This window comes from Zobellella aerophila, assembly GCF_039539325.1.
Taxonomy (GTDB): domain Bacteria; phylum Pseudomonadota; class Gammaproteobacteria; order Enterobacterales; family Aeromonadaceae; genus Oceanimonas; species Oceanimonas aerophila.
Window position 1 is genome coordinate 1,523,685 of record NZ_BAABCX010000001.1, and the last position, 57,671, is coordinate 1,581,355.

At 48.2% G+C, this 57,671-nt stretch carries 46 protein-coding genes and 4 pseudogenes (2 of these 50 cut by a window edge); 6 read left to right on the forward strand and 44 right to left on the reverse strand.

What is annotated here, in order from left to right; translation table 11 throughout:
• Positions 1-124, reverse strand: a pseudogene (locus ABD806_RS07090) (IS3 family transposase) (it extends 887 nt beyond the left edge of the window).
• A 290-nt stretch (positions 125-414) separates the two neighbouring features.
• On the opposite strand from ABD806_RS07090, the gene ABD806_RS07095 reads away from it, so the two are divergent.
• Positions 415-2,427, forward strand: a complete 2,013-nt coding sequence (locus tag ABD806_RS07095; RefSeq protein WP_344956205.1) for a polysaccharide biosynthesis protein — start codon at positions 415-417, stop codon at positions 2,425-2,427.
• 93 nt (positions 2,428-2,520) lie between these two features.
• On the opposite strand, the gene ABD806_RS07100 is transcribed toward ABD806_RS07095, so the two are convergent.
• The 17 genes from ABD806_RS07100 to ABD806_RS07180 all read right to left on the reverse strand — a co-directional run bounded on the left by ABD806_RS07100 (position 2,521) and on the right by ABD806_RS07180 (position 24,790).
• Positions 2,521-3,699: a DegT/DnrJ/EryC1/StrS family aminotransferase gene (locus tag ABD806_RS07100; RefSeq protein WP_344956207.1), complete on the reverse strand. Its 1,179-nt coding sequence runs from the start codon at positions 3,697-3,699 to the stop codon at positions 2,521-2,523.
• A gap of 29 nt (positions 3,700-3,728) precedes the next feature.
• Positions 3,729-4,742: a GNAT family N-acetyltransferase gene (locus tag ABD806_RS07105; protein ID WP_344956209.1), complete on the reverse strand. Its 1,014-nt coding sequence runs from the start codon at positions 4,740-4,742 to the stop codon at positions 3,729-3,731.
• Between the two features lie 41 nt (positions 4,743-4,783).
• Positions 4,784-5,470 carry a sugar transferase gene (locus ABD806_RS07110; RefSeq protein ID WP_344956211.1) on the reverse strand — a complete coding sequence of 229 codons (687 nt, stop codon included), beginning with the start codon at positions 5,468-5,470 and terminating at the stop codon, positions 4,784-4,786.
• A 36-nt stretch (positions 5,471-5,506) separates the two neighbouring features.
• The gene (locus ABD806_RS07115; RefSeq protein WP_344956213.1) at positions 5,507-6,256 is read right to left on the reverse strand and encodes a hypothetical protein; all 750 of its coding nucleotides are present in this window, start codon (positions 6,254-6,256) and stop codon (positions 5,507-5,509) included.
• 737 nt (positions 6,257-6,993) lie between these two features.
• The gene (locus ABD806_RS07120) at positions 6,994-7,695 is read right to left on the reverse strand and encodes a phosphatase PAP2 family protein (protein WP_344956215.1); all 702 of its coding nucleotides are present in this window, start codon (positions 7,693-7,695) and stop codon (positions 6,994-6,996) included.
• 191 nt (positions 7,696-7,886) lie between these two features.
• The gene (locus ABD806_RS07125) at positions 7,887-9,023 is read right to left on the reverse strand and encodes a glycosyltransferase family 4 protein (protein ID WP_344956217.1); all 1,137 of its coding nucleotides are present in this window, start codon (positions 9,021-9,023) and stop codon (positions 7,887-7,889) included.
• Entirely contained in the window at positions 9,013-10,380 is a 1,368-nt protein-coding gene (locus tag ABD806_RS07130; RefSeq protein WP_344956219.1) for a phosphohexomutase domain-containing protein, read from the reverse strand. The genes ABD806_RS07125 and ABD806_RS07130 overlap by 11 nt, the downstream gene beginning before the upstream one ends.
• Before the next feature lie 2 nt (positions 10,381-10,382).
• Positions 10,383-11,789 (reverse strand): mannose-1-phosphate guanylyltransferase/mannose-6-phosphate isomerase, encoded by a 1,407-nt coding sequence (locus tag ABD806_RS07135; RefSeq protein ID WP_344956221.1) that lies wholly within the window; start codon positions 11,787-11,789, stop codon positions 10,383-10,385.
• Between the two features lie 222 nt (positions 11,790-12,011).
• On the reverse strand, positions 12,012-13,367 hold the full coding sequence (locus ABD806_RS07140) for a phenylacetate--CoA ligase family protein (protein ID WP_344956223.1): 1,356 nt from the start codon (positions 13,365-13,367) through the stop codon (positions 12,012-12,014).
• Positions 13,368-13,496: 129 nt separating this feature from the next.
• Positions 13,497-14,375 (reverse strand): glycosyltransferase family 2 protein, encoded by an 879-nt coding sequence (locus tag ABD806_RS07145; RefSeq protein WP_344956225.1) that lies wholly within the window; start codon positions 14,373-14,375, stop codon positions 13,497-13,499.
• On the reverse strand, positions 14,360-15,478 hold the full coding sequence (locus ABD806_RS07150; protein WP_344956227.1) for an EpsG family protein: 1,119 nt from the start codon (positions 15,476-15,478) through the stop codon (positions 14,360-14,362). Before ABD806_RS07150 ends, ABD806_RS07145 begins: the two co-directional genes overlap by 16 nt.
• A 211-nt stretch (positions 15,479-15,689) precedes the next feature.
• The gene (locus ABD806_RS07155) at positions 15,690-16,820 is read right to left on the reverse strand and encodes a glycosyltransferase family 4 protein (protein ID WP_344956229.1); all 1,131 of its coding nucleotides are present in this window, start codon (positions 16,818-16,820) and stop codon (positions 15,690-15,692) included.
• Between the two features lie 256 nt (positions 16,821-17,076).
• Positions 17,077-18,615: a lipopolysaccharide biosynthesis protein gene (locus tag ABD806_RS07160; protein WP_344956231.1), complete on the reverse strand. Its 1,539-nt coding sequence runs from the start codon at positions 18,613-18,615 to the stop codon at positions 17,077-17,079.
• A 435-nt stretch (positions 18,616-19,050) separates the two neighbouring features.
• Positions 19,051-20,148 (reverse strand): NAD-dependent epimerase/dehydratase family protein, encoded by a 1,098-nt coding sequence (locus ABD806_RS07165; RefSeq protein WP_344956233.1) that lies wholly within the window; start codon positions 20,146-20,148, stop codon positions 19,051-19,053.
• A 208-nt stretch (positions 20,149-20,356) separates the two neighbouring features.
• Positions 20,357-21,637 carry a Vi polysaccharide biosynthesis UDP-N-acetylglucosamine C-6 dehydrogenase TviB gene (gene tviB / locus ABD806_RS07170; protein WP_344956235.1) on the reverse strand — a complete coding sequence of 427 codons (1,281 nt, stop codon included), beginning with the start codon at positions 21,635-21,637 and terminating at the stop codon, positions 20,357-20,359.
• Between the two features lie 406 nt (positions 21,638-22,043).
• Complete coding sequence (locus ABD806_RS07175) at positions 22,044-24,248, reverse strand: GumC family protein (RefSeq protein ID WP_344956238.1); 2,205 nt, start codon at positions 24,246-24,248, stop codon at positions 22,044-22,046.
• Positions 24,248-24,790, reverse strand: a complete 543-nt coding sequence (locus ABD806_RS07180) for a polysaccharide biosynthesis/export family protein (protein WP_344956240.1) — start codon at positions 24,788-24,790, stop codon at positions 24,248-24,250. The genes ABD806_RS07175 and ABD806_RS07180 overlap by 1 nt, the downstream gene beginning before the upstream one ends.
• Before the next feature lie 455 nt (positions 24,791-25,245).
• Between ABD806_RS07180 and ABD806_RS07185 the strand changes: the two genes are divergently transcribed.
• The gene (locus ABD806_RS07185; RefSeq protein WP_344956242.1) at positions 25,246-25,794 is read left to right on the forward strand and encodes a hypothetical protein; all 549 of its coding nucleotides are present in this window, start codon (positions 25,246-25,248) and stop codon (positions 25,792-25,794) included.
• Between the two features lie 153 nt (positions 25,795-25,947).
• On the opposite strand, the gene galE is transcribed toward ABD806_RS07185, so the two are convergent.
• The 26 genes and pseudogenes from galE to ABD806_RS07315 all read right to left on the reverse strand — a co-directional run bounded on the left by galE (position 25,948) and on the right by ABD806_RS07315 (position 52,855).
• Positions 25,948-26,961: a UDP-glucose 4-epimerase GalE gene (gene galE / locus ABD806_RS07190; RefSeq protein WP_344956244.1), complete on the reverse strand. Its 1,014-nt coding sequence runs from the start codon at positions 26,959-26,961 to the stop codon at positions 25,948-25,950.
• A gap of 63 nt (positions 26,962-27,024) precedes the next feature.
• Positions 27,025-28,818, reverse strand: a complete 1,794-nt coding sequence (locus ABD806_RS07195) for a PglL family O-oligosaccharyltransferase (protein WP_344956246.1) — start codon at positions 28,816-28,818, stop codon at positions 27,025-27,027.
• Positions 28,819-28,885: 67 nt separating this feature from the next.
• Positions 28,886-30,295 carry an MBL fold metallo-hydrolase gene (locus ABD806_RS07200; protein WP_344956248.1) on the reverse strand — a complete coding sequence of 470 codons (1,410 nt, stop codon included), beginning with the start codon at positions 30,293-30,295 and terminating at the stop codon, positions 28,886-28,888.
• A 124-nt stretch (positions 30,296-30,419) separates the two neighbouring features.
• Positions 30,420-31,691 (reverse strand): exopolysaccharide biosynthesis polyprenyl glycosylphosphotransferase, encoded by a 1,272-nt coding sequence (locus ABD806_RS07205; RefSeq protein WP_344956251.1) that lies wholly within the window; start codon positions 31,689-31,691, stop codon positions 30,420-30,422.
• A gap of 91 nt (positions 31,692-31,782) precedes the next feature.
• Positions 31,783-32,751, reverse strand: a complete 969-nt coding sequence (locus ABD806_RS07210; RefSeq protein WP_344956253.1) for an NAD-dependent epimerase — start codon at positions 32,749-32,751, stop codon at positions 31,783-31,785.
• 284 nt (positions 32,752-33,035) lie between these two features.
• Positions 33,036-34,208: a hypothetical protein gene (locus ABD806_RS07215; RefSeq protein WP_344956256.1), complete on the reverse strand. Its 1,173-nt coding sequence runs from the start codon at positions 34,206-34,208 to the stop codon at positions 33,036-33,038.
• Positions 34,192-35,232 carry a glycosyltransferase family 4 protein gene (locus ABD806_RS07220; RefSeq protein WP_344956258.1) on the reverse strand — a complete coding sequence of 347 codons (1,041 nt, stop codon included), beginning with the start codon at positions 35,230-35,232 and terminating at the stop codon, positions 34,192-34,194. Before ABD806_RS07220 ends, ABD806_RS07215 begins: the two co-directional genes overlap by 17 nt.
• Positions 35,207-36,223: an ATP-grasp domain-containing protein gene (locus ABD806_RS07225; protein WP_344956260.1), complete on the reverse strand. Its 1,017-nt coding sequence runs from the start codon at positions 36,221-36,223 to the stop codon at positions 35,207-35,209. Before ABD806_RS07225 ends, ABD806_RS07220 begins: the two co-directional genes overlap by 26 nt.
• Positions 36,192-37,421, reverse strand: a complete 1,230-nt coding sequence (locus tag ABD806_RS07230; RefSeq protein ID WP_344956263.1) for a lipopolysaccharide biosynthesis protein — start codon at positions 37,419-37,421, stop codon at positions 36,192-36,194. The genes ABD806_RS07225 and ABD806_RS07230 overlap by 32 nt, the downstream gene beginning before the upstream one ends.
• On the reverse strand, positions 37,399-38,169 hold the full coding sequence (locus ABD806_RS07235; protein ID WP_344956265.1) for a glycosyltransferase family protein: 771 nt from the start codon (positions 38,167-38,169) through the stop codon (positions 37,399-37,401). Before ABD806_RS07235 ends, ABD806_RS07230 begins: the two co-directional genes overlap by 23 nt.
• Position 38,170: 1 nt before the next feature.
• Positions 38,171-39,250: a glycosyltransferase family 4 protein gene (locus ABD806_RS07240; RefSeq protein ID WP_344956267.1), complete on the reverse strand. Its 1,080-nt coding sequence runs from the start codon at positions 39,248-39,250 to the stop codon at positions 38,171-38,173.
• Positions 39,247-40,152, reverse strand: coding sequence for a glycosyltransferase family 2 protein (locus ABD806_RS07245; protein ID WP_344956270.1), 906 nt, complete (start codon positions 40,150-40,152; stop codon positions 39,247-39,249). Before ABD806_RS07245 ends, ABD806_RS07240 begins: the two co-directional genes overlap by 4 nt.
• Positions 40,149-40,706, reverse strand: a pseudogene (gene rfbC, locus ABD806_RS07250) (dTDP-4-dehydrorhamnose 3,5-epimerase). The gene ABD806_RS07245 and the pseudogene rfbC overlap by 4 nt, the downstream one beginning before the upstream one ends.
• A gap of 27 nt (positions 40,707-40,733) precedes the next feature.
• The gene (gene rfbA, locus ABD806_RS07255; RefSeq protein WP_344956272.1) at positions 40,734-41,612 is read right to left on the reverse strand and encodes a glucose-1-phosphate thymidylyltransferase RfbA; all 879 of its coding nucleotides are present in this window, start codon (positions 41,610-41,612) and stop codon (positions 40,734-40,736) included.
• A gap of 141 nt (positions 41,613-41,753) precedes the next feature.
• A pseudogene (locus ABD806_RS07260) lies at positions 41,754-42,136 on the reverse strand (transposase); the annotation flags it as partial.
• A pseudogene (gene rfbD, locus ABD806_RS07265) lies at positions 42,084-42,699 on the reverse strand (dTDP-4-dehydrorhamnose reductase); the annotation flags it as partial. The pseudogenes rfbD and ABD806_RS07260, both read right to left, overlap by 53 nt.
• Positions 42,700-42,773: 74 nt before the next feature.
• Entirely contained in the window at positions 42,774-43,889 is a 1,116-nt protein-coding gene (locus tag ABD806_RS07270) for a dTDP-glucose 4,6-dehydratase (protein WP_344956274.1), read from the reverse strand.
• The gene (locus ABD806_RS07275) at positions 43,889-45,223 is read right to left on the reverse strand and encodes a UDP-glucose dehydrogenase family protein (RefSeq protein ID WP_344956276.1); all 1,335 of its coding nucleotides are present in this window, start codon (positions 45,221-45,223) and stop codon (positions 43,889-43,891) included. The genes ABD806_RS07270 and ABD806_RS07275 overlap by 1 nt, the downstream gene beginning before the upstream one ends.
• An 89-nt stretch (positions 45,224-45,312) precedes the next feature.
• The gene (gene galU / locus ABD806_RS07280; RefSeq protein WP_344956278.1) at positions 45,313-46,236 is read right to left on the reverse strand and encodes a UTP--glucose-1-phosphate uridylyltransferase GalU; all 924 of its coding nucleotides are present in this window, start codon (positions 46,234-46,236) and stop codon (positions 45,313-45,315) included.
• A 210-nt stretch (positions 46,237-46,446) separates the two neighbouring features.
• Positions 46,447-46,617, reverse strand: coding sequence for a hypothetical protein (locus tag ABD806_RS07285; protein WP_344956280.1), 171 nt, complete (start codon positions 46,615-46,617; stop codon positions 46,447-46,449).
• Complete coding sequence (locus tag ABD806_RS07290) at positions 46,581-46,796, reverse strand: hypothetical protein (RefSeq protein ID WP_344956282.1); 216 nt, start codon at positions 46,794-46,796, stop codon at positions 46,581-46,583. The genes ABD806_RS07285 and ABD806_RS07290 overlap by 37 nt, the downstream gene beginning before the upstream one ends.
• 641 nt (positions 46,797-47,437) lie before the next feature.
• Positions 47,438-48,079 carry a hypothetical protein gene (locus ABD806_RS07295; protein WP_344956284.1) on the reverse strand — a complete coding sequence of 214 codons (642 nt, stop codon included), beginning with the start codon at positions 48,077-48,079 and terminating at the stop codon, positions 47,438-47,440.
• On the reverse strand, positions 48,076-48,822 hold the full coding sequence (locus ABD806_RS07300) for a tyrosine-protein phosphatase (protein ID WP_344956286.1): 747 nt from the start codon (positions 48,820-48,822) through the stop codon (positions 48,076-48,078). Before ABD806_RS07300 ends, ABD806_RS07295 begins: the two co-directional genes overlap by 4 nt.
• A 3-nt stretch (positions 48,823-48,825) precedes the next feature.
• Positions 48,826-51,030, reverse strand: a complete 2,205-nt coding sequence (locus ABD806_RS07305; RefSeq protein ID WP_344956288.1) for a GumC family protein — start codon at positions 51,028-51,030, stop codon at positions 48,826-48,828.
• Between the two features lie 8 nt (positions 51,031-51,038).
• Positions 51,039-51,521, reverse strand: a complete 483-nt coding sequence (locus tag ABD806_RS07310) for a polysaccharide biosynthesis/export family protein (RefSeq protein ID WP_344956290.1) — start codon at positions 51,519-51,521, stop codon at positions 51,039-51,041.
• A gap of 140 nt (positions 51,522-51,661) precedes the next feature.
• Positions 51,662-52,855: an outer membrane beta-barrel protein gene (locus tag ABD806_RS07315; RefSeq protein ID WP_344956292.1), complete on the reverse strand. Its 1,194-nt coding sequence runs from the start codon at positions 52,853-52,855 to the stop codon at positions 51,662-51,664.
• Between the two features lie 944 nt (positions 52,856-53,799).
• On the opposite strand from ABD806_RS07315, the gene ABD806_RS07320 reads away from it, so the two are divergent.
• From ABD806_RS07320 to ABD806_RS07335, 4 genes are all read left to right on the forward strand, one after another.
• Positions 53,800-54,381: a hypothetical protein gene (locus tag ABD806_RS07320; RefSeq protein ID WP_344956294.1), complete on the forward strand. Its 582-nt coding sequence runs from the start codon at positions 53,800-53,802 to the stop codon at positions 54,379-54,381.
• A 169-nt stretch (positions 54,382-54,550) separates the two neighbouring features.
• On the forward strand, positions 54,551-55,891 hold the full coding sequence (locus ABD806_RS07325) for an O-antigen ligase family protein (RefSeq protein ID WP_344956296.1): 1,341 nt from the start codon (positions 54,551-54,553) through the stop codon (positions 55,889-55,891).
• 223 nt (positions 55,892-56,114) lie between these two features.
• Entirely contained in the window at positions 56,115-57,140 is a 1,026-nt protein-coding gene (locus tag ABD806_RS07330) for a DUF2817 domain-containing protein (RefSeq protein ID WP_344956298.1), read from the forward strand.
• A gap of 75 nt (positions 57,141-57,215) precedes the next feature.
• A protein-coding gene (locus tag ABD806_RS07335) for an alpha/beta fold hydrolase (protein ID WP_344956300.1) crosses the window boundary here: on the forward strand, positions 57,216-57,671 show its 5' portion. It continues 318 nt past the right edge of the window; the window shows 456 of its 774 coding nt (coding positions 1-456); it begins with the start codon at positions 57,216-57,218; its stop codon lies beyond the right edge, outside the window.

Genomic DNA, 57,671 nt, shown 5'->3' on the forward strand with positions numbered 1-57,671 from the left:
GTCTCAGGGTGGTTTCACCGATATCCAACGGACTGGCCTCGGCGATGGAGTTCCCCTGGTCAAGTACCAGGCTGGCGGCGTCCACTTTGAATTCGGACGAGAAGGAACGACGTTTTTTGGTCATGGGACACCTCTTGTTTCGGTGGTGACTGTACCACCTTAAGTGGTGTCCGGGGTCATTAGAGCACTGCAGGGTAACCAGTGAGCGGGAGTTGGCTCACAACTCTAACTCCAGAATCTTGACAAATTTTCCCTAGATTCAAGCAAAACTAAAGGATGCAAACTAACATTAATAAGTCGATAAAACAGGAGCAAAAATGATACAGCAGCCGCCTTGACGCAAGCGAGGATACAGGGAATGGAGGATGCCAACCCCTTACCTCGACCAAAACACATGGGAAGTGGACATTTACAATGGATAAAGCAATTCGTTGGCTGTTTCGGCAACCGCGAAAAATTAAGCGGTTAATTATTTTACTATTGGATATAGTATTTATAACATTGGCTTTCTGGTCCTCTTTTATAGTCAGGCTGGAGAATTTAGAGCAGGTTAATTCACCTAACCATTGGTGGGTACTGATGATCATGGTACCCGTATCTCTGTTATTTTTTATTCGCCTTGGACTATATAGGGCGGTGCTGCGTTACCTCGGATATCATGCCATCCTCATCATGTTATTCGGCATTACACTGTCGGCTGCGGTGATGGTGATTGCCAGTTATTACTTTGACGCTTTTTTGCCCCGCTCTGTCCCTGTTATTTATTCTGCATTTGCTTTTATTCTGTGCGGAGGAGTTCGTACCTCGGCTCATGCACTCTATAACAAAAGTACAGCGGCACTAAAAACGCCGGTGATCATTTATGGCGCCGGTGCCGCAGGGCGCCAGCTACATACCGCATTACAGCTGGGTAACGAATACCGTACAGTGGCATTCATTGATGACAATAGCGCATTACATCGTAGCTTACTGCATGGAGTTACCGTATACCCTCCCTCAAAAATACCTTGGCTTGCCGAATACTTTGGCGTACAGAAGTTGCTACTGGCACTGCCCGGCATATCCCGCCAACGCCGGCGAGAAATCGTCGCGGGATTAGAAAACTTACCATTAGAAATCCTTTCTATTCCTGCTATCGCCGACATTGTAAGCGGTAAGGCCAGGGTTAATGACTTGCGAGAACTCAGCATAGAGGAGTTGTTAGGCCGCGACCCAGTTGCCCCTTTCCCCGAGCTTATTGCCGCAAACATCCGTGACAAAGTCGTCATGGTCACCGGTGCCGGAGGGTCCATAGGTTCAGAGTTGTGCCGGCAGATAGTACAACAACATCCCAAAATTCTGGTGCTGTTCGAGATGTCGGAATATGCCCTCTATATGGTAGAGCAAGAGCTTTCCGCGATATGTCAACGATCAGGGTTGACAGTCAGGGTAATTCCGTTACTTGGCACGGTACAGCGTCAAAGTCGGTTGGAAACAGCCATGCGCACTTTTAGCGTGAAGACGGTATATCATGCCGCAGCCTTTAAACATGTCCCCATGGTGGAATACAACGTAGTAGAGGGAGTACGCAATAATGTATTCGGTACCTGGCGGGCAGCCGAGGCAGCCATCAATTGTAAGGTGGAAACATTTGTACTTATCTCCTCCGATAAGGCAGTTCGTCCTACCAATGTTATGGGCACCAGTAAAAGGCTGGCTGAACTGGTATTACAAGGCCTTGCCTTACGTCAGGATGGCCCCCGCTTCTGTATCGTACGCTTTGGTAATGTGCTCGGGTCATCAGGATCTGTAGTGCCACTTTTTAAAAAGCAGATTCGTTTTGGCGGCCCCATCACTCTTACTCATGAAAAAATCACCCGTTACTTTATGACAATTCCCGAGGCTGCTCAGCTGGTAATCCAGGCTGGTAGTATGGGAAAGGGTGGAGAAGTATTTGTGCTGGATATGGGAAAGCCGGTGCGCATCATAGATTTAGCTCATAAAATGCTTTATTTGATGGGCTATAAAGTAAAGGACAAACACAACCCTGGTGGCGATATAGAAATAAAGATTACCGGACTGCGTCCTGGTGAGAAGTTATATGAAGAACTATTGGTTGGGGGAGAGAATCAGCCAACTCAGCATCCGCGTATCCGAACCTCAAATGAAGCGCATTTATCATGGGATGAAGTAGCTGAACTTTTGACTGAGTTACACACCGCCTGTGAGCTGTATGACATGGTACGTATTCGCGAGCTACTACTTAACGCACCAACAGCATTTAGCCCTAAGGATGATATCTGTGATCTGATATGGGTGGAGAGCAATAAAGGCACAGATATATTCAAAAGAGACGATTGCAACAAAAAAGTTAATGATTCAGAACCAGATAATAAAAACTTTGATATGGAATACGACAATGATAAAACTGTAACGACTCAACAGTAACAATGAAAAATCATACTTTGATACCCACAAGAGTAACATTATAACTGCTAGCTCACAATAACCCTCGGTAAAAATATGTTATTATTTTATTTATTATAATTTTTGTGCCATCCTCAACACTTTTTCTAAAACGGTGCAAGTTTTATTTATTTCCCCGACTGTAAGAGTAGGGTGAACTAAAAACATAAGGCTTGTCTCCCCTAATAATTTAGCATTTGGCAAACGACGGGCTGGCCTCCAAGGAGTATTATCAAACGCTTTTTCCAGATAAACCTCCGAGCAGCTCCCTTGATAGCAAGGCACACCTCGAGCCATTACTTCATCGATAATGCGTTCCCTGCTCCAGCCCGGTGCTAAGTGGCTGGGGTTTACGAAAAGATAATGTTTGTACTCAGCTGGTTCAATATAATCGGGAACCTTTACTACCTCTACTATAGGATAACGGCGGGCTACCGCATCGATACGTGCGGCATTAGCTTGCCTAGCGATTGTCCACCCTTTCATACGTTTAAGTTGAACACGACCAATCGCCGCTTGTATTTCCATCATTCGCCAGTTGCTGCCAAAGCTCTCATGCAGCCAGCGAAAGCCAGAATGATGCTCATATTCGCAGGCAGCTTCATAGCTTTTACCATGATCTTTATAGCTCCACATTTTCGACCACAGCTCTCGGCTATTAGTCGTGACCATACCACCTTCACCGCCGGTGGTCATAATTTTATCTTGGCAGAAAGACCAGGCACCAATATGACCGATACTACCTACTGAGCGCCCCTTATATTTGGCACCATGGGCCTGAGCACAATCTTCTATTACATAAAGTTGATGCTTTTCTGACAAAGCCATAATATCATCCATTTCTGCCGGCATACCCGCCAAGTGCACAACAATCACAGCTTTGGTATTAGGGGTGAGTACAGCCTCAATATATTCTGCGGTAATATTCTGAGTATTGATATCCACATCGGAGAATACCGGATTAGCCCCAGCTGTAACGACCGAGGATGCCGAGGCCAAGAAAGTGCGCGGGGTAACGATGACATCATCGCCAGAACCTACTCCTAGGGCTTTTAACGCAACATCTAGAGCCAAAGAGCCATTAGCCAAAGCCACAGCATAATCGGTTCCCACCCATGAAGAGAATTCCTTTTCAAAACTTCGACACTCTTGGCCAGTCCAGTAATTCACTCTATTAGACATCAAAACCCGGCTTACTATATCGGCTTCTTCTTCGGTGAAGCTAGGCCATGGAGAAAAAGGAGTATTTAACATATCACACCATCTTTACAAAAAATTAAAGATTATGGTTTTATTCTATACTTAGGGAAAAATGAGTCATCACCTGTAGCATGAGAAGAAAGCTCTCTATATGAAGATTCATCCAAGATTAATTTAATTGTCCTAAACTCTTCAACGTGTTTTGAAAACCCCAATTTAAAATTAAAAAGAGAGCCACTCCTACCACCTACCCCCCCACCAAGACAAAAGTATTTACAGCCTAATTCCATGGCGTCTCTTCTTACTTTATCAAACATCATCTTAGTTGGTGACAAGTGGTAAAACCCTGGCTTAGTTCCTCCCAGGTGATATTGGACTATTTCTTTAAAAAAAACGAAAAAGCCACTACATATAACTTCACCATTGTATACGCATGAATATAACCTCGCTTTAAAATCAGTTGATTCAATTAATTTTAAATAGTAATCTCTGGAGAAAAAATAAAAATCAGAAGCATTTAATTTATTCATCGTCGAGTAATAATTATCTATAAACTCATCTAAGTTTGAACTGTCATCATCATAATGACATACAACACCAATTTTATTAAGCTTATTAATATCTCGTCTATGGTTACCTCTATAAAAACGCCACTGCTCATCCTCGGATAAATAAAGATCTATGAAAACCACCTCACCTGAAAAATCGGAGTGATTTTTAATATAGCCATTAAAATACAATGGGTGACATCTAGAAAAGAGGCTTACATAGCCATTATCAACTAAGAAACTTACAAAGCAGGACCAGAGTTCATTAAAATACGTCTCATCCACATCACCATAGAGCAATGGCCCAGGATAGCCATAAACAGATGTTAAGTCTTTTTTTACCTCACCCTCAATAGAACGCTCCAACAGAGGAAAAATCAAACCTCGACCATTTATATTCACATCAAACAATATTGGAGACCCCTCCCCATTAAAAAAAGAAACATTATGATAATCCCACGTATGATAAAAATCACACCGTTCACATTTTGACAAGGCCTGAACCCAATCTGACTTTTTTATGAACACACTCACATTATGCATAGTCATTTGTTTAGCCGCCTGATATACAATAAAAACATATTAAACAATCAACTACTCTTATTACCTTGATCACCTTTATCACATTCATCACTGTTATTACCTGTAAAAAAACCTGACGTCACATATCCTTCAGTAGAAATCCCATCACGCAATATAACTTTTTTTACAGTCAAAAACAGTATTTTAACATCAAGAAAAAAGGACTGGTTATCCACATACCAAACATCCAATTTAAACTTATCATCCCAACAAATAGAATTTCGGCCATTTACCTGAGCCCAACCGGTAATTCCTGGTCTTATTTCATGCCGACGGAACTGGTTGGAATTATATAAAGGTAGATACTCCATTAACAGCGGCCGAGGTCCCACCAGGCTCATATCACCTTTTAGTACGTTCCACAATTCGGGTAACTCATCCAGACTAGTAGAACGTAATAAAGCACCAAGCGGAGTCATACGCTCTTTATCATTTTCAAGTAAATTAACATCATCCCCTATTGCTTCACGCATAGTTCGGAATTTAATTATTTCAAAAGGCTTACCATTTTTTCCCGGTCGTGTCTGCCGGAACAACACCGGATAACCCAAGTTCTTTCTAATTTCCAAGGCAACAATAACAAAAACTGGTGAAAGTATAATCAAAGCCAAAATTGAAACAATAACATCAAACACCCGCTTGCTAATTGAACTAGCCCAATTTATTCGGTTAGCATTAAAGGTAAATACATTCATTACATTTAATCCTAATGTTATTCTTCTGTAGCATTATTAGCGATCGACGTAATTTTTTTGCTTAGTGCACATAACACGTTCAACTGATTTTACTTTCGACTCATGTAGAGTAATTGAAAACGATTTAAACTCACCAACCATATACATCAATACAGCATAGATAAATATTACAATGCCAAGCATTTCGAGAAATTCTTCACATGTATAAAAAAATGAATAAATAAGGTTTCCCTTACCATGCAACTCAACATATCGACCAGCAAGCATTTCAAATCCTATAGCACCAGAAACAAACACCACGCCTGAAAAAACAAATAAAACCATGGTACTCCTGGGAAGTCTCATTAAAAAATTAAAATAAAACACTAAGAACACCATCAAAGCCATACCATATGGAACAACCCACGAAAAATAAAAAAAACCAGACATATTAAACGAATATCTAATCATATGAGAAAACCTTTCATGTATTGAAAGCATTTCATCGGCTGATAAGAATAAAAACACAACAGCCAACCCTAACCAATAAAAATAAGGTGAACAATTATTTTTATGAGCCATTGCAATAACAAATAGCAAAAAACCAGAGAAAAAAAGGGCAATTGAAGAGTAAATGGCTGGTATATTCCTCTCTCTATCAAAGTCGAAAAACCTCACTAAGTCATAAATATGTTCACTGTGAACATAAAGCGAAGATATAACCCCTACTACATTTAAGAGCAGCAGCACCAAAATAAGGCACAACAAGCTAATTAAAATCCCTTTTGGGTATATATAAATATTCATCCTTCCTCCTCAGAGCTTTATGATTTAAAAATCATAAAGCTCGACCTACCTAATGAAGTAATCTTTAATGCCACATCCCAAAAACACCCAAGTAACCATTCATAAAAGTCTGCGTTACTAAGGCTTGGCAGGCACAGTTGATAGCTAGGTTCTTAAGCATTAAAGTGCTCGAAAATATCGTGTAACCATTTTCCCTTACTCTATTTACTCTGCTGAGATGGTTGCACTTTTCGTCGTAGGTACTGACAAGCCCAGTCCGGATGATGCTCACTTTCCTTCACCGCTCGCTGGCTGACTGCCGTCATCACTGGATAAAACCAGACATCCGCGTTTTTCGCGGCTTTAAACAGCAGAACTATCTGCCAGCGACTCTGACAAAGCAGCATAAATTGGCAGCTGTTAGCTTGCCGGTTCAGGATGGCTTAATTTAGAAATTACCGCAGTCGGTGTTTTAGATGGATAATAGTCATCGGCTTCGTTGTGTTATTTCACTTTATTTGGCGACTGACATCAGATCACAACTGAAACAACGATGTTAAATATTTGTTTAATAATCAATTCAACTCCATTACTACAAAATAAACACCATAAAAATGGTTCCTTCCACACCTAAAGACTCACCACAAAGTCTTATGCATCCCTGGCATACCAAATCATTTGAACATGAAAGAAGTCAATTTAGTCAACTGCTGCATGTACGACGTACCTAAGAGTTGAATTAGACTTTATTAAAAGGCCTAATAAATCTGAAAAGCTAAAACAACCCCCTTTATAAAAGCTCTGCTATTGTCAAACATGTCAGCGATTTGATAGGTTACTATAAAAAATAACGGATAAAACACCTCTGGTTTTGCAGTAGAATAATGCAGCACTGACTGAGAGAGCTTGGTAACGAAATAATTTGAATGGCATAACAAAGCAACAACCATACCGATCAACGCGCCTCCGATTATATCAGTGGGATAATGAAGGCCCAAATATATCCGTGGCAACCCTATAAATAGGGTTGTGTATAAAATCGAAAAGATACCAACTTTTCTTGATATATAAAACATACCTACTGACAAAGCATAAAATAAAACGGCATGATCACTTGGAAATGAAGACCACCCATCAAATTCCACTAACTTCATGCTATAAGGCAGTATAAAGTCCAAATTACTCTCGTGTAATGGCCTAAGCCTAAAGGGCAGTAAAAACGCTAAAGATCTTGCTAATATCATTGCAACGAAGCAGCTAAACAATGTGGAGACCAAATGAATTCGAACGAGTGATTGAGGCTTATCAACTCTAAACCACCCCCACCAAAAAAGAGCAAGCAAAACCCCACCTTTTATTAAATTATTTCCAGAGATAAACTTCACCGAAGAATCAAAGAACAATGACAACTGAGAGAACTGATTGAGAAAATAAATGATTTCCATATCAAAAACATTCATACTCTATACCTTTTCCAGTTCAACTTAAGGTCGAAGTTTATAGCATGCGTCATAGCTGCGCTAGATAAAAACTATAATTTATAACAAGATGGCACGATGGTGTTTCGTAGTTAACTTTAGATATCAGCATCAAGGCATTCATGTTTATCATGCATGTGTTTCTCATCATAACTCATCAAATATTCGGTCAGTTACTCATCTATTTCCATGGCCGAGAGCATAATATTATTAACCATATGCACATTATATTTTTCTTCGGCCATTTCCCGGGAGCGCTGGCCCATTTTACCAATCAGCTCTGGTTTGATAATGAATTGCTCCATAGCCGTGATTAACTCAGTCACCCCCTTAACCGGCACCAAAAAACCATTGTCACCTTCTATCACAGTTTCGCGACAGCCGGGCGCATCCGTAGTGATCACAGGCCTTCCCATGGCCATGGCCTCCAGCACGGTACGAGGCGTGCCTTCCCGATAAGAAGGCAACACATACACGCTACAACCCGCAATGGCCGGACGTACGTCACTCAGCTTACCCAAATACACTACTGTGCCCTGTTTAATCCAGGCATTCAGTTCCTGCTGAGATATGGCATCAGGATTATCGTCTATCCAGCCTACTAGCTGAAATTGCACCTGTGGGAAACGCTGCTTAACGCTGGCGGCGGCGAGAGCATATTCACGCACCCCCTTATCTCCCAGCAGACGAGCAATAAGCAAAAAGCACGGTGCATCCGGTAGTGGCGTCTGCTGATATTCCACCGTATCCACCCCGGATCCGTTCACAATACAAGACGGCACAGTCGCCGGCAGGATACCTTGTTGGCGAAAAAGCCCTTCATCATCCGGATTTTGAAAAAAGGCCTTGTCCACCCACCCCAAGGCACAGCGATACAACATCTGAACAAGAGCTTTAAGCAAGCCGCGCCGACCACTACAATTTTCACCGGTAAAGGCGTAACCCAGTCCGGTAACCAGGACAAAGCAACGCGGCACCCGCGCCAGCCTGGCCGCCAGCGAGCCATATATAACGGGCTTAACGGTATAGCCCAGCACGTAAGAGGGCTTTATCTTCCTCATCAGTCGGTAAAGCTCACATATGGTGCCCAAATCCACCACCGGATTTACCCCGGTGCGCTGCAAGCCAATGCTATGCACTGTTACATTTTTGGCGGTGAGCGCATGGTAAATAGCGTTGGTTTCGGCCAAATCCGGCACCGCCACATGCACATCCAACCCCTTGGCCAGCAGGACATCTATCAAAGGGCCACGGAATTTGATTAAGGAATCAGGGTAGCTCGCAATAAGGAGGAAAATGTCAACTTTCATCTATTATCCTTAACAACTCATCCGTTTTATCTTTCATCAAAGCAGCATTACCTTTTGACTCAACATTTAATCGGATAAGCGGCTCGGTGTTGGACAGCCTCAAGTTAAAGCGCCATTCACCCATATCAACAGATATGCCATCAACCTCTTCAAAATTCTGACAATGATTAGCATAGATTTTCCTAACCGCGCCTATCACTTTTTCAGGATTATGGAGCTCCCTGTTAATTTCACCAGAAGAGGGATATAAAGATACACGCTCATTAACAAGCGCTCCCATTTTTTTTCCACTTTCTGAAATCAGTTCAGCAACAAGAAGCCAAGGGATCATACCGCTGTCACAATAAGAAAAGTCTCTGAAATAGTGGTGAGCACTCATTTCACCACCGTATATGGCATCTTCCTGGCGCATTCGTTCCTTGATGAAGGCGTGCCCCGTTTTAGACTGTATGGCTTTGCCACCGCGCGAATTGACGATATCGACCGTGTTCCATGTAAGACGCGGATCATGAATAATCTTGCCGTCAGGCTCTTTTTTCAAAAAGGCTTCAGCCAACAGACCAACGATATAGTAGCCCTCGATAAAGCGACCATGCTCGTCAAAAAAAAAGCAGCGGTCGAAATCACCATCCCAGGCAACGCCCATATCGGCAATGTGTTTTTTCACCGCGTCTGCAGTCGCTGAGCGATTTTCCACCAATAAAGGATTGGGAATGCCATTAGGGAAATTGCCATCTGGCTCGTGGTGGATTTTGATGAGCTCTACCGGCGCACCACACCGTTTAAGGGCCTTTTCAATGGCATCCAGGGCCGGACCAGCAGCACCGTTACCAGAGTTAACAACCAGCTTCAATGGCTTTAACTTCTTCACATCGATATAGGAAAGCATATGATCCGCATAGGCATCCTTGATATCCACCGCACGGATAACGCCGCGTTTTCCTGAGTCTGTCCATGCCTGAGTTTCAGCAAGACGTTGAATGTCTCGAAGGCCGGAATCACCGGAAATGGGCCTACTTCTCTCCCTCACCAGTTTCATACCGTTATAGTCAATAGGATTATGGGAGGCAGTCACCTCAATGCCGCCGTCCGCATCCAGGTGTACTGTGCCAAAGTACACTTCTTCGGTACCGGACATGCCGAGATCCAGCACATCAGCACCGGCATCCATTAAGCCCTCAGCCAGTGCCGCTTTCAATGCTTCGCTGCTTAAGCGTACATCGCCGCCCACGACCACACGTCTTGGTCTAATTATTTCGCCATAGGCTCGGCCAATGCGGTAGGCAATGGCCTCATTAAGCTCATCACCCAGCTTGCCGCGAATATCGTACGCCTTGAAGCAGCTTAGTGTTTCCATATTCAAGCCCTGCCATATCTATCAGAAAACCGGATGATATCGTCCTCCCCCAGATAGCTGCCCGATTGAACCTCTATCATCTCTAGGGGAATTTTCCCCGGGTTTTCCAAGGCATGAACCACCCCCACCGGGATGTAGGTAGACTGATTTTCCGTAAGCAACACCTCTTTTTCACCATTGATGACCTTAGCTGTGCCTGAAACCACTATCCAATGCTCGGCCCTGTGATGGTGTATCTGGACAGACAGTTTCTCTCCGGGCTTTACGGTAATGTGTTTCACCTGATAGCGAGCACCGGCATCAATAGCATCGTATTTCCCCCAGGGTCGATACACCTCGCGATGTATATCTGGCTCGCCACGGCCAGCGCTCTTAAGCTGGCTCACGATATGCCTTACATCCCGTACTTTGTCTTTTGCAGCAACCAATACGGCATCTTTAGTTTCGATAACAACGGTATTCTCAATACCCACCGTTGCTACCAACCTGCTGCCGGCATAGACCAGATTATTGTCACTATCGTAAAGCAGTACATCGCCCTTAGTAACATTACCCTTGTCATCTTTTTCGCCAATATCCCAAAGTGCTGACCAAGAACCTACATCGCTCCAGCCTGCTTCCATGGGGACCACCACCGCATCTGTGGTTTTTTCCATTATTGCGTAATCAATGGAGTCTTCCGGACAGTTGGTAAAGGCCTCTTTATCGACCCTGATAAAATCCAGATCGGTCACGATACTGGCCATGGCTTTTTTGCAAGCCGCAAGGATGTCTGGGCGGCGAAGTCCCAGCTCCTCCAGATAACGGCTGGCACGGAACATGAACATACCGCTGTTCCAGTAGTAATCTCCGCTGGCCACATAACCTTTGGCTGTTGTCAGATCAGGCTTTTCAACAAATCTGGCAATGGTGTAGCTGGATTCGTCCGGCAATAACTCCCCACGCTTGATATAACCGTAGCCTGTCTCGGGAGCGGTAGGAACAATGCCAAAAGTAACCAGCTGGCCCTGTTCTGCTAACGGCAAGGCCTGCTTGACGGCATTGTCGAAGGCAGACTTGTTTTCAATCATGTGGTCGGAGGCCAGTATAAGCAAGATGGGATCATCACCGGCTTGCCGTGCCCTTAAAGCCGCCAGTGCTACCGCTGGCGCCGTGTTTCTCGCTGCGGGCTCAAGCAGGATGGCCGGCATTGGCGATAGCTGTCTTAGCTGCTCGGCTGCGATGAAACGATGGTCCTCGTTGCAAACAACAATAGCTGGCCCACAGGGAAGGCCCTGTAGCCGAGCCATGGTGGCATGAAGCATGGTTGTATTTCCCACCAAGGGTAAAAACTGCTTGGGATACATCGCCCTGGAAAGAGGCCAGAGCCGGCTGCCGGTACCACCGGCAAGAATCACAGGAATAATCATAGACAAACCATCCTTAACAAGAAAAACAGTTAAATAACTGTTCCTAATACCGCTACAGCGACCGAGTAACTCCCCCATACACGCCATGTGCTCGTCTTTGATGGCTCCATTCGCCACCCAGCAGAGGATCTGTTTAGCGATACCCGGCGCTACCTCGAGTTACCTACTATTCGGAAAATAGCTATTTAACGGCCATCGCAATCGAGATAAAAACAAAAACCATCAATCAACACCGTCTAAAACCAATGTATTTTTGACAATTCTAAACTTACCACTTTTTTCCCTTGGTATACTAGAAACACGCTCGAAATTGATTATCATACCTCCCCCCACTCGCTTCCTAATTTCATTTAAAAAGCGCCCCTCCTCCTTATCATCAAAATTTGAAGAGCAGACAATTTTGACTGTGATTTCATTCTCCTCAGATTGAGCAACTTGAAAACAAACAACCCCGTGTATATTTTTTGTACAGTTACTTATATTCCCAAGGTTAATTTTTCCATTTTCTGGCGACCATATAAAATCCGTACTCCTGCCATCAATACTTTCAACCACTTGATAAGGAGAGCCGCAAGGGCATCTGTAATCATCAGAAGCCAATTTAATTCTATCGCCAATTCTATAGCGAATTAATGGCATTCCATGTGTAGTAAATGATGTCACCAGGATTTCACCTTCTTTCGCTGGTTTCATTCCTTCGTCTACAACTTCAAAAAATCCACTTAGTGGATGAATGTGCATAGAGCCAGATTTACATTGAAGAATGAATGGAGCGCCTTCGGATGATGCATACTGGTCAACAATTTCACATCCCAAAACACTATAAATAACCTCACAATGATGAGGTAAAACAGTCTCAGCTGTCGAGAAAAACACTCTGACAATGCCTTTTGCTTTAAGACCTCTTTTTAAAGCAAAGCTACATAGATCATACACACTCGATGGGGACCCAACTATAAATTCAGGTTTAAAATCAAGAAAAGCGCGACAATAAATATCAAAATTATCCTCACTAATATGAAAGCTGGAAAAAAATCTTATTTTATTTATATAGTCATCGCGATAACATATTCCACGTCGCAAGTCTTTAGCTTTAACTAATGTTCTACCGCTAAACCAAGCCGTCTTCTTACCTAATTTATAACCATATTTTTCTCTAAAATGATCAAGCAAGGCAAAGCGTTCCTGCATGTCAGAGTAGGTATACACCACCTTCATCGATGCTCCTGTAGTTCCACCTGTATAACCGACTATAGCTTTTTTATCTGGCACTGTTCTAATCATTTCGAAATTATTGATAAGTTCCTCTTTTTCCAAAACGGGAAATTCACGCAATGCTTTCCCCTTAAATCTATTGTACCAATCAGACTCTGACGTGGCTTCTTCTAAAAACTTAGTCAATCGTGCATTAGCCTCTATTTCCACCGCCTTCTTTTCAGCGCTATCGAAGTCTGCATAATACTTCCTTAACGCTTTGTATATTCCCGCATGCCGTCTTTTATACAAAAGGCTATTGTATACACTAATAGCAATATTCTGAATTAACACCGGTGCATACTTTAAGATAAACTCCTTCATAAGGTTACATCCTCCTGATGTATATCTAATAGTAGCGATATTCACTGATGCGCTCACAGCTTAAAAACAACAAACTTTGAACAAGAAGCTAAAAATGAAACTCCATACAAACGATAAAATTCATACAAATCAACCCTTAAAAGTTCCCACTTTAGAAAGATGAATCTTTTTCCCTATAGCAAAATCCAAAAAAAACAACAACAAACCTATCGGCAAGTAGATAAGCGGAGGCTGCCATTCCTTCCTCAAGGTAATTCTAGACATCTTGAATCGCCACCAATTAATTGCGGCCCTGGCTTTCAACGCTAAAGGAGCGTGTGCTTTATACTTCATCTCCGTAACATAGAGAGTAGAATTCAATGACTTGTATCTATTTATTATGCTATTTGTACTTAAACCATCATCTTGATATTCACAAATATATCCATCATAATTTATAAACTTTGTATTAAATCGTTGAGCATACCAAATGTATAATGGAGCCTCAGCCATAAAGTTCTCACCTTTATATGATGGGAAAGAAAACCCCTCAAGACAGTCCTTATTAAAAACCTCAGCCTTATCACCCCTTACTTTAAAATTTGCTCTATCTAAAAAGTTATTGAGCCCCTCGGGATAACAATCACCAATGACTTGACCATTTTCATATACCCTCAAAAAAGAGAGCGAATGAAAAGTAAAATCATCTCGAGTTACCTCCGCTCTGATTATCTCGATGCAGTTATTACGAATCCAGTCGTCGCTATCCAAAACAAAAATCCATTTTCGTCCAGCCTCACTAAAACCAAGGTTCAGGGCTGTATGCTTTCCACCGTTTTGTTTTTTTATGTAGCGAACAGGAAATGGCGACCTCACTTTTAGCTCAGAAATCACCTCTTCGGTATTATCATCACTGCCATCATCAATAACTAGCCATTCGAAATCATGAGAAGTCTGTTCAAGCAGTGATTGAAATAGTCGCGGTAAGGTATGAGCCCTGTTATAAGTAGGCGTCAGAATGGTAACCATTGGAAGTACTCCTCATTATAATCCAGCATTAGTAGCGCATAAGAGGCCACAGCGATAGTAACAAGATAATTACGAGCACCATTTAAAACACTTGGAGAAAAAGACAAATAAAGCAAATAAGGAATAAGAAACCAGGAAAAAGCCGCCAATCTATCTGCATAAGGAATAAAGCACAATAGAAAGTATGAAATGGAGAGAAGACAGTAGATCTTAATAATATCATCACTCACGGCTGAGTTTGTTTTTTTTCTAACATAAAGAACAACAATTAGTGGAATAATAGTAAAAAAGGCAAAATCCAACCTAAAGCCAGATACATAATTCAACCTTATAAAACTACCACGCAGGAGATACTCACTGTCAAAGTACGTACCAAAGCCAAGATCGTTGACAATATCTTTAGGAATAAAAGCAGCAACAATGGACTCATTTAAGCCCACCATTGCTATAAGCATGCAGACACCAAGAGACCAGAGTACCCAACCAAGCTGTCGTTTTCTAAAAAAAAGGTACCAGGCCATAATGGCAAGTATGGAAATCCAAAAAGCCGAATGAAATAAGACAGAGGAAAATAACAGAATGAGACCTTTACCTGTCTTTTGCTTTTCTCTGTCCAGCAGACAAACCAACCCCCAGAGCATAAAGCCAGAGGCTATCCCCTGCTTGAAAATATTACCCAGACCGCTTAAATAAAAAGGGTAAAGCAGGTAAAGCATCATCAACACGGCGGAATCAAACCTGTCGAACCGCTCCCGAAAAGCAAGATACAAGGGCACCACGCAAAAAATATAAACCATCGAGTAAAAAAACGCCGAGTCTGTGCTTATTAATGCTGTCAGCCAGTTGAGCAAACCAAACCCTAATGGCACCCTATCGTAGCTAAGCAATTCACTAAAACTAAGATTTGCAATGGCGTTGAGCTCTAGCACATAACGCCAAGGATCCCCTACCGGCTCACGAAACACTAATACCATCCACAGCCAGAGCACGGATATGAATACGTAGACAACAATCCCTTCCCTGGCAATGCGGTTATCTTTCTTAAAAAACAAAACCAGAAAAACAACACAAATCAAGCTGTAAAATGAAAAGTTAAACAACATATCGATCAGCCATCCGTCTTGATTACCATCGCCAGTATAATTTCTTGAGAAATAAAACCGCTATAAAATGGTCTTATTTACCCCCTCACATAAAGTACTGCCATTAACGGGCTTCAACTAAAAATATGAAAAATAACGATGCTGCAGTAGCTATCCGGCACAACCTCGGTGCGGTTGTTGGTTGCTATCACCACAGGTACCCTTTAGGCCGTCAGTATTTTTCCAGCACGCTCAGCAGATTCAGGGTGTAATGGCGCCAACTGCACTCAGCGCGGGCCCGTTCCAGGCCCAAACGCCCCTGCTCGCTCACTTGCTCGGGCTTTGTGAGCAGCATGTCTAAATGTTTGCCAAAGGCCCGACTGTTATCCTGATCGATCAGCCAACCGCCACGCCCTTCTTGGATGGCATCGGGTATGCCGCCAGCCCTGGTGCCCACTACCGCCAATCCGGCAGCCTGGGCCTCGAGAAACACCATGCCAAAGCCCTCCACGCCACGTTGGGCCTTGTCTTCACGGGTGCAAAGCACAAAAAGGTCCGCTGCTCTATAAAGCAAGGGAAGGATTTCATCTGATACAAATCCCAACCAGCTGATGCACTCTTCCAGGCCTAGCTCGCTGGCCCGACGTTTGAGTGCATCCAGGTGGCTACCCTTACCCGCGACCACATAATGCAGGCGCTGGCGCTGCTCCACAGGCAAAGCAACCAGAGCATCCAGCACTACATCGTGCCCCTTGTAGTCATCGATGCGAGAAACACTCAGCAACAGGCTCTTGTGTTGGGGAAGGCCCAACCGCTCCTTGGCCTCGTTCTGTTTCAGTCCAATACTGAAACGTGCGATATCCACGCCAGGGTTTATCACGGTGGTTTTAGCATTGGGCGCTATAGCCCTAACCAGGCGTTCGGTATAGCGACTGTTGCAGATCACACAGCGGGCTGCAGCCAGCACCTTCTTGCGCAGCTGGGCTTTCAACCTGAATGTCAGTCCTTGGGGATACTGCATGACCTCATTGCCGTGGGCTAGTACATAAAGGTTTTTCCGCCCCAACAGCCAAGCAAGGGTCGCTTCCGGATTCCAAACGGTAGTGATGATCTTGCTCTTTTTCGGCCGTGAAAGCAGGTAACGAAGCAAGGCCAGCTCACGCCAGAGTTTTTTTCGCGGCAGCTCAACGGTGGCTAACTCGGGGCGGACCACCCCTTCCCTGATGGCGCTGCCGTCAAGGGTACAAACCTCTATCGCCAGCCCCTCAGCAGCAAGCCCCGAGGCAAATTCCGCCGTCAACCTGCTGATACCGCCATCATTAGGGGGATAGTCATAGCTCAAAAGAATAAGATTATTCATCATTACCACTCACCCTTTATCAATACCTGTAGCTAATAGCGCTACATCGACCGGGTAGCGCACGCAGACACGCCATGGATGACGGAAATACCGGAACGGCAGGAGCATTTCCGACCCTGGCACAGAGGATCTGCTTAGTGGTAGCGGGTCGCTGTCTCGAGTCACCCACTATTCGAAACAACTATTTATATCCAATAGCCAATATATGTTCAGACAGCAATCTTAACAGTGCATTCACGGCACAAATTAAAGAACAACTTCACTTGGACACCCACAGAAATGGAAGAACATCTTTCTTCAAGAAATCACGCATAAAAAACAAAGAAAAACAAATGTACGATACCAACCCAAAAAGCACCTTCAGCATCAGTATGAGCAGGAAATCCAATCCAAATTCTTCACAGACAAACTCAACAACCAAAACAGAAAATGCCATCAGCAGAAGACATGGAACAACAGGAAAAACACATAAAAGCGTTCCCTTGAGAGACAACCCCGAGGCTTTATGAGACGCCCAAACCGAGAGGGCGATTACACCAACCCCCATTACGATCCCATTGACCCTGGCAATTGCCAGCGTTCCCCACGGGGCCGAAAAATAAAAACAAACGCCAAGAATTAAACCAGCAGCCATATTAAAATAAAGGTAGGCTTTTGCCTTCCCGGCGGCAGTAAATAGCCAACTTGAAGCATTATTGAGTGGCTGCGCCACACTGATAATACTCAACCACATAAAAATGGGTACCGTAGGCTGCCACTGTGAACCATAGATTATAAAAACCATTTCATCGGCTGTTAGTGCCAACCCAAGAGCCATCGGACATCCAATAAATAAGGAAAGTTTCATGCCCTTTCTATATACAGAGGCAAAACGTTCTTGATCATCCTTTATCGCGGAGAGTGCAGACACCATCACCTTTGTCAAAACCCCCGAGCTCAGCACACTTGGCAACAACATCAAAAAATATGCCCTATTATAAAACCCAAGCTCTTCAGTCCCCCAATACTTGCCAACAAGAACACTATCCAAACTACAAGCCAAATAATTAAACAACCCACTTATAGCCATTAGGCCACCAAATGTGACTAACTTTCGCGTACCGACGTCCTGCCTTGGTGCCAAAATGGTAATACCACTCATGGGTAGAGCCAACAAGGCGCGAGCTGCGGCATTAACCAAGCTTTGAATCACCAAAGCCCAATAGCCGAAGCCCAAGAAAGCACTGACCAAGGCAGCAATGGCGCCAGCCATGATGGCGAATACTTCGATCTTGGCCGCTGTCTTGTAATTCATGGTGCGATTCAGCAGAGCGATGGGTTGGGCTGCAAAACCGCTCAGCAGGAAACCACCGCCAAGGGCGACTGTGATACCGACAAGTTCCTGTTCACCGTAAAAATCGGCTATGCCGGGAGCAGCCAATATGCAAAAACCCCAGAGCAATGCCCCAACACCGGTGTTTATCCAGAATAGGTTGCTGATTTGAGCCTTGCTCAACTGCTGGCTCTGGATGGTGGCCCAGCTCAACCCCATATCGGAAAATACCTGTAACAAGGCAGTGAGGGTGGCGACCATGCCCACCAAGCCGAAATCTCCAGGGCTCAGCAAACGGGCCAGCACCGCGGTAGTTCCCAGGCTTAGGACATTACGGGTAATGATCTGCAGGGCAGACCATTTGATGCCCTTGCGAGCCTTACTGGCAACATCGGCTTTATCAACACTTGCCACATAACCGTCTTCGGCCGGATACTTTATTTTTGTCATCAAGGCTTGACCCGAAAATTGAATATACCAAGGCATGGCCTTAGCAAGGCTTTTCCACTATGCCGTTATTCGCTTGCTTTCATCGCAGTGCCGCTGGTGCTCCATACAGTTGGCAACGCCGCATTGGCTTACCTGTTCTTCGGCTACCGCCTGAGCCCGCTCGGGGTTTGAGAGCATGTCAGCAGTTGAGCCAGGATATCGTTGATTGGCTCTCTTACCGCATCGTCTATCGATACCTCCGGCAGCAGTACAAACAGAGGCGTTTCCTACCAACGGGAGGCTCACCACACTGCATGGCCAAGGCCCTTAGCCAGGGCGGCCTCGGATATGCCGGCTGTTACTGTTTTTATTCTTTTAGGCGGGCGCTTGGCCAATGAGTAATAGAAAGGAAGCCTATCCCTGTGCCAAGCTACAGTTGAACATGACGATGTACATTTACAATACCATTCATTACCCGCCTAACATTAGACATTAAACAATACCCTTAATACTTCTTACATACCAAGGCATGGCTTTTCCGATACCGTCATAAATGCGGTAGCTGGGAATGTAACCCATTTTTTGCCGTGCTTTGCTGATATCAGCTTGGGAGTGACGAACATCACCGGCACGAAAATTTCGATAACCAGGGAATTTGTTATATGAAACCCCACAATCGGCCAAGGCTGATTTAAGAGCATAGAATAGGGAATTAAGTGTAATCCGCTCTCCTACGGCCACGTTGTAAACGTTGTTTTTTTCTTCATCCGATGCGGTGGCGGCCAAAATATTCATTTGCATCACATTTTCAATAAAACAGAAATCTCGACTTGTTTCACCATCGCCATTGATATAAACAGGCTCATCTTTTATCATCGCAGCCGTCCATATAGGAATCACTGCAGCATAGGCGCCATTAGGATCTTGACGCTTACCAAAAACATTAAAATAACGTAGACCAATACTGTTAAGGCCATATACTCTGGCAAACACCCCCGCATATAACTCGTTAACATATTTGGTGACCGCATAAGGTGACAGCGGTTTACCGATATTTCCTTCTCCCTTAGGTAAGGCTGGATGGTCTCCGTAGACGGAGCTGCTGGAAGCATAGGTAAAGCTTTTAACTCCTGCATCTCTAGCGGCAGCCAATATGGTTAAAAAACCGTTGATATTGACATCATTGGTGGTAAGAGGATCAATGATGCTACGAGGGACAGAGCCTAAGGCGGCTTGATGAAGAACGTAATCTACGTTAACCGCAAGATTTTTAGCCATAAACACCGCACTCTTGTCGCCTGACTTTTCATATAAACCAGGATAATGCATTGCACGCCGGCAATCGTCTTGGTTGCGTATATCACCTTCTATAAAATAGAAGCACGCCCACTGCTCCGGGCTAACCAGCTTTTTAACCTCATCCAGATTATGTTCATAACCGGTGGAGAAATTGTCTAACCCTACAACATACTGATTCAGTTTTAGCAAGGCTTCCAGTAAATTTGAGCCAATAAATCCGGCGACACCGGTAATGAGCCACACTTTAGGTTTGTTTTTAAGAGCTTGCTGGATTTGATCATAACGAGTCATAGGGATCCTTATTAGCGGCGAGCGCCTAAATAACTGTTCCTAATTGTGCTACAGAAATCAGGCTCGAACGCAGACTCACCGTAAATCCATCCTTGGGTGCTCCGCCGCACCGTCCCTGGCGCGGAGGGTCTGCTTATCGAATCCTGACTTCTGTCTCGATATGTAGCGGTATTTGTATCAGTTATTTAGCCAGTTCGGCGCTCGGCGCTCACAATCTGATATCAACATCCTCGGCACTCAATACATGCTTGAGGTCGTAAATCACATGCTCTGGCTTAGTGAAAGATTTAATACCACTGGCACCAAGTGTACAGAACTGATGATGAGCCACCGCCAGGATAACCGCATTATAAGTACCTGTAGTGGGTGCCAAGATAGGGGTTATGCCATATTCTTGTTCAGCTTCGCTTGCGTTTACCCAAGGGTCAAACACGTCTACATCTACCCCATAGTCTTTCAGCTCACGGATAATATCCACCACCTTAGTATTACGAATATCAGGGCAATTCTCTTTAAAAGTCAGCCCCAATACCAGCACCTTGGCACCATTGACGTGCATACGGCGCTTAAGCATTTCCTTCACCAGCTGAGACACCACATAGCGCCCCATACCGTCGTTGATACGGCGACCGGCAAGGATTACTTCCGGGTAGTAGCCAATGGCCTGAGCTTTATGGGTAAGGTAATAGGGATCTACCCCTATACAGTGCCCCCCTACCAAGCCGGGACGGAATGGTAAAAAATTCCATTTAGATCCCGACGCCTTAAGCACGGCTTCGGTATCTATTCCCATCTTATTAAAAATAACCGCCAGTTCGTTAATCAACGCAATATTCAGATCTCGCTGGGTATTCTCTATCACCTTGGCAGCTTCAGCCACCTTGATACTGCTGGCCTTATGGGTGCCGGCGGCAATAATGCTGCCATACAGCACATCGACAAAATCAGCTACCTCTTGGGTGGAGCCGGAAGTCACTTTTATTATGGTGTCTATCCTGTGCTCCTTATCACCCGGGTTGATCCTTTCAGGGCTGTAGCCGACAAAGAAGTCATCATTGAATTTAAGGCCGGATACCCGCTCCAGCACCGGCACGCAATCTTCTTCTGTGGCTCCTGGGTACACGGTAGATTCGTAAATGACAATGTCGTCTTTTTTTATAACACTGCCCACAATTTCAGAGGCCTTTTTCAGTGGAGTAAGATCAGGTTGATGATGCTTATCTATCGGAGTGGGCACGGCAACAATATAAACGGTCGCGACTCGCAACTCTTCTACTTCTGCACTATATATTAATTTATTTGCCAGCCCCAGCTCTTCCCTGCTCACCTCCAGGGTATGGTCTCGCCCCCCATGTAATTCATCCACCCTCTGTTTATTTATATCAAAACCAATAGTAGGGTATTGTTTTCCAAACTCTACTGCCAATGGTAGCCCTACATAACCTAAACCGATAACTGCAATACGAGTGTGTTCCGACAAAGTTTGCATGACAGCTCCATTAGCATGTGTTAACCATCAACCCCACAAATAAAAACATAACCAAAAGCAACAATTAAACATTTCAAAAAACATTAGAATTAAAAAACTTCAAGACGTAACCTTAAATAAAAAACACGCTACCGCCAATCGGGTTTTATTGGCTCACCCCAAGCAACCTTTAACTAATTACTAAAAACCCTGTGACCATCTTGCATCACATTATCACTCACCAACCACAGACCAATAAAAATACAATTCAAGAAATCAATTTTTCAACAAGACCTCAGAAAACAAAAATCGATTCAATCACCATAAGCAAACCGCAAGCCATTAAAAAAACAGTTAAAATCATGCTCTAAATGCAAAAATAACTGGCGAATATAACAAGTCAACAAGCACCTTCCACAACTCAATATCAGGCATCAGGCTTCAGTTTCTTGTGATCACCATAATATCCACTATACCCATAGCCATACTTGGTGGCCTTCTTCACATCAAGCTGATTGAGTACCACACCCTTTACCGGCGCCCCCACCTGCAGTAATTTACCGAGCCCAGACTGTGCAACCGGGATAGAGGTGGCGTCACTTTTCACCACAAAAATTACCGCGTTGGTATAGCGAGACAACAGCAAGGCATCGCTCACTCCCAGAGTAGGTGCCGTATCGATAATTATCCGCTCATACTGTGCGGCCAGCTGCTTCAGTACCCTGGAAAACGATTCGGATGATAACAATTCCTGAGGATTGGGCGGTACCGTGCCTGTAGTTATTATATCGAGACCGTCTCGTCGCAAGATACAGTCTTTCAAACCGGCACTACCGACGATCAAATTTGCCAGGCCCGGTGTACCTGCCGGTAAATCATAGATTTTGGCAATGGAAGGCCGGCGCATATCGGCATCAATCAGCAGGGTCTTTTCAATCTGTCCCAGCGCCATTGCCAGGTTGCTGGAAATAGATGTTTTGCCTTCACCTGGCAGACTCGAGGTTACCATGGTGATTTTGTAACTACGGTCCATGCTTGCAAGCACCAAGCTGGTGCGCAGGGAGCGTATCGATTCGGAAAATTCTGGGTTGGTGTCTTGCCTGAATAATTGTGTCAGTTTGCTTGGCTTACCCTTGACCAGGGGAACCACTCCCAGTACCGGCAGGTTTAGGTTATTTTCAACCTCTTCATCGCCCTTGAAGGTGCGGTCCAGTACCCCCAGTATAATTACAACGCCCACGGCAACAATCAAGGCAACCACAGAAGCCACCAGAACCAATGTTAATGTCTGGGGTTTAATCGCCCTCTTGGGTACCAATGCCCTGTCCACTACTCGGGCATTGACCGTATCCAGATCCTGGGTTGCCGTGGTTTCTTTCAGGCGGGTCATAAAGGTATCATACAAGGTGCGGTTGCTTTCTACCTCCCGCTGCAATTCACGTAAGCGAAACTCATTGCGGCTGATGCTCTGAACCTGTTCCTTGTTCTGCTCGAATGAACTTTGCAGGCCCCGCTCACTGGCCACCGCCAGTTGATAACTGTTTTTAATGGATGCCACCACCTGCTCTACCTGTGCCTTCAAATTGGCCCGGGCCGAGTTCAACTCGGTCTGAGCCACCACCATGGCCGGGTGTTTAGTGCCATAGCGGCGGGAAAGCTCCTGCACTTTGGCATTGGCAGTGGCTTCAGCCGCCTTGAACTGGGCCACAAGCGGATCTGCCATGACTGCCGGTACACTGGCCAACCGACGATAGCCAGCACCTTGCATCGTCATCAGCTGGTTATACTGACTCTCTGCCGCATTCCGCTCCTGGCGGGCATCGGTCAATTTGCCGCTGATGCCACTCAGCTCGGTGGCGCTGACGGTAGTGATACCTTCCAGATTCAACAGGTTTTCCTGCTCTAAAAATGCCTGCAGCCGGCTCTCGGACTCACTCAAGGTATTCTTTAGAGAAACCAGACGTTCATTCATCCAGTTGGTAGCGGTTTGGGTCATTTCCATCTTGGCTTCCAGCTGGCTTTCTATATAGCCATCGGCCAGTGCATTGGCCGCCAGTGCGGCGGTGCTGGCATCCGCCATGTCAGTACTGACCTCTATCAGCTGGGTCCGGCCCACTACCGCAACCGTCACTCGCCGCTGAAAATCCTCTACCACCTGATCGAAAATATCTATTTCACTTGGCCCTGACGGCTCTTCAAGCTGATCCGGATTGATGATGGGATTCAGCTTGCCCAACAAGGCCGACCAGTCAATCAAGGGTTCCGGCTGCTGGCGGGGATCAAACTCCGGATGAGTATCTAAGCCCAGATTACGCACTACCCGCTCGGCCAATGCCCTGGACTTGAGCAATTCAAACTGAGTTGCCAGATAATCATCACCGCCCTCAATGCCATAGATCTGCTCGATGGACAATACATTGGCTGCCTGATTTTCAAAAAGCAGCGTGGCCGTGGCCCGGTAAATGCGGGTCATATTAGATACCAGCAGTACCGCCAACATGGCCACTATCAGGGTAAAAGAAATAATGCTCCATATACGACAGGAAATGAAACGCCACAGCAGGCTCGGAGCCAATAGCTCTATTGAACCCTTTTCGTCACGACCGATACCGGAAAGTTTGATGATGTCCATTAGAAAAAACTCTCCTCTATGGTGATGATGTCACCGGGCATCACCTGGGTGTCAAGATTGGCCTTCCGGGATTTACGGTTTGGATCTTGGTCATGAATAATATAGAAAGCACTACGTGACGCCCGCTCGCTAAAGCCGCCGGCCAGCGCCACTGCCTTGCGCAGTGTCATACCGGGCTGGAATGGGTAACCACCAGGGTTGCGTACTTCGCCATTGACGTAGAATTCGCGATATTCGAGGATACTCACCGTGATCTTGGGATCGATCAGGTAACCATCCCTTAATCCTTTTATGAGCAGGTATTCCACATCTTTAACGGTTTTACCTTTGGCATTGACGGTTCCCAGGAAAGGGTAGGAGAAGGTGCTGGCATCGTTGAGTTGTATCCGGTCGAAACTCAGATCTGCTTCGCCAAATACACTGACACGGATCAGATCACCCGGGCCCAGGATATAGCGCGAGTCTATGTTTTGAGCCTGTGCTGCCCCGGCGGCCAGCCCCCAGGCCAATAGCGTGCACAGTATTCTTATCACCTTCATCATGTTAATTCCCTTTAAACGACTAACAAAGGTAAAACAGCCTCCGGCCTTATTAGAGAAGCAACCTTAGTCAAGATGGTATTCTCCTTGGTAAACATCAGATTACCTTTTATAACCATCTCTGGCTGCGATAGCCTTGTACCCCGCTACTGCTCCCTGGCCCAATCCATTTGAGCCGGTGGAGCGAAACAACCTTCGAGAGCAAGATGCTTCATAGGTAAAAGCATAGGATAAGTGTAAAACCCTTGCTGCAAAATCTGAGTGACGGCTACACAGGCACTCAGGACGGGATCGGTTTGTGCTAATTTTTACCTGTGACCTACACTAGGTTCAGGCGTCAAAGCCCATTTACATAGCTAACCGGTCGCTCAGCGCTGGGTGTTGTCCAGCTTGCTCACCTTTGCGGGACGTATAGGTTGCAGTTGTTCTAAAACCCGTTCTAGAGAGGACATCTACCAATGCGTAAAATATTTACCACTTTATCGCTGGCGGTGCTCCTCACTGCCGGACCCGCTTTTGCTGACCAAGTTGAGCTGGAGGCGCTGACCAAGGCCGGCGTTGTGCTAAATGTCGAGCAGAGCGGTGACATACTGAATGCCAGGGGGGAAGCCGACACCGCTGCCGCCATGGCAAAATTAGTCGGCTCGTGGGCCACCACCCGACCTGCGGATGAGGCAGCCGTTATGATCAAGGCTGCGGTCAACACCATGGTTAACATTCACCCAAGCATGGCCGAAGCCATTGTTTCTGCCACCTCAGCGGCACTAGCGGATTTTCCGCACTTGGTGGCGACAGTAGTGGAAGCGGCGGTAGCCGCCGCCCCCAATCAATCGAAGAGTATCGCCAATGCAGCCAAAACCTCGGTACCCGGCGCCTCACTGGCAATAGACAACGCGGTAAGCAATGCCTTGTCTTCCGTTATTTATAAGCAACAGAATTCACCACGGAACACGCCTCAACCGGAGAACAACAGGAATAGCAGAAACGACCCCGCCAGCCTAAGCTGACGATAGAAAACGGAGAAAAATACAGAAAAAATGCGCCATAGGCGCATTTTTATTGGGGGAGAACATGGGGGGAATGAGGAAGGTAAGAGGTCGCAGGCCATCAACCGTTATCGCGCCGAGGTCGAGGCGCCCACCGGGGGCGCCGCTCCTGCATCAAGCAAATCCCTCCGGGTTTTCCGCCTGCCAACGCCAGGTATCGGCCATCATCTCGGCAAGGCCGCGTTCGGCACGCCAGGAGAGCTCATGCTCCGCCTTGGCCGGATCGGCATAACACACGGCAATGTCGCCCGGCCGCCGGTCCACCAGCTCATAGGGTATCGACCTGCCCGAGGCCTGCTCAAACGCCGCGACCATTTCCAACACCGAATAGCCCTTGCCGGTGCCCAGATTATACACCAGCCAGCCGGACGCCTCGGCCAGCTTATCCAGCGCCTTTAAATGCCCCCGGGCCAAATCAACCACATGAATATAATCGCGCACGCCTGTGCCATCTTTGGTGGGATAATCGCTGCCGAACACCCTCAACCGCTCCAACCGACCCACCGCCACCTGGGCAATATAAGGCAGCAGGTTATTGGGAATGCCGTTGGGATTTTCCCCGATCAACCCGGAGATATGGGCACCCACAGGGTTAAAATAACGCAGCACCGCAATGCGCCAGCGCTCATCGGAGCGAGCCAGATCCTTAAGGATTTGTTCCACCATCAACTTGGAGGTGCCATACGGATTAGTGGTACCACCGGCAACAAAATCCTCGTTGATGGGCATGGTGGCCGGCTCACCATACACGGTGGCGGATGAGCTGAACACCAGCCGGAACACCCCGGCCCTGCGCATTTCGTCCACCAGCACCAGGGTACCGTTAATGTTGTTATCGTAATAGGCCAGCGGTTTGGCCACCGACTCGCCCACCGCCTTGAGCCCGGCAAAGTGCACCACGGCATGGATGGCGTGTTCGGAAAAAATGCGCTGCAGCAGGCTTCGATCGCGAATATCGCCGGCCACAAAGCTCACCGGCTGGCCGGTGATCCGCTCCACCCGTTTAAGCGACTCCGGCGACGAATTACATAAGTTATCCAGCACCACCACCTGCTGGCCGCTGCTCAGCAGCTCAACCAGGGTATGAGAACCAATATAGCCGGCGCCGCCGGTCACCAAAATCGTCATTACTGCTCCCTTTACTCACATTTTTGCTTGATAAACACTAGGAATGGGTAAACCCCAGCAGCCCTAATCCCCAGCAAAATACCAATCCTGATAATAAGTGGCACTGCCCACCGGCTGGGACAAGCGCCGGTATACTCTCGGTGCCTCCCCTGCTGCCAGCTTATCCTTGACAGCAACCAAAGCGCCTGTGGAAAACTGCCGGTCATGCGGATACTCCTGCCGCAGCCGCCCGGCCAGGGTGTGCGCCTCTTGCTCCCGTCCCACCGCCGACAGCGCCAGCAAATGGTTGCTCAGCAGGCTCGTTCTCGGCAAACGGGCAATCATCGGTGTTGACCAGGCCAGATAAGCATCCAGCCCTTGACTGTCTCCCGAGGCCAGCGCCGCCTCCAGCCGGGCACTGTGCCGATACAGCTCACGCCTGTCTTGCCAAAACCAGGGGTTCCACACCGCCGCCAACCGCCTTTCATCACTAAACCGACCTCGCTCGAAATGGGTAAGCTGATAAGCGGTTTGCAGCCCCGTGGCCATATAGAGCACAGTCGCCAGCCCTATCACCAGCAACAGGGTTTGCCCGGGCCAGACCGACATGCCATATAACAGCCGGCCCCGACCGTATTGGCTGTCAAAAAACCACAATAACACCAGCAGCCACAGCCAGTGCACGCTGGAATGGCCAAACGGATATTCCGACATCAAATGGCCAAACAGCGGCAAACACAAGGCCACCAGCGCCAACCGTTCACTCCACGGCAGATGACGCAGCAGAGAGCAGAGCCCCCAGGCCCACAGCAGCCAGGCCAGCAGGGTGACAACCCCGCCCTCTGCCAGCCACAGCAAAATTTCGTTATGAGGATGATGCAAACCACCGGGCATCTGCGGCACGGGCCCGCCTGCTGTTAGCAAGCGGGCCGCTTCGGCATAATAGGCAGGCTCAAAGCCACCGTAACCCACCCCCAGCCAAAAATGGCGGGCAATCAACCCCAGGGTAGTGATCCAGATTTCATATCGCACGCCCAGTTCGCCATAGACTTCCAGCATCCTTCGGTGCAAATCGGCCTGAAGCAACAGCACCAGCCCGGCGCCCAGCCCGAAGATAACCATGGCCAGCAGCAACCAGCGCTGCGGCCGGGTGCTTAACCGCAACCAGCACACCGGCACCAGCAACAGCAAGCCCGCCATCAGGCTATATAAACCGGCCCGGCTTTGCAGCAACAGCACCAGCACTATGCCCATCACCGCGGCCGATACACACCAGAGCCAGATCAGCCACTGAGATCGCCCGCCCCGCATCATTACCAGCAAATACAGCGCCAGCAACACCCCTGAGCCCACAAAACTGGACATCACATTGCGCTGCATAAAAATGCCGTAAGGCAACCTTATCCCGGTATTAAACCGAAACCAGTTGTCCGCCGGCAACGCAAAAAACTGCACCAGGCCAAACAGCATCTGCAGGGTCGCCAGCCCCAGCAGAAGGCACAACAACCAGCGCCGCTGCAAGGCATTAAAGCGGCACTGCTGCAGTATTAAATAAAACAGCAGGCCACCGCTTAATCCCAGCAAGCGGGGCAACGCCTGCATTCGGGTAGCCTCGGCATGCGGATAAAAAAAGGGCAGCCATAGCAAGACCGCCCCCAGCAACAAGCACCACCAAAGACCGGAGGTAACCAATACAGGGCGCAGCGTAAAAGCCCCGGCCGCCAGCATGGCGCCGATAAACAGCCAAGTGCTGGCATTAAAAGGCAAATCCAGCCCTGCCCCGCCCAGGTGGTGCATAAACAGATGCTGACCCAACAGACACAGCAGACCAAACAAGGCCAACACCCAGCGGGAAGGACCAACTGCTAATACACGCATAACAACCTTATAAAATGGGGAATGGTGGGCCCGACCTACGGGATGCCACCAATCCCTAACCGATTAATCAATTCACCGCCCCGCCTGCGATCACCACCTCGGTATTGGGCAATAATGATTCAAGCCCTGTTTTCAGCGCCTGTTTGGCTTGGGCATCGCCGTGGATCAGGCGGATCTGCGCCGGTGGCGGGGTAATGCCGGTGGCGAAGTTTATCAGATCCTGCCGGCCCGCATGAGCCGAATAACCGCTCACCTGATGCACCTGGGCACGAATGTGATAACGCTCGCCGTCCAGTTCCACCCAGCCATCCCTTGAGGCGGAGCCGGAACCATGGCGAGCGCCGTATTCAAGGATATCCCGCCCAGGCGTGCCCTCGGCCTGATAGCCCACAAACAGCACATCGTTGCGGGCATCACCGAGCAGTGCCTTTAAGTAATTCACCACCCGCCCTCCGGCGCACATGCCGGAGCCCGCCAGCACCACGCAGGGCCGGTGCGAACGAGCCAGATAGTTGACCGCATTCAGATGATCCCGATGGCTGTTGACCACCGTCAGCTGCTCAAACGACAGCGGATGCCGCCCCTCGGCCAGCCGCGCTTGCGCCTCGGCATTCCAGAACGGCTTAAGCCTGCGATACAGTGCCGTAAAGTTGGCCGCCAGGGGCGAGTCGACCACCACTTCCAGCTCGTTCCAGGCCAGGCCCGGCGCCGCCGCCTGGCTGCCGAATTCGGCAATCAGGCCTTCAATTTCATACAACAGATCCTGGGTGCGCCCCAGGCTGAACGCCGGGATCAGCAAGGTACCGCCATCGGCCAGCGCATGTTCCATCGCCGCCTTCAGCCGTAAGCGCCGCTCACTCCGGTTTTCGTGATTTTTATCGCCATAGGTGCTTTCCAGCACCAGCACATCGCAACGCTCGGGTGGCACAGGCGCAGTCAGCAGCGGGGAATAAGGCGCGCCCAGATCGCCGCTGAACACCAGCCGCTGATCCCCGGCCTGGCATTCCACATAGGCCGAGCCCAGAATATGCCCGGCCCGCTGCAGCCGCACCTGAATATCGGTGCCCGCCACCGAATGCCACCGGTGATAGGGCAGCGGCACCAGCCGGGATTGAAGCAGCTTCAGCACCCGGTTGAGCAGTTTTTTATCCCGGGTAAAGCCGATTTTAAGCGCATCTTCCAGTATGGCCGGCAACAGCAGGGCCGACGGCTGCGAACAGTAAATAGGCCCCTTAAAACCGGCGGCCAACAAATAGGGAATGCGCCCCACATGGTCGATATGCACATGGGTGACCACCAGCGCCCTGATATGGGCGATATCAAAGTCGATGGCCAAATCGTTTCGCCGCTCCGAGCCCTGGAACAGACCGCAGTCGATTAAAATGCCAGATCCGCCCACCCGCAGCTCGTGGCAAGAGCCGGTCACACCATTGACAGCCCCGTGATGAAACACCTCAACCTTGCCTTGATCAGTCATGTCGCCTCCGAGCCAAAAGGAACCCAACTGAAGCCAACCTTAGTCCGCCAGAAACAAAAAAGCCCGGCGCTGGATCACAGCACCGGGCTTTGCTTTGTAAGGGCCCGACCCTGGGGCACCCAAATTACCTGGCTCCATCTCCGGTAAGCACAGTGCGAATGGTCTTAAACACAATCAACACATCCAGCCACAACGAGAAATGCTTGATGTAATAGAAATCGTACTCCAGTTTTTCTTTCATGCCGTCTATCTCGGCCGCATAGCCCTGTTCTACCTGGGCCCAACCGGAGATGCCAGGGCGCACGATATGGCGATAACTGAAGAAAGGCACATCCTGCTCATACCATTCCGACAAATTTTTAGATTCTGGCCGGGGACCAATAAAGCTCATGTCACCCTTGATTACATTAAACAGCTGGGGTAATTCATCAATACGGTATTTGCGAATTATTTTGCCAACCGGGGTAATACGTGGATCATCCTCACCCTCGGTAAAGCCCCTGCCCTCCTGATCTATATACATGCTACGAAACTTGTATACCTTGAACAGCTGCCCCCGGTAACCCATGCGCTCCTGAACAAACAGCGCCGGACCCTGGCTGTCTTTCTTTATCCACGCAGCAACAATGAACAATACTGGCAACAGTAATGGCAGCATCAGCAACGAAATAGTTAAATCAACCAGACGTTTAAAGCTGGTATAGAGTACCTGTGGCTGCAAAGAGCCAAACTCATTTTCCGCCAAGTGATTAATTTTCACCCGTCCGGTCAGTGACTCCATCAACTGCTTGTAGTGATACACAGGCACCCCGGCCAAAGTGCAACGGGCCAGAAAACGCTGCCACTCATCAGGGATCTCCGCATGCAGGTCGGCGGCTATGGCATCTACCCGCTCACCATTCAGCGATGGCGAACTCAATCTGAACCACTCCACTCCTTCCACTTCATTCATGCCATTGGCCTTGCCCAGCGGCAGAAATGCCACTTTTTTGCGTATATGGCGCACAATAAAAAAGTAACTTGAAAAACAGAACAGGACATTGGCTACAGCGGTGTAGAAAATGTAATACACCGAATAATCCAGCCGGAATACAAAAAGCACTCCGACAAGTAGCCCATACCATACCAGCACGGTAGGCAGAATATAATTGGCAGACTGGCAGCCTGGGTAGCTCATTAACCGACGCAGGGTAAAAAACACTCCCATATAGGTAATGGCAACTCCAAGCAGGCTGTTAATCTTGCTCAAATCCGGGGCATAAAAACCAGCCAGGCCCCACATCATCAGCCCTGGCAGCAGCACTACCAGCACTAGCCCTACCACAAATCGGCTGAACCAGCTTGCCTGCAATCGCTCATGCCACAGGGTGTGGCGTTTAGCTAACACCTGTTCCATTTTATTTACCTGTTGTTTTTGTTATCGACAGAATAAAGAGAAAAAACGTCCACGGCTGTTCCCTGTGCTCTTTACTGCTTATTACACCTTTTTACACACCATAATAACCGCGATACCACTGCACAAAGTTGGCAACGCCCTGTTCCACTCCCATTTGTGGGCGATAACCGGTGGCATCGAACAAGGCCTCCGTATCCGCCCAAGTGCGGGGGACATCGCCGGGCTGCATGGGCTGGTAATCACATATTGCCTGTTTACCGATGGCCTGCTCGATTGCGCGGATAAAATCCATCAGCGCCACTGGGCTGCCATGACCTATGTTATATACGGCATGCGGTACCCCAGCAGCGCTCGGGGGCAGATCCAGCAAGCGCACTATGCTCTCGACGATATCGTCAATATAAGTAAAGTCCCGTTGCATATTCCCACTGTTGTATACCGCCAGCGGCTGCCCTGCCAAAATCGCCTTGGTAAACTTGAACAGCGCCATATCCGGTCGGCCCCAGGGGCCGTATACGGTAAAAAAGCGCAATCCGGTGGCCGGCAGGCCATAAAGATGTGAATATGTATGGGTCATCAGCTCATTGGCTTTTTTAGTGGCCGCATACAAGCTGATCGGCTCATCTACCCTATCTGTAACGGAGAACGGCACCTTATCATTCATGCCATACACAGAGCTGGATGAGGCATAAATCAGGTGTTTAACCTTGGTGTGACGACAACCTTCCAGCACGTTCAAATGCCCGACAAGATTGGAATCCGCATAGGCATGGGGATTATCAAGCGAATAACGCACCCCGGCCTGGGCCGCCAGGTGCACCACCTTATCGAACTTTTCTTCCGCAAACAGCGCCACCATGGCAGTGCGATCGGCAATATCCATTTCGATAAAGCGCACGTTGTTCAGGCCGGAAAGATCTGCCAACCGGGATCGCTTGAGGGAAACCTCGTAGTAATCATTGAGGTTATCGATCCCCACGATCTCAACATTTTGCGCTGCAAGGTGTTTGGCCACGGCATGGCCGATAAACCCGGCCATGCCGGTGATCAAAATTTTCATAGAGTAAACTTTTGGTTAATAGATAAGGTCGTATGTAAGTTACTAACCCAACTCCCACAAATTAATAGGCGACAGATCAAAACCAACTGATAAAGTTGATGAAAACTTAAAAAGCGCATTGGTTTTCGAGGGTGAGGTCAGTAATTATAAAATAAAGCCGATTTCTATTTCTAGTAGATATACTCTTTAAGTAGTATCACGTTATCAGCCAGTCTTGTCACAAGATAGAAAGCGTAGACAAGTTTTAACAATGAATGGAGAGACCTCCTTTACCATACCCGTCGTCAAGTATTTTTAACAACGGATGAATTTAAACCAGTAACAACCAGAAAGCCGGAACGATGCAAAATACAAATGGAAACCAACGAAAAATAGTATGGAATAGCCGTAGAACCAAGAGACAAAGAAGAAATCATAAACGGAAGAGCTATAATAAGAAAGTCAGACTTCAACTTAAACATTAAAAAAACATTAATAGAAACAAAAAAAACAAATCCAACAACACCTGTTTCGATTAAAAAAGTAATCAGGATATTGTGAGAACCTATCCCTATTGCATTAACTGCATTACCTAACCCCACACCGAAAAAAAACTCAAACCACGATGAGCGTTCTATATAATCAAAAGTCAACTCAATAATATGGAATTTACTAGAAAAACTAACATCATTAGAAAGAAGCTCAGAAACAAACTCGAATGAAAGCCAGCATATCAATGGTGAAAAAAATAACAATAAATACGCATTCCTTTTACCATTCATAAAAGAACAAACAAAAAATAACAACAAGCAACCAAAGTAAGCGGAGCGTGAAAATGTCAACAACAAAGATAATGTCAGCATCAGAAAAACAAAAACATAGAATAAAAATAAGTAACCATTAAGTTCAGCATTGCGAAACAAGTAGATAAATACTGATAAAAATGCCAGAGACTCTATCCCAACATAATTAGAATCTGTGTACATGAACGAATTAGCCTTATATACTTGAAAGCCAACACCCAGCGATTCTAGCTTTTCTAAATCATATAATTCAGGATGTATAATTCGCCAAAGAGCATCAATATTAAACAACAATGAATAAGAAAAAAAAACGACTAAAACAAAAAAAGCCCCAATGGAGCGCCTTTTAAACAAGACACCGACAATAAAAAAAGATAATATTGAAACAATAAGATTCAACGCTATCGGCGCAGGTGAATTAAAACACAAAAACAAAGCAACAAAGGAAATTGATGACAGAAGCAAAAAAGAACGATCTACAAGAGCTTTACGCTCTTTCAAAAACCCAATAAAAATAAAAGAAAAAACAATAACAAAAGAAATATGTACAGGACTAATGGGAAGTAACTGAGTCAAATAAAACCCACATGACAAAATCCACAACCTCCCCAAAAAACCAACTTCCTTATACTCTCTAATTTGACTCATTGCAAAGTTATCACTGTTGTTTTCCAAAATACACATCCATCGTTTGAGACGCTACAACTTCAAAGCTATGGTTACTAATTACAGCCTTTCTTCCTTCATTATTAGAAAACATTAACAATGGCAGTTTAATTCCGTCAACACAATCTATATTAATACCAGATTTATTTTGCGAAATAAGTTCATTGGCAAGCCCATCCATGTCGGAAATAATAGGGAAAACAGCATAAGCCATTGCTTCAAGCACAACATTTGGCATTCCCTCTTGTCGCGATAGATGGATTAAAAATTTCGCCTTGGAAAAATAAGAAAGAGCCTCTTCATGTTGTAATTCCCCCAAAAAGATAACCTGATCATCTGCCAATTGATGGCAGGCCTGGACATAATCACGTTCATAACCATCTAAAGCTGATGAATCAGGTCCAATAACATATAACGTATAATTATGCGTTCGTAAATACTCATTAAAAAAATGGATCCCTTCCAAAACAGCTTTCCGGGGAATAATTGCTGACATGATGATCGCAACCTTGCTCTTCCTCTGAATACATCCCTCATTCGGAATCATGACACCATTGGGAATCGTTACTAATCGAGAAGATGGCAGGTATCGAGAATTAACGTTATATATTTGCTTTGTCAAAGTATTGTTTACATCGATAAACCGCAGTAAAAAACGTTTTACTTTCCCACCACGCCCACGAGTTAGAGTGTCGAAATCATCACTACCAAATAGAGTCGTCTTCCAATATACACGGACACCCATTATTTTACACAGCAGCAGTAACGCAAAGTCAGCCCCATGGAAATGCACCACCTCAGGTCTAAATTTTATTAAAACGAGTAGAAATTTCCAGCAACGGCTCCATAGATTGGGAACAGATGAATACACGATAAAATCGTTGCTCGCTAGCTGACTTTGGCTAGCCGTCAGTGTGAAAAAACGCTGCTCGATATCAGAATAATTGCTGGCAATATTGGAAACAACACTTTTAGCTTGACGACTAGCACCACTGAAACCAAAATAATTATGAACAAAGTGCAGTATTTTCATGAATATAACCAGTTATAGAAAGAACAAACTCATCTTCAAGATCACTCACTTTCATGACTTTATTCCAGACGCCGTTTTGAGCTCGAACAAAATAAAATGGTGATTCAGACAGTGTCACCGGGCCAACATGAGTAAACTGAAACTCAATAATCCATGTTTCTCCATCAGCGACACAAATATCCAAAGAATAAATGTGAGAACGGAATCTCCGTGAAAATTGATAGGCCTGCTCCAGAACCATTTCTAATTCACCATCAAAATCTCGCGAGTGTAAACCACTACCACTAGCTCGAAAATCATTCTTGGCGACAAAACGCTTAAGGGCATAGAACTTGTCACCAAATATCAAAACTTTGTAATCACACGTCAATCCCGGCATAAACTTCTGTAAAATAAATCGTTTCTTCCCGAAGTCTAAATAGTTTTCCCACTCTGAATTATACCGAAAGGGAATAATGTGTTTTTTAATTATTTTTTTCAGATCCCGTAGAGAAAAATCCAGCCAACCATTTACTTTCTGGCGAATTTCATTAATGTTATTAACAATAGCAACACCAGTTGACGAAGCTCCATTTGCCGGTTTGAACACACAGGGATAATTTTGCTCTTGATTAATTTCACTTACATCGGCGATATAAGTGCCAGGAATAACATTAAGAATATACTTTGCATTCAGTAGCAACTGAAACCCTTTATTATCGTGAGCCTTTAACGCCTCGTAACTTGGAATCAAAAAATTACTATCTTTAAGAAAATACATAACATCTTCAATGTATCGTTTGTGTTCCGTACGTTGAGAACTTGTGTAAATAATTATTTTATCTTTGATAGCCGAAATATTATTTTTGATATAATCAAAATCAACCGTTGTAACATGAAAACCTTTCGCTCCTAGCCCAGCAGAAACTTTCGAAACATCCATGCTACTCCACGGCATTTCTTTTTGAGCAAAAAAGCCATCAGGTGTCGTTACAATCAGTACTTCTCTCATGTCGTTTACCTATATTTATAGCATAATAGATGATTAAAAAATTGAATAGCATACCAATATACGAATATAAATATATAAAGTCGATGAATGTTATAGAGTACATATAGCAAGCTAAGACCACCCCTCCGCGAGTAAGTAAAAGTGAAAAATCATAATAGAATAGCTCTTTAAATTTTGCACTTACGGTGAGATATGATGTCGCAATAATATTGGCAAAAGCAATCAACAGCCAAAATGAAAGAGCAGATGCAATTTCGCCAGACATCACCCACTCCTTTCCCGCATATATAACAAAAAATGTTTCACCATATAGATTGACTAAAAAAATACCGAAAATACCAGAAGCCAGCAACCCTAATGAACCCCATTTCAAGACACGATACACGACATGATATTGGTCCTTATGCCTACTTAGCTCCCCCATGATGAACGGTCTAGCAGCATTAGAGAGAAAAGTAATTGGCAATTGGGTCAATCGAATGGCAAGACTATAGTAACCCAACACAGATAATCCGAAAAAATATGGAATGAATATAACTGGCAATTGCGATGAAAATGAGTTGGCTAAAGATTGAAGTGAGCTAAAAATTGCATCTTTAAAGTCGAAAAAACCACAACTTATTTTTAACGTTAGACCAGCTTTAAAGTGGTAAAAAAAGATCAAAACAAACATCGATGATATTTGCGACAACAACAATCCAACAATAAGACCAAAAACATCAAGTTCTGATAACGCATATTGAGAAATAATGAGTACAACAGAGCGAACAATATTAGAATAGATGATCGAGTGATAATGCCCATCCACACTTAACAAAGATACATATATCTGATAAATAGAAAATGATAAAAGCAGCGGCGCCAGTAACAAGAAGGGTAAATCAATCACTCTACAACTAACCAACCCCCCTGATACTACTAAAACTAAGAAGGATGTCCCTAGAGAAAGAACCAATCCATTTGAATAACATCTGGCACGATCTTCCTGGCTCTTATACCTATACATTAACTGATCATAACGACCAGAACTAATAACTCCGAGAACCATAATAAATGAATTGACAACCGCCAGAATACCGAATTCTGATGGACTATAAACTCTGGTCAGAAATGGCGTACCAACAATGACAACAATCTGAGAAAAAGCATTACCGCTGATTAATTTAAATAGAGCATTAAAAGTGCTTTTTAAGATCATATGTTATCTTATCTATCAAGTATCTAATCACACTTTTCGCGTGCCAAAAAAAATGCATAGAGAATAATTTTCTATTTTTATGCTGGGCGAGATGCACTGCTTTTATATCTGGAAAAAAAACAAGTGGGTACCCTTGTTTTTTTAGTCTAAAAAAAATATTAATATCCTCACAATACATAAAATATTTCTCATCAAACCCGCCGACGAGTTCATACTTATCACTTTCAAACGCAAGAAATGAGCCAGCAGCCCAATCAACTAAACAGGGCGAGAAAATTTCTTCTTTGACAATTTTTGTCTTATTTTTTAGCCCAATATAACTGGATATAAAATCAAATAAACCAGGGAAATTCCTGACTGAATAGTCATGTATTGTCATCTCGTAATCACGAAAAAGATTGATAGTAGCACATGAAACATCAGCACTCTCCATTTCTGAAATCAAAGTAGAGATAGCGGAAAAACTAACATAAACATCTGGGTTAATGAGGATAAAAAAATCTTCGCCTTTCATTCCCAGCTGTTGCTTACAGTATTGAAATATCACATTATTATTTTCACCAAACCCCATAACCTGGGTTGGTGGTAAATATAAAATATCATGTTCAAAACAATAGTTTTCCAAAGCTTCTTTGACATTAGACTTTACAACCACAGTAAAATATCTTGCCAACGCAGGAAGGCAATTAACCTTCTGAATAACTTCTCCATGACAATGAGAGACAACGCTAATAAATACTTTTCTCATATCAGTGCACATCTTGTCTTTTACAATTAAGATAATGTTCGACATGTTTATGAGCCATTATCTTTGAATCAAAAAACTTATCAAACAGCTTGCTGGCACTGGCTTGGTAAAAAACCATATTATTCGTTACGAGGTTAATAGCTGAAACTAATTCATCAGTTTTATCTGGTGTAAAGAAAGCAACATTTTCGTTGGAGAAATATTCATCGTAAATTAACAAATGAGAACAAACTAATGGCAACCTCACCGACAAAGCCTCTAGCATAGCCAGACCAAACCCTTCGGAATATGAACACAAGCAATAAATGTCGATATATTGATAGTACTGTGATGAATGTTCATAGAAACCAGCAAAAACAACACGTTCTGCAACACCAAGAGCTTCAGCTTGACGTTTCAAATTCTCTTTTTCTGGACCGTCTCCTACCAGAACTAAAGCATGTTCTTTCAATTCAACTAATGCAGAAATCAATTGATGGTATCCTTTACGATAGATCAATAAACCGACTGCCCCAATAATTAAATAGCCGCGTTCTTTTAATTTAATTATTTCTTTTTGATGTGGCAAATGTATATCGGCATTATAGTTAACCTTACTTATACCATAGGGGATAATCACATCATCTAATGAACCAATTTTATCACGATAATGCTCAGCCATATTCCTAGATGAATAAACACGCGAGTTGAAATGCTTTAGAAAAAACATCCACAACAAAGAAATAGCTATTCCTTTCAGTTTCCCATAACTAAATACCATATCTTCAAGAATATAATTATGAAGCCCACTAACTGACTTGCATTTCACCTTGTTCATTAAGCGCTTATTCATAATCACATACAGATCTGGCCTAAACATTGTAGAATGAACAATGTCATAATCGCTGAAATTAATTTTATCACGAAAATTTATTTTTTCACAATCACAAGGAAAATCAACCTCAACAATATCGTCAAAATAAAAAACCTTTACACAAGATATCATTTTAACTAACTGTTCTATTAAATACCTAGTGAATATAATCGGGCCTCTGTTAGCTAATGAGGGAAGAATAAATGCGACACGAACTTCCTGTTTCAATGACTTTTCCTCCACTTATAAAGTTGAAACCTAAGACGTCGGTACATATATCTCAGCTGGTATGGGGATACAAGCGCCGATAACATCAACATCAACAACCCAATAACGCGACCACCAGACCGGATACTAGCTACCCCACTGAAATAAATATTTCTTGAAATTTGATATAACCACTCCGAGCATGGACTGGGCTGCAAATCAATAATCAACTCGTGGAGTTTATTTTCCCTATACGCTTTACTCGCTGATTCAAAAGCCTTCAATTGCCTGAATCCATATGAATCAGCTGTATTACCATTTCTGATTCTAACTTTATAAAGTGGCTCCATTAAATTATGAATTATTATTCCAGAATTGATGCAGCGAAGCATAAAATCATAATCTTCTACAGGAGGAAAACGATATGTACCCACTCGTTCATAAACAGATTTTTTGCACATCCAGATATGTAATAGCGGACTAGAAAAATTCACCGTTTTAATTAGATCAGCATGATACTCTAGTGGGGTATATATCCCTAGCTCCTTGCCCTCCTCATTGATGGTTATTGTCGCACTACCAACAATATCAACATGAGAGTTATCCAACAAAAATTGATGCATACGTTCAATTCTGTTTTCGACTGATATATCATCAGCATCCATTCTAACAACATATTCGCCAGATGCTTGTGATAGTGCAAAATTTAAAGTTCTGGCGATCCCTTTATTTTCTTTGTTTCTAAATAATTTTATTCGCTTATCATTGCGCGCGTACTTCTGACATATTTCATATGTCCTATCAGTTGAACAGTCGTCAACAATGACAACTTCAAGTTCATGATATGATTGATTAAGGATACTCACCAATGCTTCATCAATGTACTTTTCAACATTATATGAAGGGATTAAAACACTGATCATAAAATTAACTCAGAACAAAATAAATCATTAAAACAATCAGCTGCTGCACTATCTTTCTCAGATAAGATGGGTTCACCTTCAAGAGGCCATGTTACTGCTAGAAACTTATTGTCCCAACTGATATTCATTTCACTTTCGGGGTAATAACAAGCTGATGCTTAAAAAAACTCGGCTTTTTCGCTCAAGGCTAAAAAACCATGAGCGAATCCTTCAGGTATCCAAAGCTGTCGCTTATTTTCGGCTGAAAGATTAACATCAATCCATTGACCGAATTTTGACGAGTTTTTACGAATGTCTACCGCAACATCAAATACTTCACCTACCACACAACGCACTAACTTACCTTGGGCATGGGGAGGCAATTGATAGTGCAATCCACGCAATACACCTTTACTTGATTTTGAATGGTTATCCTGCACAAGGGTTAGGGTTCTACCTATCGCCTTTTCAAACTCTTTATAGTTAAAACTTTCAAAGAAAAAACCGTGCTCGCCGCCAAAGACGTTTGGCTCAGATATCAAAACATCAGGTATGTTGGTTCGGACAACATTCATTACTCTTTTCCCCGATAAAATATAGAGTTACTTTGTCCTGACCATCTTGAGCAGATATTGTCCATACGCGTTTTTCGCAAGCGGCTCCGCTAACGCTCTGATCTGTTCCGCGTCAATAAAGCCCTTCCGGTATGCAATCTCTTCCGGACAAGCTACTTTCAGCCCCTGGCGTGTTTCGATGGTTTGTATAAAATTACTGGCGTCAATCAAACTCTCATGAGTTCCGGTATCTAGCCATGCAAAACCTCTCCCCATCATGGCTACAGAAAGCGCTTCCTGCTCCAGATACAAGCGGTTGATATCGGTGATTTCCAGCTCACCGCGTGCGGAAGGCTCCAACTGTTTTGCCATTTCTAGCACGCGATTGTCGTAAAAGTAGAGGCCGGTAACCGCGTAGTTGCTCTTAGGTTCTATCGGCTTCTCTTCGAGAGAGATGGCTTGACCATAGGCATCAAATTCCACCACACCGTAACGCTCAGGGTCATGGACATGGTAGGCAAATACCGTTGCACCATGCTCTTTAGCCGTTGCAGCTTCTAACTGCTTTTGCAGGTCGTGACCATAGAAGATGTTGTCTCCCAGTACCAGTGCACAGGGATCATCGCCTATAAACTCCTCACCAATAATAAACGCTTGGGCGAGGCCATCGGGGCTGGGTTGTACTTTGTAATGCAAATGGATCCCCCACTGACTACCGTCCCCCAGTAGCTGCTCAAAGCGAGGTGTATCCTGAGGAGTACTGATGATCAAAATATCACGAATACCTGCCAGCATCAGAGTGCTCAGCGGGTAATAGATCATAGGTTTATCGTAGATTGGCAATAATTGCTTACTCACTGCCATTGTAACGGGATAGAGCCGAGTACCCGAACCACCGGCCAAAATAATACCTTTACGTGTTGTCATAACAATCGCTTCTTATTTGAGATTGAACAGCAGGAACCGAAGAAATATTTATCTGGTCCATCTGCACTCTATTTTGATAAAAACCGGCGTTGTTGATTAAATCAAAGCCGGGACAACCTGTCCCCACTGCGCTTGACGCCCTTAACTGACCGGCTGACGAACAAGCATACCGAGTCCTATGACTTTGTTCATGACTTTCACGCCAGCCAGGCTTCACCGACCTGACTGTTGTATTTACACAGACTGAGCCTGGGACTCACCAGCTGTTTGTAACGGGACATCGCCGTTTCTGCCTGTGAGCGCTGATGGCAGCCTGATGTGCTTTTCCATTCAGCTAGGCTCCCTGATTTCAGTGCCGTGACGGCCTCGTTTCTCGAGTTCCCTTCTTCCCAATTGCCCGCATTTTTACGGGATGGAATGGTCACTTTGCTGCATTTTCTGAGCAAGAGCTGATGGCATACCCTGGTATCATAAGTGCCATCGCCCGAGACCTGATCTAACCGGCGCCGAAGCAGGTTGAGCAACGCGGATGGCATGAGCAGTACAATCGGCAACTAGTTCAGCGCCTGTAGGGGCACCAAACTGATCATTGATAACTGCAATATCCTCTCACTTTACCAATACGCAGCAGCAGCATGGTCTTGGTGAAATTACTACCCTGCGCTGCATACACCCAGCTTGTTCTAAAGATAAGATACTTGTTGCAATACATCTGCACTGCCTGTTCACCAGCCAATTTGGTGTCGCCATACAGATTAAGGGGAGCAGGTGTATCAGTCTCTGCCCATGGATGCTGACCACGACCATCAAACACGTAATCGGTAGAATAATGGATAAGCCAAGCGCCCAGTTTTTGCGCTTCTTTGGCTACCGCCTCGACACTGGTAACATTAAGCAACTGGGCAATATTATGCTCACTCTCTGCCTTATCCACTGCTGTATAAGCTGCCACATTTACAATAATATCAGGTTGAATGCGTCGTACCGTTTCGGTCACTGCCGCTGGATTCCTAAAATCACTGCAGTATTCGGTTGGCCCAGAACACAAAGCTGTTACTTTACCCAGTGGAGCCAAGGCTCGTTGCAATTCTCAGCCTAGTTGCTCATTTTTACCAAACAACAGAATATGCATCGGTCACGTTCTCCATAATTTTGCATAATCTAGGATTGATAAGCCCCATTTTTCACACTGTGAACCCAACCTTGATTATCCAAGTACCACTGCACAGTTTTACGAATGCCACTATCGAAGGTCTCTTGCGGTCTCCACTCGAGTTCACGACTCATCTTACTGGCATCAATCGCATAACGGCGATCATGACCCGGACGATCGTTCACAAACGTGATTTGCTTTCGATAAGATCCAGTCTTGGGAACGAGCTCATCAAGAAGTTCACAGATGGTATGGACCACTTCCAGATTTTTTTTCTCGTTGTGGCCACCGATGTTATAGGTTTCGCCTACCTTGCCTTCGGTGACTACCTTATAAAGCGCACGAGCGTGGTCTTCAACGTAGAGCCAGTCGCGAATTTGGTCACCCTTGCCATAAACAGGCAGTGGCTTGCCTTCCAGGGCATTGAGGATCACCAGCGGGATTAGTTTTTCCGGAAAGTGGTAAGGCCCGTAGTTGTTGGAACAGTTGGTCACCAGGGTGGGCAGACCATAGGTGCGCCGCCAGGCGCGCGCCAGATGATCGCTGGAAGCTTTGGATGCCGAGTAAGGGCTGCTTGGAGCGTAGGAGGTAGCTTCAGTGAAGAGTGGCAAACCAATGTTTAATGTTGAATTTTGAATGTTTAATTGTTCGTTTAATTCATCATTAAGCATTAAGCATTCAACATTGCTATCCGAAGGATGGGGCAAGTCGCCGTAGACTTCGTCAGTGCTGATATGGTGGAAGCGAAACACCTGCTTGCGTTCATCATCCAGTTCTTGCCAGTAGTCTCGGGCCACTTCTAGCAGAGTGTAGGTGCCTACAATATTGGTTTCTATAAAGGCGGCGGGGCCGTCTATAGATCTGTCTACATGGCTTTCTGCCGCCAGATGCATAACGGCATCGGGCTGGTGGATGTTGAATACCCTTTCCAGCTCGGCTCGATTGCAGATATCCACTTGCTCGAAAACGTATCGAGCAGAGTCGCTCACTTCCGCCAGGCTTTCCAGATTGCCGGCGTAGGTGAGCTTGTCCACATTCACCACTGCATCCGAGGTGTGGTTGATGATATGGCGAATCACGGCCGAGCCGATAAAACCGGCGCCGCCGGTAACCAGAATTTTCATTAGCAACGCCCCACCGAATAGTAAGTAAACCCTTTTTTGCTCAAGCGCTTGGGTTCAAACAGGTTGCGGCCGTCGAAAATCAGTGGCAGGTTCAATTGCTGTTTAATCAGAGTGAAGTCCGGGGCTTTAAAGTTCTGCCACTCGGTCACTATCACCAGTGCATCTGCATGGTTTAGGGCTGACTCCTTGGTACCGCACAGGGTGAGTTGACCCTTACGACATTGTTCGCCGTAAATGCGCTGGGCTTCTTCCATGGCCTCCGGATCAAAGGCCTGTACCCTGGCGCCCTCCTGCCACAGGGCTTCCATCAGCACCCGGCTGGGGGCTTCGCGCATGTCGTCGGTATTGGGCTTGAAGCTTAAGCCCCACAGGGCGAAGGTTTTGCCGGCAAGCTCGCCGTTGAAGTGTTTGCTGATTTTTTGGAACAGGGTGGTTTTCTGCTCGTTATTGCGCGCTTCTACCGCTTTGAGCACTTTGGCATCGAAGTCGATATTGTCGGCGGTACGGATCAGAGCCTGTACGTCTTTCGGGAAGCAGGAGCCGCCGTAACCAACGCCGGGATAAATAAAATGGTAGCCGATGCGCGGATCTGAGCCTATGCCCTGACGCACCATTTCGATATCCGCACCCAGTTGTTCGGCCAGGTTGGCCATTTCGTTCATAAAGCTGATCTTGGTGGCCAGCATGCAGTTGGCAGCATATTTGGTCAGCTCGGCACTGCGCACATCCATGACAATGACTTTTTCGTGGTTGCGGTTAAAGGGCGTATACAACTCGCGCATCAGCTCTTCTGCCTGTTCGCTGCTGGTGCCGATGATAATGCGGTCCGGGCGCATGCAGTCGGCCACCGCCGAGCCTTCTTTTAAAAACTCGGGATTGGAAACCACATCGAAGCTGAACTCTTCGCGGCCCGACTTCGCCAGTACCTCGGTGATTTTGGCACTAACCTTGTCACCTGTGCCTACCGGCACCGTGGATTTATCCACCACCACCTTATGGCCTTGCATATGGGTGGCGATGGTTTCGGCCACCTTTAGCACATATTGCAAATCGGCGGAGCCGTCTTCATCCGGCGGGGTGCCCACGGCAATAAACTGGATATCGCCATGTTGCACGCCCAGCTCGGCGTTGGTGGTGAAGTTAAGGCGACCGGCCGCATGGTTTTGCTTGACCAGGTTGCCCAGCCCCGGTTCATAAATGGGGATGATGCCTTGTTTAAGGTTATCGACCTTGGCTTGGTCTATATCTACACAGATAACATCGTGACCGACCTCTGCCAGCACGGCGCCCTGTACCAGGCCTACGTAGCCGGTGCCAAATACGGTTACTTTCATGATTTATCCATTTATTGGGAATGGTGATTAGGGAATGGTAAATCCCCAATTGCCTGGTTTATCGACCCAGGATCGGGCCTCCTACTGAATTATTCCGATCCGACCGCTATTTTTACAGCCGTTTCTGTGTAGTTTGCAAACTGCTGCAGGTATTGGCCGAAGGCCTGACCCAGCTCGGGGTGACGCAAAGCATATTCCACATTGGCCTGCATATAGCCCAGTTTGCTGCCGCAGTCGTGGCTTTTGCCGACTATGCGGTAGGCTTCTACCTGTTCTTGTTCCATCAGCGTCGCTATGGCATCGGTAAGCTGAATTTCGTCTCCTGCGCCGGGGGCGATTTTGGCCAGCAATGGCCAGATGGCGGCGCTTAATACATAGCGGCCGACCACCGCCAGGTTGGAGGGGGCATCTTCTGTTTTGGGTTTTTCCACTATACCGGTGATCAGCTTGCTTTCACCGCTGGCAAGCATATGGCCCATGCAGTCGGCAATGCCATATTGGCTAACCTGATCCTGCGCGACCGGCTCTACCATTATCTGGCTGCGGTGGGTGTCGTTGAAGCGGGACAGCATTTGGGCCAGGTTGTCTTTGCTTAAATCGGAGGCAGTATCGTCTATCAGCACATCCGGCAACAGCACCACACAGGGATTGTCACCTACCAGCGGCCAGGCACACTGCACCGCGTGGCCCAGGCCTTTGGCCACACCCTGGCGCACATGCATAATGGTCACGTCGCTTGGGCAGATGGCACGGACTTCGTCCAGCAGCTGGCGTTTTACCCGTTTCTCCAGCGTTGCCTCCAGCTCGAAGCTGGTGTCGAAGTGGTTCTCTATGGAATTTTTACTGGAATGGGTCACCAGGATGATTTCTTTAATCCCTGCCGCTACCGCTTCGCTCACCACATATTGGATCAAGGGTTTATCTACTATGGGCAGCATTTCTTTGGGGATGGCTTTGGTGGCGGGCAGCATGCGGGTGCCCAGGCCAGCCACTGGGATGATGGCTTTCATCATTATTTTTATTCCGTGTTTTTTATTGGGAAAGCCTCAATATTGTCGGGCCTTGTGGGAGCGGTACCTCGCCGCGATATTGTCGGGCCAAGGCCCGATCTACGGAAGCTGCATGTAAGGTTGTGCAAAGGTTTTCAGATTTTGCAATATTTGCAGAATTTGCTCACTCAGACTGAAGACCTTGTTGAGCAGGCTGGCTTGTATGTCGGCACTTTACGGGTAGTCGTGGGCAAACTGGTTGCGCATTTCCCTTAGTTCCAGCCATTGCTCCGCGCTGCTCAGGGCGCCGATTTTTTCGAGGCGGTTCAGCTTGTCGATAAAGGTCGCCAAGGCGCCCTGCTCCTTGGTCAGCTCCAGTATGCCGGGTAGTAATTTGGCGCCCATGGCAGCTTGGAAAAGCGCACGATGAACTGATCTACCACGGCCATATCGATGGCGGTAAGCTGGTTTAGCTTTTCCGGGGTAAACGGCCGCGGTACCGACAGGGTGTTCATGGCCCAGCTGAGTCGTTCTGCATGCAGATCGCATATTTCCAGCGTACCTTTGAATACAACATTGTTCATAGCCGTATCCCCGTGGCTTTTGCTATTTCATAAATGTCGAGCCGAGGCCCCTGCCTGCGGTTGATCAGCAGGTCTATTTTTTGGTCGCCCAGAGTCAAGTGCAGCTCGGCCATGGCTTTGAACCTGGCGTTGACGATGTCATCGGCTGCCTGCTTCTCGGGCTCTATATACAGATCAATATCCCCGCACCTGGGTTGATCGTCTCTCCGTGAGCCCAACAGCCAGATGTCGGTTTACCGGCCAAAGTGCTTTTTCAGGATAGTGATGATGTGCTGCTGTCGGCCGGGAACCTTGCTCGTCGGAACAAAAATCCGAACTAGACGCTATAAGAAGAAATAAGGCATTAAAGTGATTGTATTCAAATGAGTAACTAATATTGTTTTGCCGTATTTTGTAGCAGGGCAAGCTGGAAGAGTGGAATTCAGGCACGCTACCGCCCTTAGGGTTTATTGGTGCGTCCCCCTGACCCTGGTGCTTGATTGTTTGGAAACGCTCAGGATAAGTTGGAGCATCCTGCTGCTGATTCCTTTTTGTTTTATAGGGCCTTCGGCCAATCGGCTCGGGGTAGAGCCTCCTACAGATGCCTGGGCATGTTTATGTGGCCTTACGGCCAATCGGCCCGGGGTCGGCCCTTCTATAGGCTATTCCCCTGCTGCCATCAAATCTGTACGCTGCAGGCGGCTTAGCAATTGTTCTGTTTGCCGCTTGCTCTGTGTTGTATGCGTCAGGGCATGGTGGATGGCGTTGGTTACCGTTTGTTGTTCTTGCGCATTTAAGGTGTGCCAGCTCACCAGACCCAGGTAGGCGGTTTGCTGGTAGGCTATTGGCCGCCAGGGGCCCAGGTTAAAGCCCTTTTCTAGCGCCTGCTTGAATTCGTCATCCAGCTCGCCCTGGCGGAGTTTGGCGGTAGCCAGCTGATTCCAGCTGAAGGGCCAGTTGGGGCGGGCTTGCAATGAGGTTCGATAGGCGGTAACCGCCTGTTCACGGCTGGCCTTGGCCAGGGGGCTGCCGATGGGCTCGCTGAGCTGTTGCCAGTCATACACCCGGCCCAGGCGATCCAGGTAGTCGCCGTTCGCCACCGGATAGATGGCAACGGCACCTTGGGCCGCCTGCTCGGCAACCATCCAGGCCAAAGGCTCCGGCTGCCGGCCTTTTTGTGCCCAGTCGTCAAGGAACAGATCGGTCTGATATTGCCAGACTCCGGCCAGCAGCATTTGCCCACCAATCACGCTTAAGGCAAGTGCGCTCAGCAACAGGGCAAACAGGGGCAGCTTGTGTTTCATGCCTGCTCCCTGAACAGCGATTCACTGATGGCCCAGGGGTTTACACTGGCCAGTTGCATGGCGGCCACCTCCCCTATTATCGCTGCGGCGGCGAGCCTGCCCTGTTTCAACATGGGCGGCCGGTATTGCAGGTTGTGGGCGTCGGAGGCCAGCGCGGTCACAATGCCTTCTTTCAGCAATTGCTCCGCCAGTCGCCGGCTGGGTTGGCCGAAATAACCGGTTACCGAGCCGGCGGTCACCTGAAACAGGCATCCCTGGTTAATGAAGGGGGTCAGCTTGCGCTGGCTCTCCTGCACGCCCCGGTTGCGTTCCGGGTGGGCGATCATAGGCCAAATCCCCTGCTTAAACAGCCACTGGGTGAGCTTGTCGGCGCCGAAGGGGATGTCATTGTGGGGGAACTCCAGCAGCAGCACCGGTTTGCCCTGCCATTGGCCCAGAAATGGGATCTCATTGGCCAGCACCTGCTGCATCACTTCCAGGCCAAAACGCACTTCGGCGGCCATGGCGATGTTCAGGGGGATGTCTTGCTCTGTTAATGCCGCCTTAAGCAGATGAAAGGCGGCACTAATAGAGGCACGGTCGTTGTCGAACTTGCCCGGCTGCATATGCGGGGTGCACACGCAGTGGCTGATGCCATCAGCCACCGCCGCCCGCGCCAGCGCCAGCGCATCGGTCAGATCGGCGGCGCCGTCGTCTATGCCCGGCAGCAGATGGTTATGGATGTCAACAAGCCGTGCGCCCATCTTTTATGCCTCGGCCGTGGTTTTGCTGTAGCCGTAGTAATCGTAATAACCACCATAGCTGTAGCCGTATTTGGCGGCTTTTTTCACGTCCAGCTGGTTGAGCACCACGCCCTTGACCGGCGCGCCCAGTTGCAGCAGCTTGCCGATGCCGGCCTTGACATGGGGAATGGCGGTCGACTCGCTCTTCACCACATAAATCACCGCGTTGGCATGCTGGGCCAGCACCAGGGCATCGCTCACCGCCTGGGTCGGCGCCGAGTCGATGATAATGCGGTCATACTGCTCGCTCAGCTGGGCCAGCAGCTTGGTAAAGCGCTCGGATGACAGCAGCTCAAGCGGATTGGGCGGCACCATGCCGGCGGTCATCACATCGATGCCGTCGGCCTGCTGAATGCAGTCCTTAAGCTGGGCGGTGCCGGCAATCAGGTTGGCCAGGCCGGGGGTGCCCACCGCAAACTCATAGTTCTTGGCCACGGTCGGGCGGCGCATGTCCGCATCGATCAACAACACTTTGTCCATCTGCCCCAGGGCCATGGCCAGGTTGCTGGATACCGAGCTCTTACCCTCGCCGGGCACCGACGAGGTGATCACCGTCACCTTGTAGGGATTGTCCATGCCCGACAGCACCAGGCCGGTGCGGATGGTGCGTACCGACTCGGCAAACGCCTTGTCCTTGCCATGGCTGAACTGCCGCGCCACGTTGCCGGCCTTGCCTTTCAGCAGCGGGATAATGCCCAGCACCGGCAGGTTCAGCTTGCTTTCGATATCGGCGGTGCCTTTAAAGGTGTTGTTGAGCATATCCAGCAGCAGCGCCAGGCCCATGCCCAGCATCAGCGCCAGCATGGTCGCCAGGGCGACGATCAGGCTTTTCTTGGGCTTAACGGGAGATTCCGGCACCACGGCACGGTCGACTACCCGGGCGTTGACGGTTTCCAGATCCTGGGTGGCCGTGGTTTCTTTCAGCCGGGTCATAAAGGTGTCGTACAGGGAGCGGTTGGTTTCCACTTCGCGCTGCAGTTCACGCAGTCGGAACTCGTTGCGGCTGATGTTTTGGATCTGCTCTTTGTTTTGCTCAAATGAGCTCTGCAGACCCTGCTCGTTGGCCATCGCCAGCCGGTAGTTGTTTTCGATGGCGCCCACCACCTGCTCCACCTGGGCCTTGAGGCTTTCCCGGGCGGAGTTCAGGTCGGTCTGGGCGGCGATCATCGCCGGGTGTTTGGGGCCATAGCGGCGGCTCAGCTCCTGCACCTTGGCACTGGCGGTGGCTTCTGCCGCCTTGAACTGCGCCACCACAGGGTCGGCGATCACCGCCGGCACGCTGGACAAGCGACGATAGTCGGAGCCGCTGATCGCTGATACCTGCCGATACATGCTCTCGGCCGCGTTGCGCTCGCGCTTGGCGTCGGTCAGCCGTTCCCCCGTGTTGCTCAGCTCGCTGGCGCTGACGGTGGTAATGCCCCCCAGATTCAACAGGTTTTCCTGCTCCAGAAACGCCTGTAGGCGGCGTTCGGACTCATCCAGGCTGTTTTTCAGGCCGCCCAGACGCTCGTTCATCCAGCTGGTGGCGGTTTGGGTCATGTCCAGCTTGGCTTCCAGCTGGCTTTCGATATAGCCGTCGGCCAGGGCATTGGCGGCCAGGGCGGCGGTGGCGGCATCGGCCATTTCCACGCTCACTTCCACCAGCTGGGTCTTGCCCTGGGGAGACACGCTAATGCGTTCGCGAAAGGCGCGCACCACCGCATCAAAAATCTGTGCTTCGCTCAGGGGAGCCGGTGCTTCCAAATCGACCGGCAAGGTGGGCAACACGCCTTTTATCAGGCCGCGCCAGTCAACCAGGGGCGCCGGCTGTTGGCGAGGGTCGAATTCCGGGTGGGTCTCCAGGTTCAACTGGCGCACCACCCGCTCGGCCATGGCCCGGGACTTGAGCAGTTCAAACTGGGTTTGCAGATATTCGCTGCCGGCGCCGTCTATGCCGTAAACCTGTTCGATAGACACCACGTTGGCCGACTTGTTTTCTATCAACAGGGTGGCGCTGGCCCGGTAGATGGGCGTGATATTGAACACCACCAACACGCTGAGCATGGCCACCACCAGGGTCAGGCTGATAATGCTCCATTTGCGGCGATAAATGCTCAGCCAAAGCTGACGCAGATCGATTTCGTCGTCCGCGCTCTGGTCCTGTTGGTTAAATCCGGGGAATTTGCTCATGTCCATGCTTAGAAGAAGCTCTGCTCAATGGTGATGATGTCGCCAGGCATGACGGGGGTGTCTAAAAAGGCTTTTTGCGGCGTGCGGCTCAGATCATTGTCGTGGATAATGAAATAGGCGCTGCGCGAGGCCCGTTCACTAAAGCCACCGGCCAGGGCCACGGCTTTGCGCAGGGTCATACCGGGCTGAAACGGATAACCGCCGGGGGTACGCACTTCGCCGTTTACATAAAATTCCCGGTATTCAAGGATACTGACCGACACCTTGGGATCGATCAAATAGTCGCCGCGCAGTCCGCCGGCGATCAGGTTTTCCACCTCTTTAGCGGTTTTGCCTTTGGCGTTGACCGAGCCAAGAAACGGATAAGAGAAAGTGCCGGCGTCGTTAAGCCGGATCTGGTCAAAACTCAGGCCTTCTTCACCAAATACACTCACCCGGATCAGGTCGCCCGATCCCAGGGCATATTTCGAGTCGTTGCTTTGTGCCTGCACAGCGCCTGCTGTGAGGGCCCACACCAACAAGATGCAAAGTGTGTGTATCACTTTCATCGTTTACTGCTTCCTGTTTATTGGCTGAAAAACAAATAGCTAATGCCCGCCGGGCCGAGGCCTGGCGGGCCGGTTAACCACGCTTACAGGCTAACGTTGGCGTTAAAGAACACCTGGTTGCGATCAAAGGCGCTGTTAGCGTCGGTGGAGCTGTTGTCTTTAAAGCTGTAGCCAACGCCCAGATCCAGCCAGCGGCGCATCTTGTAGTTCACGCCCAGGTTGTAGCTGTCCAGCTCATCGTTACGGCCGTTGTTGCTGCCGCCTTCGTAGTCCTTGTCGGTAAAGCTGTAACCCAGGTTGGAGGTGACGCGGTCAGTCCAGTCGTGTTCCCAGCTGATGCCGTAGCTGGTGGTGTCCACGAAGTTTTCGGTGGAGCTGCCTTCTTCGGCGCGGCTGCGGGTATTGAGCAACACGCGGGAATAGGTCAGTGGCGACCAGGTCATGCCCACTTCCCAGGTGCTGTTGTCCGGATCGTTCTTGGACGGATCTTTAAAGTCTTTCTCTTCAAAACCCACCTTAACGGTACCCGTGGTCTTGGCGGTCGCATCCCAGGTCGCACCCACCAGGTAGCGGTAGCCTTCACTGTCCAGGGTGTTGGTGTCGTAGTCGTAATCATTGTACTGGACTTCGGCCAGCAGCCGGGTCTTGGGCGCCACCCGATAATAGCCGGTGGTGACCAGGCTCAGGGTGTCCCTGTCTTTTTCACGGGTCAGTGAGCCGCTGTCGCGGTTATTATCGTATTTGCGCCACTCCTGGTTGGCGCCCAGTTCCAGCTGCATCTTGGCCGTTTGGGCGCCAAAGCCATAGAGACCGCCGACGTTGGTGCTGTGGTATTTGTTGCCCACTTCATCATTGTCGCGGTTGGTGCTGTCGCGGGTGTCCTGCTGCTTGTTGTAGCCGGCATTAAGATCCAGGCGGTGACGGGCGCTGAATTCCATATGGCTGTCGGCACGCAGGAAATGATCGGTGTGATCGTCTTCCTGGCTGGAGTGATAGGTAGAGTTATTCAGGCGGTAATTAAGCTGATAGATGTTCAGCCGATCACGGGCCGCCAGGGTCAGGCTGGGCTCGACACTGGTCACCCAGGATGAGCGCTTGTCGTCACCCTCGGGGGCTTCCCAGATGTTGTCATCATAGGTTTCACTGATTTTAAGGGTGGGCACCAGGCCAACACCGCCAAGATCTATGGGTTGCGGCTCTATGGCGCTTGCCTGGCCCGCAAAGATAATGCCGGTTGCCACCGCCGACAGAGTAAACAGTGCCTTTTGTTTGCTCATAAATCAGGATTCCTTCACCTGTATCTATTCCACTAAAAAATGTGCAATCCCTTTATGGTTACAGCTTGCAAGGGGTATTGGACGCGTTTTTATTAATTTATATTTTTCTAAATAACCGTCATTTTTGGGGTTAATTCCGACTCGCTAGCGCCACCGCCCTCCCCCTGGCGAGCGCCTGAATATGAAATAGCCAATCGGCCGGTGCCACCCTGGTCAGAAAATATCCACCTCAATTCTCTTAAACATTCTCTTTTGCATTTTTCCCGCTCGGCAAAAGAGTGCTTTTTGAACAACCCGCCCCGGTTTTGCGCCACCCAATTTGTTCAAAAAACACTCAAGCCACCCACCACCGCCAATTCAGGGACAAAACGCAGCAAAATGTTCGTCCGACAGCCTAGCGCGGGAAAATGACATTTCAATGGCAAACCGGATCCGTCACTAAACACAAAAAAATTTTAAATTCAATCAGTTATATATTTTTTTATTTTTTACCACGCCATTCCGGCCGGCATTCTACACCAATAGGAGCCGATGAATAAAGGGCCGGGAATAAATTGGTTACCTGGTCAGCCCTGCAAAGGCGTTAGCCCACCAGCAAAAAGCAACATCTTTGTAACATCGCCATCCGCTACCCAGTTGTTAGCCGCCTCCTGTAGTTTGGGCTCGCCGACGTTTTTACATTAATCCGGCCTTAATCCCGCATTTTTTACCCCCTGCTTTCATTTTACTTTTATGAAATTTGCATAAAGCAGATTGCTCACTGTTATGGGGAGATATACAATCGGAACTGTTTTTTGTCGCTCAGCACACCACCCCCATATTGTCTGTCTTGTGCTACAGAATATTTTTGGAGCATGGTTATTTTAACCACATTGTGGTTGCACTCCCGCTTGGGCATGAGCCAGGAAGGTGTGCGTCACAGATTAAAACGAGGACGTTGATCAATGCGTAAAACGCTTACTGCTCTCTCTCTCGCTGCGGCGTTAGCCGCCAGCCCCGCCTTTGCCGACCAGGAAGCGCTGAATGCGCTGCAAGGTGCCGGTGTGGAACTGACCCCCGAGCTGACCGCCGAAGTACTGGCGGCCAAAGGCGAAGCCGCCATTGCGGCCGCGGTCGCTAATGTGGTTTCTGCCATTGCCGCAACCATGCCGGCTGCCCAGGCTGCCGCCGTCGTTCAGGCTGCCGTGGCTGCCGTTGTTGCCACCAACCCTGCGGCTGCGGTTAGCATCACTACCGCCGCCGCAACCGCAGTGACCAGCCAGCCTGCCCTGGCTGCGGCCGTTGCCCAGGGTGCCGCTCAGTCTGCCCCGGCTGCCGCCGCCAGCATCAGCGCCGCTGCCACTAAGGCGGCTCCCGCCGCCGCCGCCGCCGTGCAAAGCGCCGTAGCGAAAGGGGTGGCTGCTGCCGCCGGCAATAACAGCGGCACAACCGCTGGCGGTGCCTCCACCGGTACCACTAATACCGGCTCCACTCCCACCGCCAATGGCGGCGGCGGTGGCGGCGGCTCTTCTGCCAGCCGCAGCTGAACCCGAGAACCGGATTCGTCAGGGATTGATGACGAGGACTTGGGATGGTCCCGAACAAAGCGCGCCTGACGGCGCGCTTTTGTTTACTATGTCCATCCCTATGGGGATTGGACCATATCGTACCGGGGTCGACGCTCCCACTGGATTCACATTGATTAACGGATAAGGTATGGAAAAACGCTCTCTGGTTGACTCTGCTGTTTATTTTGGCCTGCTGGCGCTGCTGATCTGGCTGCCATTGCCGCTGGGCAGTAACCGAGACTGGTCCATGGGCCTGCTGGTGCTGCTGGTCGGTGTACTGGCGGCACTATGGGCCACGGGTCGGCTGAGGCAGGATAAACCCTTCAGCCGGGCCTTGCGTTCCGCCTGGCCCATGCTGGCCTTGTTACTGTTGGCCCAGGGCTGGGTCGCGTGCCAATTGCTGCTGGACATCAGCCTGGACACCGGCGCCAGTTTTCAGTATCTCATGCTGGGTTTAGCGTATTCGCTGCTATTTATGATGGTGCTAAGCGTATTCCATACCCGCCGCCGTTTGACCGTGCTCCTGGCAGTATTGGTCATTAGCGGCACCCTGCAGGCATTTATCGGCACTTTTATGGCGCTTTCCGGTATGGAATGGGGCTTTTTAACCTCATCGCATGTCGCCACCGGTACCTTTGTCAACCGCAACCATCTGGCCGGTTATCTGGAATTAACCATGGCCTGCGGCATTGGCCTGTTAATGGCGCTGCGCGACGGCGGCTCATTCGGCTGGAAGGCGATGCTGGAATTATTAATGGGCCCCAAGGCCCGCCTGCGCATCGGCCTGGTGATTATGGTTATCGGCTTGGTCATGAGCCGTTCGCGCATGGGTAATACCGCTTTCTTTGTCAGCCTGTTGGTTATCGGTGGGATATTTATTCTACTCAATAAAGAAAACAGAGTCAGAAACACTATTTTGCTGACCAGCTTTGTGCTGATCGATATCCTGGTCATCAGCCAGTACTTTGGCCTGGATCAGTTAAAAGACCGGCTTATCAATACCCGCTTTGAAGATCAGGTCGTTAATGAAGTGGTGGTGGCCCGTAAAAATGAAGTCCGCACCGACGTTTATTTAGATGCCATCCCCTTGCTGGAGCAACATTGGCTGACCGGTACCGGTGCCGGCAGCTTTGAAGCCGTGTTCCCGCAGTATGCCGGGCCGGGTCTGGTAAGCCATTTTGATCACGCCCATAATGATTTTATTCAGTTCGCCATTGAATACGGTGTTATCGGTACCCTGCCCCTCGCAGCCTTTATGCTGCTGGCATTCTGGCACGCGCTGCGCGCCTTGTGGCATAGGGAGTCCTGGTATCGCAGCGGGGTGGGATTTGCCGCCAGCATGGGTTTGCTGGCACTGATGATCCATTCGTTTACCGACTTTAACCTGCAAATTCCGGCCAATGCCGCCACCCTTGTGGTGTTGTGCGCCATCGCCGTACTGGCCAACAAGCATGAGAAAGGCAGAACTCGAGCGAAGGTTGAAGGCTAAGGTTGTTGCAGGAGGCCCACCCGGGCCGATAAACCGGGCAACTGAAGATCAGGGACTAGTGATTAGGGAATAGGGATTGGGTTCACCAACCTCAGGCACAGGCATGTGCAGCAGGCCCGCCCATGGGTCGATCGGCCGGAGCATATTCCCGCGGTGGGGTCGCCGCTCCCACTGGCGGATTCCGGTCTACACTGAAAGCCTGTTTTCAGCTAACCCTCTGTCCATGACTCCAGCTCCTGCCTTGCTGCCTTCTTCCCTGCCCGAGTTGGAGCAACTGGCCGACCTTGCCTCCCGGGCGGGGGCCCATGCCGAGTTGCACACCCTGGCATGGGTTGAATCCAAGGCTGACAGCTTTCCGGTGCAGGTATTGCGCCTGGGCTCCCGGGCGACCGACGCACCGGCCCTGGGCCTGTTCGGCGGTGTCCATGGTGTGGAGCGGATCGGCACCCAGGTGGTGTTGGCCTACCTACACTCCCTGGTAGAAAGCCTGCGTTGGTCCAGCCTGGCTCATGAGCTGCTGGAGCGGGTAAGCCTGGTGTTTATGCCCATCGTCAATCCGGTGGGCCTGGTACGGGCCACCCGCGCCAATGGTAACGGGGTGGATTTGATGCGCAACAGCCCGGTGGAGGCTTGCGGCCCGGTAACCTGGCCCTTGGGGGGACAGCGGTTAACCCGTCATTTGCCCTGGTATCGCGGCCAGGCCATGGAGCCGGAGGCCAGAGCCTTGTGTGCAGCCGTCGAACGCTATTTAATGGGTCGCCCCTTCAGCCTGGCGCTGGATTGCCACTCAGGGTACGGTCGCCAGGACAGGATCTGGTTCCCCTTTGCGGGCAACCGTGAGCCGCCCCCCAACCTTGCGGCGATAACCGCCCTGCGCGCGCTGTTTTTAACCAGTTATCCCAACCACAACTATTACGCCATCGAGCCCCAATGGCTGCACTATATGACCCATGGCGACCTGTGGGACCATCTGACCCTGCAAGCCCGCCACAGGCCCGGGGTGTTCATCCCTTTTACCCTGGAGATGGGCTCCTGGTTGTGGGTCCGTAAAAATCCGCTGCAGCTGCTGCACTTCACCGGGCTGTTCAATCCGGTCAAGCCGCACCGGCATCAGCGGGTATTGCGCCGCCACCTGATCTTAATCGACTTTTTAATGCGGGCGACCGAGGGATACCGGCTATGGCTGCCACCACGGCAGCAGGCCGAGCAGCTGCGGCAAGAGGCGATGGCGTTGTGGTTTAATAAATAGTAGGGGCCCGGCCCCGGGCCGCTGGACAGTGTCACACAACATGTTGTGGGGCGCCGCGTCAATAAAGGTATCAACATGGGCACTAGCTGGATTCTATTACGGGGCTTGATGCGCGAGCAGCGTCACTGGGAAGGGTTTCCCGAGCGCTTTCAACGACACTTTCCCAACGAACGGGTGCTCCTGGCGGACTTACCCGGTTTTGGCAGTGAATATCATCGACAGAGTCCGAGCCGCATTCAGGACATGACCGACTGGTTAAGGCAGCGCTGGCAAGCAGAGCGGGCGAAAGGTCCGCTACGGCTGCTGGCCCTGTCGCTTGGCGGTATGGTCGCGGTGGACTGGGCCAGCCGCTATCCTGCCGAACTGAGCGCCGTGGTGTTGATGAACAGCAGCCTGGCCGGGGTCAGCCCCTTTTACCACCGGCTCCGGCCGCAGGTATACTGGCGGTTGCTGAAATGGTGCTTGTGGCAGCGGGATCCCTTGCTGCAGGAAGCCGCCATCCTGCAACTGACCAGCCGCTTTTTTGCCGAT

What these genes read in the sequence shown, in the direction of transcription:
- ABD806_RS07110 (WP_344956211.1), bottom strand. Translation starts at nt 5,470, where the DNA reads ATGAATGTATTTACCTTTAATGCTAACCGAATAAATTGGGCTAGTTCA.
- ABD806_RS07095 (WP_344956205.1), top strand. Translation starts at nt 415, where the DNA reads ATGGATAAAGCAATTCGTTGGCTGTTTCGGCAACCGCGAAAAATTAAG.
- ABD806_RS07135 (WP_344956221.1), bottom strand. Translation starts at nt 11,789, where the DNA reads ATGATTATTCCTGTGATTCTTGCCGGTGGTACCGGCAGCCGGCTCTGG.
- ABD806_RS07320 (WP_344956294.1), top strand. Translation starts at nt 53,800, where the DNA reads ATGCGTAAAACGCTTACTGCTCTCTCTCTCGCTGCGGCGTTAGCCGCC.
- ABD806_RS07150 (WP_344956227.1), bottom strand. Translation starts at nt 15,478, where the DNA reads ATGTTGTTTAACTTTTCATTTTACAGCTTGATTTGTGTTGTTTTTCTG.
- ABD806_RS07270 (WP_344956274.1), bottom strand. Translation starts at nt 43,889, where the DNA reads ATGAAAATTCTGGTTACCGGCGGCGCCGGTTTTATCGGCTCGGCCGTG.
- ABD806_RS07235 (WP_344956265.1), bottom strand. Translation starts at nt 38,169, where the DNA reads ATGAGAAAAGTATTTATTAGCGTTGTCTCTCATTGTCATGGAGAAGTT.
- ABD806_RS07245 (WP_344956270.1), bottom strand. Translation starts at nt 40,152, where the DNA reads ATGATCAGTGTTTTAATCCCTTCATATAATGTTGAAAAGTACATTGAT.
- ABD806_RS07185 (WP_344956242.1), top strand. Translation starts at nt 25,246, where the DNA reads ATGCGTAAAATATTTACCACTTTATCGCTGGCGGTGCTCCTCACTGCC.
- ABD806_RS07115 (WP_344956213.1), bottom strand. Translation starts at nt 6,256, where the DNA reads ATGAATATTTATATATACCCAAAAGGGATTTTAATTAGCTTGTTGTGC.
- ABD806_RS07155 (WP_344956229.1), bottom strand. Translation starts at nt 16,820, where the DNA reads ATGATGAATAATCTTATTCTTTTGAGCTATGACTATCCCCCTAATGAT.
- ABD806_RS07160 (WP_344956231.1), bottom strand. Translation starts at nt 18,615, where the DNA reads ATGCCTTGGTATATTCAATTTTCGGGTCAAGCCTTGATGACAAAAATA.
- ABD806_RS07330 (WP_344956298.1), top strand. Translation starts at nt 56,115, where the DNA reads ATGACTCCAGCTCCTGCCTTGCTGCCTTCTTCCCTGCCCGAGTTGGAG.
- ABD806_RS07210 (WP_344956253.1), bottom strand. Translation starts at nt 32,751, where the DNA reads ATGAAAATTTTGATCACCGGCATGGCCGGGTTTATCGGCCATGCCGTG.
- ABD806_RS07300 (WP_344956286.1), bottom strand. Translation starts at nt 48,822, where the DNA reads ATGGGCGCACGGCTTGTTGACATCCATAACCATCTGCTGCCGGGCATA.
- ABD806_RS07175 (WP_344956238.1), bottom strand. Translation starts at nt 24,248, where the DNA reads ATGGACATCATCAAACTTTCCGGTATCGGTCGTGACGAAAAGGGTTCA.
- ABD806_RS07305 (WP_344956288.1), bottom strand. Translation starts at nt 51,030, where the DNA reads ATGAGCAAATTCCCCGGATTTAACCAACAGGACCAGAGCGCGGACGAC.
- ABD806_RS07285 (WP_344956280.1), bottom strand. Translation starts at nt 46,617, where the DNA reads ATGGGCGCCAAATTACTACCCGGCATACTGGAGCTGACCAAGGAGCAG.
- ABD806_RS07230 (WP_344956263.1), bottom strand. Translation starts at nt 37,421, where the DNA reads ATGATCTTAAAAAGCACTTTTAATGCTCTATTTAAATTAATCAGCGGT.
- ABD806_RS07200 (WP_344956248.1), bottom strand. Translation starts at nt 30,295, where the DNA reads ATGACTGATCAAGGCAAGGTTGAGGTGTTTCATCACGGGGCTGTCAAT.
- ABD806_RS07325 (WP_344956296.1), top strand. Translation starts at nt 54,551, where the DNA reads ATGGAAAAACGCTCTCTGGTTGACTCTGCTGTTTATTTTGGCCTGCTG.
- ABD806_RS07290 (WP_344956282.1), bottom strand. Translation starts at nt 46,796, where the DNA reads ATGAACAATGTTGTATTCAAAGGTACGCTGGAAATATGCGATCTGCAT.
- ABD806_RS07140 (WP_344956223.1), bottom strand. Translation starts at nt 13,367, where the DNA reads ATGAAGGAGTTTATCTTAAAGTATGCACCGGTGTTAATTCAGAATATT.
- ABD806_RS07180 (WP_344956240.1), bottom strand. Translation starts at nt 24,790, where the DNA reads ATGATGAAGGTGATAAGAATACTGTGCACGCTATTGGCCTGGGGGCTG.
- galE (WP_344956244.1), bottom strand. Translation starts at nt 26,961, where the DNA reads ATGACGATTTTGGTGACCGGCGGCGCCGGCTATATTGGTTCTCATACC.
- rfbA (WP_344956272.1), bottom strand. Translation starts at nt 41,612, where the DNA reads ATGACAACACGTAAAGGTATTATTTTGGCCGGTGGTTCGGGTACTCGG.
- ABD806_RS07225 (WP_344956260.1), bottom strand. Translation starts at nt 36,223, where the DNA reads ATGAGAGAAGTACTGATTGTAACGACACCTGATGGCTTTTTTGCTCAA.
- ABD806_RS07220 (WP_344956258.1), bottom strand. Translation starts at nt 35,232, where the DNA reads ATGAAAATACTGCACTTTGTTCATAATTATTTTGGTTTCAGTGGTGCT.
- ABD806_RS07315 (WP_344956292.1), bottom strand. Translation starts at nt 52,855, where the DNA reads ATGAGCAAACAAAAGGCACTGTTTACTCTGTCGGCGGTGGCAACCGGC.
- ABD806_RS07195 (WP_344956246.1), bottom strand. Translation starts at nt 28,818, where the DNA reads ATGCGTGTATTAGCAGTTGGTCCTTCCCGCTGGGTGTTGGCCTTGTTT.
- ABD806_RS07105 (WP_344956209.1), bottom strand. Translation starts at nt 4,742, where the DNA reads ATGACTATGCATAATGTGAGTGTGTTCATAAAAAAGTCAGATTGGGTT.
- ABD806_RS07295 (WP_344956284.1), bottom strand. Translation starts at nt 48,079, where the DNA reads ATGAAACACAAGCTGCCCCTGTTTGCCCTGTTGCTGAGCGCACTTGCC.
- ABD806_RS07100 (WP_344956207.1), bottom strand. Translation starts at nt 3,699, where the DNA reads ATGTTAAATACTCCTTTTTCTCCATGGCCTAGCTTCACCGAAGAAGAA.
- ABD806_RS07165 (WP_344956233.1), bottom strand. Translation starts at nt 20,148, where the DNA reads ATGACTCGTTATGATCAAATCCAGCAAGCTCTTAAAAACAAACCTAAA.
- tviB (WP_344956235.1), bottom strand. Translation starts at nt 21,637, where the DNA reads ATGCAAACTTTGTCGGAACACACTCGTATTGCAGTTATCGGTTTAGGT.
- ABD806_RS07130 (WP_344956219.1), bottom strand. Translation starts at nt 10,380, where the DNA reads ATGGAAACACTAAGCTGCTTCAAGGCGTACGATATTCGCGGCAAGCTG.
- ABD806_RS07205 (WP_344956251.1), bottom strand. Translation starts at nt 31,691, where the DNA reads ATGGAACAGGTGTTAGCTAAACGCCACACCCTGTGGCATGAGCGATTG.
- ABD806_RS07125 (WP_344956217.1), bottom strand. Translation starts at nt 9,023, where the DNA reads ATGAAAGTTGACATTTTCCTCCTTATTGCGAGCTACCCTGATTCCTTA.
- ABD806_RS07120 (WP_344956215.1), bottom strand. Translation starts at nt 7,695, where the DNA reads ATGAATGTTTTTGATATGGAAATCATTTATTTTCTCAATCAGTTCTCT.
- galU (WP_344956278.1), bottom strand. Translation starts at nt 46,236, where the DNA reads ATGATGAAAGCCATCATCCCAGTGGCTGGCCTGGGCACCCGCATGCTG.
- ABD806_RS07275 (WP_344956276.1), bottom strand. Translation starts at nt 45,223, where the DNA reads ATGAAAGTAACCGTATTTGGCACCGGCTACGTAGGCCTGGTACAGGGC.
- ABD806_RS07145 (WP_344956225.1), bottom strand. Translation starts at nt 14,375, where the DNA reads ATGGTTACCATTCTGACGCCTACTTATAACAGGGCTCATACCTTACCG.